Raw genomic sequence first — 57,671 nt, forward strand, 5'->3', positions numbered from 1 at the left:
ACGGGTCGGGCTGAAGGAGATGCAGGAAGACGGCAGCTACGAGGTGTGGTGGTACAGCACGAAAGTGGGGGTGATCGACCTGAAGAAAAAGTCGATCACCATGGGTAAAGAATGTTAAAAAGTGTTCACCATGTCCCCGAACACCTGTCTACCATGTCCCCGGACTGTACACCCACAGGGAGAGGGAATAAACACAAAAACGGCAACCGAAGTTGCCGTTTTGCTTTTATTTGCCTTCGTCAGGCAACGCATACGCGACGATGTAGTCGCCCATCTTCGTGCCAAACGAACCGTGACCACCTGCAGAGATGACAACGTACTGCTTGCCGTTCACTTCATAGGTCATCGGTGTGGCCTGTCCACCGGCTGGCAGACGGCCTTGCCACAGTTTTTCACCGTTGGTCATGTTGTACGCGCGCAGGTAGTTATCTGCGGTTGCCGCGATGAACAGCACGTTACCGGCGGTGGAGATTGGGCCACCCAGCATTGGCATACCCATATTGAACGGCACCGGAACCGGCATCGGGAATGGCATGCTGTCCTGTGGCGTACCAATACGTTTTTTCCATACGATCTGGTTGGTTTTCAGATCCAGACCGGAGATATAACCCCAGGCAGGCTGTTTACACGGCAGACCAAACGGAGACAGGAACGGGTTCAGCGTCACGCCAAACGGTACACCGTACTGCGGCTGAATGCCGGCTTCGGTTCCGCTGCCTTTCGCGTCTTTCGGCTGCTCCATTGGGTTGCCCGGACCGCGTGGGATCAGACGGGAAACGAACGGCAGCGCCATTGGGTTGGCAATTGCCACCTGACGGTTCGGGTCGACGGAGATCCCGCCCCACTCGAACATCCCCAGGTTACCCGGGAAGACCAGCGTGCCCTGCTCAGACGGAGGCGTGAAGATGCCTTCGTAGCGCAGCTGATGGAACATCACGCGGCACACCAGCTGGTCAAACATGGTGGCACCCCACATGTCTGCACCGCTGAGGTCTTTCTTCGGACGGAAGCTCAGGTCAGAGAACGGCTGGGTTTTGCTGACGTAGTCGCCTTTTGCGGCACCCTGCGGAACCGGTTTTTCCGGTGCAGGCACAACCAGCTTACCGTTGCTGCGATCCAGGACGAAGATATTGCCCGTCTTGGCCGGAGCGTAAATCACCGGAACGGTTTTACCATCGACGGTAATGTCTGCCAGCGTCGGCTGGGACGGCATATCCATATCCCACAGATCGTGGTGAACGGTCTGATAGCTCCACGCCAGTTTACCGGTCGTTGCGTTCAGCGCCACGATAGCGCTCGCGTAACGTTCCTGCTCCGGCGTGCGGTTACCGCCCCAGATATCTGGCGTGGTGACACCCATCGGCAGGTAGACCAGGTCCAGCTTCGCGTCATACGCCGCCGGGGCCCAGGAGTTTGGCGAGTTAAAAGTAAAGGTGTGCTCGTCCGATGGGATCGCGTTGGGATCTTTCGCGCCCGGGTCGAAGGCCCACAGCAGTTTACCGGTGTTTACGTCGAAACCGCGGATGACGCCGGAGGTTTCACGCGTAGAGAAGTTATCCGTTACCGAACCGGCAATCACGATGGTTTTATCGGTGATGATTGGCGGTGAAGTTGGCTCATACAGACCCGGTGTGGTGTCCGGCATGTTGGTCTGCAGGTTCAGGATGCCTTTGTTGGCGAAGGTTTCGCACAGCTTGCCCGTTTCGGCATTGATGGCGAACAGGCGACCATCGTTGACCGGCAGCATGATGCGGCGCGGACAGTCGGCAATGACTTCCGGGCTGGCATTATCGGCACGCGCTTCGTGGTAAGAGACGCCACGACAGGTGACGTGCTGGAACGAAGGATTAGAGTTCAGCTGTGGATCGAAGTGCCATTTCTCTTTACCGGTGGCCGCGTCGAGCGCGAACAGACGCTGGTGCGCCGTACACAGGTAGAGCATGTTGCCCACTTTGATCGGGGTGACTTCGTTGGTCAGCTCGCCCGGATCGTTCGGCATCTTCAGGTCGCCGGTACGGAATACCCAGGCTTCCTTCAGGTTCTTCACGTTGTCCGCGTTGATCTGCTTCAGCGGTGAGTAGCGTTGACCTTCCTGGTTACGACCATACGCAGGCCAGTCTCCGTCAGCGACCTGCGAGATAGCAGCCGCAGGCGTGGATTCCGCGTTCAGCGTACCGTTGATCTCCTGTGGGTCATTAAAACCGGCCCAGGTCAGAATGCCGCCAGTAATCAGCAGGGCAACAACCAGGCCCGCCACAGCACCGCTTGAAGGAACAATCAGGCGACGCCAGACGAACGGCAGGATCAGCCAGATACCAAAGAAGACCAGGATATCGCTGCGCGGCGTCAGTGCCCAGAAGTCGAACCCGACTTCCCAGACGCCCCAGATCATGGTGGCAAGGAGGAGTGCGGCATACAGCCACAGTGCGGATTGTTTTCTACGCAACAGCAGGACGGTTACGGCAACCATAACCAGACCCGCAATCGGGTAGTACCAGGAGCCGCCTAAAGCGACCAGCCAGACGCCACCGATTAACAGATACAGCGCGCAGAAGGCTGCGAACGCGGCTGTTAATGTCACCAGTAGACGCGGCTGTTTAGAGTTTGTTTCAGCCATAGAAAGTGTACTCGTCAGTTTTTGTTAATAATTTGCTAGCAACTAATTATAGGTATTAACAAGTGTGATCGGAATCACAATATTTGCTTTTTGTAACTCATCCGCCAGGGTTATCCTTTTGCTGGTATAATGGCGGGCTTGCGTATCGATGCCGGAAATACATTCACCTGCATTGAGAGATTTTCATTAAAATCATATGGTTAGTAATATGAAACATACTGTTGAAGTGATGATCCCGGAAGCCGAGATCAAAGCGCGTATCGCCGAACTGGGTCGTCAAATCACCGAACATTACAAGGACAGCGGCAGCGAAATGGTGCTGGTCGGTCTTTTACGTGGCTCTTTCATGTTCATGGCAGACCTGTGCCGTGAAGTGCAGGTGTCCCATGAGGTCGATTTTATGACCGCCTCCAGCTACGGCAGCGGCATGTCCACAACCCGTGATGTGAAAATCCTGAAAGATCTGGATGAAGATATTCGTGGCAAAGATGTGTTGATCGTTGAAGACATTATTGACTCTGGTAACACGCTCTCTAAAGTGCGCGAGATCCTGAGCCTACGTCAGCCTAAATCGCTGGCGATTTGTACGCTGCTGGATAAGCCAGATCGTCGTGAAGTGCAGGTGCCGGTGGAGTTCGTTGGCTTCTCGATTCCGGACGAATTCGTTGTCGGTTACGGCATTGACTACGCGCAGCGTTATCGCCATCTGCCGTATGTTGGGAAAGTGGTATTGCTGGACGAGTAGTTGCGGTTTGTTGCCCGGTGGCGCGCAGCGATCCGGGCCTACGAATGGGCACATGTAGGCCGGGTAAGGCGCAGCCGCCACCCGGCTTTTTAACGTGCACTTATTTATGGTTCACATGCTTAAGCTTGAGGTTGGCAATGCCCGAACGGTAACGCTGCTCCAGCGTTTCGCGGTTGGTGGCGGTCACTTCCAGATTGCGCAGCAGGCCGTCGTGAATGCCGTACGCCCAGCCGTGGATGGAAACCTTCTGCCCACGTTTCCACGCGGATTGCATAATCGTTGAGTGGCCCAGGTTATAGACCTGCTCCATCACGTTCAGCTCGCAAAGGGTATCAAGTCGACGCTCCTGCGGCATTTCACCTAACAGTGAGCTATGTTTGAACCAGATATCGCGGATGTGCAGCAGCCAGTTATCGATTAACCCCAGCTCTGTATTTTCAACCGCCGCCTGTACGCCGCCGCAGCCGTAGTGGCCGCAAATAATGATGTGCTCAACTTCCAGCACGTCAACGGCATACTGAACGACAGAAAGGCAGTTGAGATCGGTATGAATAACAAGGTTGGCTACGTTACGGTGAACAAAAAGTTCGCCTGGTTCGAGGCCGGTCAGGCGTTCTGCCGGGACGCGGCTGTCGGAACATCCAATCCATAGAAAGCGTGGGTTTTGCGCTTGCGCCAGCTTCCCGAAAAATCCGGGGTCTTCTTCAACCAGCATCTTTGACCATAGTGCATTGTTGCTGATGAGTGTATCTATGTTGTTCATGGACGTTAACGGCCTGTAACCTGGTAATTGCGTTGCGCTACTATAGGGTAACCCGACTTTTAATGAAACCACACAAGGTGTGTAAGAACTGAAGGTAAGTTTAATTCATGGCAATTGCACTGGAGCTTGAGCAGCTTAAAAAAACCTATCCGGGCGGCGTTCAGGCGCTGCGCGGGATAGATCTCAAAGTAGAGGCGGGGGATTTCTATGCGCTTCTTGGACCGAACGGGGCGGGGAAATCCACCACTATCGGCATTATCAGTTCGCTGGTGAACAAAACTTCAGGTCGCGTGAGCGTCTTTGGCTACGATCTGCAGAAAGATGTGGTCAACGCCAAGCGCCAGCTGGGGCTGGTGCCGCAGGAGTTCAACTTCAACCCGTTCGAGACGGTACAGCAGATTGTCGTTCAGCAGGCGGGTTATTACGGCGTTGAGTATAAAGAGGCAATTGAGCGTAGCGAAAAATACCTTAAACAGCTCGATTTGTGGGAAAAGCGTAACGAACGTGCGCGCATGTTGTCCGGTGGGATGAAGCGCCGCCTGATGATTGCCCGCGCGCTGATGCACGAGCCAAAGCTGCTTATCCTCGATGAACCGACTGCGGGCGTGGATATTGAACTGCGCCGTTCCATGTGGGGCTTCCTGAAGGATCTGAATGATAAAGGTACCACCATTATTCTGACCACCCACTATCTCGAAGAAGCTGAGATGCTGTGCCGCAACATCGGCATTATTCAGCACGGTGAGCTGGTGGAAAACACGTCGATGAAGGATCTGCTCTCTAAGCTGAAATCCGAAACCTTTATTCTCGATCTGGCGGCGAAAAGCGCGCTGCCGAAGCTCGAAGGGTATAACTACCGTCTGGTGGATACCTCGACGCTGGAAGTGGAAGTGCTCCGCGAGCAGGGCATCAACAGCGTCTTCTCACAGTTGAGCGCGCAGGGCATTCAGGTATTGAGTATGCGTAACAAAGCGAACCGACTGGAAGAGCTGTTTGTCTCTCTGGTGCATGAAAAACAAGGAGACAAGGCATGACGCATCTTTACTGGGTCGCGCTGAAAAGTATCTGGGCGAAAGAGATCAACCGCTTTATGCGCATCTGGGTGCAAACCCTGGTGCCGCCGGTCATCACCATGACGCTCTATTTCATCATCTTCGGCAACCTGATCGGTTCCCGGATTGGTGAGATGCACGGCTTTACCTATATGCAGTTTATCGTGCCGGGGCTGATCATGATGGCGGTGATCACCAACGCCTATGCCAACGTGGCATCCTCATTCTTTAGCGCTAAGTTCCAGCGCAACATTGAAGAGCTGCTGGTGGCACCAGTGCCGACGCACGTCATTATTGCCGGTTACGTCGGTGGCGGCGTGGCGCGCGGTTTGTGCGTGGGGATCCTTGTGACGGCGATTTCGCTATTCTTCGTGCCGTTCCAGGTGCACTCGTGGCTGTTTGTCGCGCTGACACTTCTGCTGACCGCGATCCTGTTCTCGCTGGCGGGCCTGCTGAACGCGGTGTTTGCCAAAACGTTCGACGACATCAGCCTGATCCCGACCTTCGTGCTGACGCCGCTGACCTATCTGGGTGGGGTGTTCTACTCCCTGACGTTGCTGCCACCGTTCTGGCAGGCGCTGTCGCACCTGAACCCGATTGTCTACATGATCAGCGGCTTCCGCTTTGGCTTCCTCGGCATTACCGATGTGCCGCTGTTTACCACGGTGGCGGTGCTGGTGGTATTCATCATCGTCTTCTACCTGCTGTGCTGGTATCTGATCCAGCGCGGGCGTGGGCTGCGTAGCTAACCTTCGGCCCGGCGACATTCTGTTTGCCGGGCACTTTTCTTTGACAGTTATCACCGTAAGCAAACCTTCCCTACGCTAAACTACTCGCCTGCTAAGGAGAGACGTATGCTGGGATGGGTTATCACCTGCCACGATGAACACGCGCAGGATATGCTGGATAAGCTTGAAGCTAAATTTGGTCCGCTGGCACAGTGCCGTGCAGTCAATTACTGGCGTGGCCTGAGCACCAACATGCTCAGCCGCATGATGTGCGATGCGCTGCATGAAACCGACACCGGCGATGGAGTCATCTTTCTCACCGATAAATCGGGCGCGGCGCCTTATCGTTCCGCCGCGCTGTTAAGCCACAAGCACGAAAACTGCGAAGTTATTTCCGGCATCAACTATGCGCTGCTGGAAGCGATGTATCTTCAACGTGAAACCTTAACCAGCGCTGAGTTTCGCAATACCCTCGTTGGTATGCAGGTTCCGGGCGTAAGTAGCCTGTGGCATCAGCAGCAGAAAAACCCGCCTTTCGTTCTGCTTCACGATCTGTATAAGCATTAAACGTTGGTATTGATGTCGCATTTGTTACAATGGCGACTGATTTCCCGTATCGATTTATATCCCATGTTAATGCGCGTTATTTTCCTGCTGTTGCTGCTGGTTTCCGGCGGCACTTCTGCCAGTCTGATTAGCCAGCAAGGGCTTCCGGCCCGCTATATGCAAACCACCGAAGATGCGGCCATCTGGGCACAGGTGGGAAGTAATGTGATCAACGTGGGGAACGTCAGGGCCGGACAAATTCTTGCCGTGGTGCCGACCTCTGCTGACTATTACGAATTTCGTTTTGGTTTTGGCACGGGGTTTATTGATAAAGGGCATCTTGAAGAGGTGCAGGGCAAACAGCGCGTTGAGGACAGCCTTGGCGATTTGAACAAGCAGCTCAGCAATCAGAACCTGATCACCTGGAAAGACACGCCGGTGTATAACGCCCCCAATAGCGGGAGCGCGCCCTTCGGTACCATGAGCCCCAACCTCCGGTATCCCATCCTCAGTAAGTTGAAAGACCGCCTTAACCAGACCTGGTTCCAGATCCGCATCGGCAATCGTCTGGCGTGGATCAGCAGTCTGGATGCGCAGGAAGATAACGGCCTTCCGGTCCTGACTTACCATCATATTTTGCGTGATGAAGAGAACACGCGTTTTCGTCATACATCCACGACGACCAGCGTACGCGCGTTCAACAACCAGATGGCCTGGCTACGCGATCAAGGCTATGCCACGCTGACGATGTACCAGTTGGAAGGGTACGTGCGTAACAAGATGAACCTGCCCGCGAAGGCGGTGGTGATCACCTTTGATGATGGCCTGAAATCGGTCAGCCGCTATGCGTATCCCATTCTGAAAGAGTACGGCTTTAACGCGACGGCGTTTATCATATCGTCACGTATTAAAGGCCATGCGCAGAAGTGGGACCCGAAATCGCTGCAATTTATGAGCGTTCAGGAAATTAAAGGCATTCAGGATGTGTTCGATATTCAGTCCCACACGCACTTCCTGCACCGCGTTGATGGTAACAAGCATCCGATTTTACTGAGCCGCAGTTACCACGTGACTCTGTTTGATTTTGAACGCTCACGACGTGCGCTGGCGCAGTTCAACCCGCGCGTGTTGTATGTCTCTTATCCGTTTGGCGGCTACGACAATAAAGCGATAAAGGCGGCGAATGACGCCGGTTTCCATCTGGCGGTGACGACGGTGAAAGGGAAGGTGAAGCCGGGGGATAATCCGTTCTTACTGAAACGCCTGTATATCTTAAGAACGGATTCGCTGGAGACGATGTCGCGGCTGATCAGCAATCAGCCGCAGGGGTAAATTACTCGTAGGTGAACTGCAGAGTGCCGATGGCGCTGAATGTGCCGGAGGTGACTTTTTCTGTGTCAGACTTAACCAGCTGCGCCGTAAGTAACCGGCTGAATAACAAAATAGTGGTGTTCTCGCTCGTGCTATAGCTGTTCGTTGAGTTAGGTACCACCTGGCTGTTGTCCGGCCACTTCAGTAACACGCCCACGCCTTTTGCCGCATTCGAGGATGCAGTGTTGGCGAGTAATGTGCTATCAGTCCCGGTTGTCTTACTGGTGGTCAACTTCATGGTGATTTTACGTGTGTTGGTGCAATTCCCGGACACCTGCACAAATACATTTTGCGTGTTATCGTTTTCGAGATCGGATACACCGTAATCCCCCAAATCAACGGTTTTGGGTGCCGTAAGGGTGCAGGTTGGTTTTTCAACAGGAACATTGAAGCCCATATTGGGTACCGTGATTAACGGACGCGGGTGGTCGCTTTCATCTGAGGTATAGGGGTCACCCACTACAATATTGCCAATATTTCCAGCTACCGGACCAATCATTGTGACGCTTTCGGGTATGCCAGCATAGGAAGGTAATTGATAAAACTCCATGCGGGCATACCACCATTTTGCTTTAACCACGTCTGAGTTATCTGCCTGATTGGCCGTTTCTTCATATCTTCCAGTCTTTGCGGGGAAAAAAGCATTAAAGGCGTTGCTGCTGGGGTACATGGCCAGTGTGTAGGCAATCCCCGTGACGTTAGTTTTAAAGAGTGCTTTTCCGTCCACGCTACCGATGACCAGTGTACTGTCCGTTTTCTGATAGACGCGCTCTCCGTCATTACCTGTTGTACACCAGGAGAACAGACCCGGACTGACCTGCAAATTAATAAGACTACTTATCTTTGTCGGTACGCTGACGCTATCCAGAGGAACAAGTTTGGGCTTCACACCGCTGACATCTGATATAGGCTGAACAGAAAATGCATTAAATTTACATTCATACAAATCCGCTGATGCGGAAAAACTTATTGCAAGAATTGACAAAGCAAGGCCTGCGCCTTTTGTGAAAATTTTTTTTTGCCTGGCCCCTGCTATATAAAACATTGATAAGTCCTTATATCCGACAGTTGATATAATATTAATTATAAACAACGCTGATCAGCGCGCTTGTGGTAACCTTTCCAACTCTTACGGTTCCTGTGTTTTGATAACGGGCATAGAAGTTATAATTTGTTAAATATTCATTGCTATTTTGGTCGGATATATCAAAAATAACATCTGACGTTCCCGTTGTATTTATCACATTGGTATTGCTTTGTTCTGAGAAAATGACAATGCCGACATTTTCTGCCCCGCCTGCTGAGGCGGGAATGTCATTGGCGAACACTTGCTGACTACTTCCGGAAAAATTTCCACTTTGTGGTTTAAATTCAAAATGCAGGGTTTTTGCCCGTCCAGACTCACTTTCCGCACAGCTTTTCACCTGTACTACGAAGCGTGTTCCTCCGACTGCGTCTTCGGGGTGTAATCGCGGGCTACCATCTGAGTTATAAAACCAACTGGTGCCAACAACCGGTAAATTGACTTTCCCATCATTCGGAATGCTCACCTGGCACGTATTATTGATAATGTTTGCCGTCATATTCATTTCCAGGCTTGAGGCAATACCCGAAGTGGGAAAACCCAGGCAGAAGGCGAGCCATGACATCGCATTTTTTAAGAGTAAGCGGGGCTGGAACATCCTGTATAAGCTACCTGTCTGAAAAAACATTATTGATAGGTCACGATAAACGTCACTGGCGCACTGACTGAACCCGTGGTCACGTCAGAAATCGTTTTATCTTTGGCGATGACGATGCGTGCATCCATTTCAAAATCACCTGCCCCGTTAGACAGATTGAGGACAGAACTGGGGGCGGTGCCGCAGTTCATAATAGAACCTGAGTCGACAGAACCTTTCCAGATTTCAAAACCTACGTTATGCCCGGCTGCATACGAAGTACCATTTTTGGCATTTCCGGTACACGAACCGCCAGCACCCGGCGTGGCCTGGATGGTGGCATTTTTTACCCCGGCACAGTTGGTGAAGGCAATTTTGAATGCTTCTTCCCGGCTCTGGCTAACCAGGTCAGACTTAAACACATCGCCAAACGGCAGAATGCTAATCGGGGCCCCGCTGGCATTCTGAATTTCCGCGTTACAGGTTCCCGCCTCAATGGCGGAGGTAAAGGTTGCCTGAACGCTCGTCGTACCCGTAATGGCGCTTAACGTAACGGAAGGCAGGGTGGCAGTTATCGCAAGCACCAGTAATGTCATTTTCATTTTCATATCAACGCTCCGTATTACTGCCAGTTATTCATAGGTGAAATTAAACGTAGCGATACCGCTAAAGTTGCCGGTCGTACCTTGCCCGCTTGCGGTTTCAACCAGCGTCGCCAGGAGCGAAACCTCTCCAGAACTTATCTCTCCGCTCGACCAGGTGAGACGCTGACTATCGGTTGTGGAGTTGATGGTAAATGGGGCATCCGGGGTGGCAGTGCGGGAAATCGCGACCCCAATATGCTCCGCGCTGCCCTCGCCAGAGAGTGAGTTCTCAATGGCCGTCACTACAGGACTGGCGTTGCCGCTAATGGTCGTTTTCAGCGCCGCGAGGCTGGAAGGGCAAGAGACCATTTTGAGCTTAAAACTGGTCGTCGCTTTCGCATTTTTCAAAATGATGTAATCCAGGCGTACCTTACCGTTAGCGCCGATGGGGATAACATTGCTGATGCCATCGCCGGTGCCGCCTTCAATTTTCATATCGCAGGTAGTGTCACGAATATTAGCGGTAAAGGTAATATCGAGGTTATCAGCGTATGTGCCCAGGGACAGCGCCATCAGCCCTGAACTTAAAATAAGTAATCCTATTTTTTTCCCAGCTTCAATAAGCATGTTTTAACTCCTTTTATAATGCTGTGATGCGGCAGGTCTGGCCTGTCAACAGTGTCGTCGGCCCAATCTTTTTCGCATCAGGTGTGATCTGGTAGGAGACGGTGCAGGATGTGCCAGGCCCACTTCCCCAGATAATGTTTAGCATTCCTTTATCTTCAATTCCGCGGATCCAGGCTTGTCCAGCCTGGCCGACGCTACCTACGGATACGCCTTTCTCGGTTTGAACATCTGCACCCAGCGGAATAAACCCGTTATCGTCACGTGCGAGTTCCATTAACACCGAACGCCCTTGATCGGTCTCAAAGTTGACCAGTACAACGGCACCGCTGCGGGGAACCGTGGTGGAACGGGTATTTTTCACTTCAACATCAGAGCGCATATCACTGATATCCAGACCGACGCTGTTTTCACGGTAGGCTGACAGATAGGGCATCAGGGCATAGCCTGAGGAGCCGATTTCACCGTTACCGATAGAGACGCGGGCACCTTCTGCCCCCTCTGCCTTAATCAACGCTAGCGTATCGCTTTCGCTGATGCTGCCAGGCGCGAGGGTTACGCCGCCCGCGTGCAGAATCATCCCGCCGCTGTAGCTGGCAGAATATTGTCGCGTATCGTCATCTGATGCTGAGACGGAAAGGCTCAGCGGTCCGTGTGGGCCGTTGTAACTGCCGTAACCACTTAGCTGGTTTAACGTGTCGTCGTTACGCGTGGTGCTCTCAGTAATGCTGTAACTGAAGCGATTATCTTCGGTGTTGCCGTTGGCGCTGGCGTTCAAACTCCCGCCACCTTTTAAATCGCTGCCGATGCCCATGTTGAGCGATGAGAACCCACCTGCACGCTTACCGCTACCCATCAGCGTGTCGAATGGAATCGTGAGGTTCAGATAGACACTGTCATCTTTTTCCCCGAACTCGTCGTAGGTACGCTGCACGGAGAGACTATAACTTCCCCAGCTTAATGAATGACTGTGACCGACGGAGTATTGCGCTGACGAACTACTTTCATTCCAGTAGTCCTGCCAGGTTGAGTTGACATACAGCGATCCCAAATCAAGGTCGCCCATTTTCAACGGTTGGCTGATATTCACCTGGATCTGATTTTTCATGCGCTGGAAGGTTTGATACACATCGCTGTTATTGCGATTAGGGTTACGCTCCCTGTCACGGTATTTGATCTCATTCGTTAACGAGGCCGCATCGCTCAGGCTGAGATAGTCAGATGTTGAAAATCGATAGGCTGCGACGTTGAAAGAGGTATTCGTGGCTTCCATGAGTTTGCTGTAGGAAATACGATAACTTTCACCGGTGAGATGTCGTAAGCCGTCGATCCGGGCATCAGAATGCGTGACATCAAAGGCGAATGCACCCATTCCGGTGTTCATGGCAATACCCAACAATGCGGCGTAAAAATCGCTATCGGTGTATTCCAGGCCCGCATATCCGGTGAAGGTATTGGTTAAGCCATAATAGCCCGTGGCATATCCCACCTTTGGTGTGTCGCGCAGGCTGTCGTCACGCAGTTCACCCACGCCGACATCCCATCTGGAGTAGCCAGGACGAAGCATTTGTGCCACGGAAGAATACGCGACCGAGAAGGAACGTTTGCTACCATCCGTTTCTTCGACAGTGACGATGAGATCGCTCCCGTAACCTGTTGTACTGAGATCCGTGATTTCAAAAGGACCCGGCGGTACGGACGTTTCGTAAATCGTATTTCCACTTTGGGCGATCGTGACTTTGGCGTTGCTGTTGGCGACCCCCCTGATCACCGGCGCATAGGTGGAGATACCGTTGGGAAGCATACGGTCATCGTTATATAAACGTGCTCCGCGCAGGCTGATGGAGTCGAAGGCGTCACCACGGGTGTAGGAGTCTCCGGCAATAAACTGCGCTTTCAGCGGCGCGATATCACGCTGAAGATAAATGTCCTGACTGGCGTAATGGGTACCGTCGTCCCGATCCCAGTTCAGGTTGCCTCGTGCCCGGAGCCGCCACGGCCCCAGATTTGCCCCATAACGCAGACCTGCATAGGCCGTATCAGTGCTGGAGTCAGGCGTGTCTGCGTGCCAGCCATTAAGATCCCAGGAGAGCATTGCCGCTGGGATCCCGTCTTCCCACAGTGAAGGATCAACATATCCCGCCGGACGCTGAATGACGAAAGCCTGAGGAATGGAGAGATCTAGTTCTTGTGTTGAAGGATCGTAAGCCACGCGTGAGCCTGGATAGGCGCTCGACAAAGAAACGCATGTGGTGTCGGACTCATCCTTAAGTTGCTCGGTTGTTACATTTGTCTGGGTGAGCAGTTTACGAGTGATACAGGGAGTAGCACGCGGTGTGCCATTATCCTTAAAGAGAAGATCCGTTGTAACGGAAGGTTTTCCGTTAATAATCACCTTCACTTTATACGTTCCAGGAATTACGGGGTTGCCTTGTGAAAAGCGGCTAACGTCAATTGTTGTCCCCGTGTTATAAAGGAACTGATCGTTAAACTGTACGTCTTCTTCGTTATTATTTTCAGCAGCAAATGCACATAGCGGCAATACCGCACTTATTGATAAACATAGTAGCGAACGTCTAAAGTGCATGATCAACTCTGTCCCAGAGCAAGTCCAAATATAGTTCTTACGAATGATTGTGAGCTGATACAGAATCAGTTCTGTATAAACTCATACTTATCAATTCCACCGAAATCATTGATGGCTTGCCATGTTATTTTGCTGTTTCCAGATGCGGTGTAACTTTTTACGTTCATTGTCTGGCTTGAGAATGGTTCAATATAATGCGTTTCGATATCGTAACTTTTACCGCCTGAAATTAGCGTCGCGCTTGCCAGTGAAACATAATAAGGAGAGTCGTTTTTCGCACTTAAAATGATTTTTTGGCCTTGTCGGGTTTGAGACCATTTAAGATTTTTGGCCGCGTCGGTCGGTTCTCCTTTCAACCCTGTAGGCCGGAAAAACAGTTTAATGCGCGTACGGAAAGCAAGCTGAAGCATGCTTTGATTATCGCTATCCTTAGCCTTAGGTGGTACTTCCAGCACGTTGAACCAGAACAGGGATTCTTTATCTTTTGGCAAAGCCTGACCAAGCCAGGTGATTCTGACGGTTTGCCCTTTTTGTGGTTCAACACGGGAAACGGGGGGCGTAACGATAAAAGGCAGTTTCAGCTCTTGAGGATTGGTGGTATCTCTTCCGTCGTCGAGCCAGGTTTGAACCAGTAATGGCCGGGTGCCACGGTTGTCCATCGACACCGTTACGTCTTTTGCTGATTCAGGATAAATGACGCGGGTACCGGATATCACAATATCTGCACTGGCGTTAAAAGAAAAAATGCTCACTGAAGCCAGTAGCAGGGTTTTTAATCCGCTCTTTATATTGAGTAAGTGCATGGATAGTCTCATATAATAAGAAAAATGTGCCCAACAGGGCACATTAACTGGACGGATAAAACTTATTCGTAGCTCATGGTGAAGTAAGCGTTGGCGCTGACTTTACCTGACTGTACAGGGCTGGTGTCTTTTACCCAGTTAGAACCTGGCACATAAGCAACACGGTAGAACAGTTTACCGGAACCGGCGTTCAGATCGGCTTTCTGCGTATTATTGTCAGGCTGGCCTACCATAATACGAGAAGAGACAGTTGGGGCATTGTTGAACAGGGCAAGTGCAACGTTTGTTGCTGCGCCTGCTACACTGGCATCAGGCTCGATGGTACCGTTTGCAATGGCACCCATATTTTTGGACATGAAGCTCGCTGAGGCGCTCTTTAATGAACCAGGACAGTTTGTCAGCAGCAACTCAAAATTCTTGGAGCCGACGCCGGCATCAACAGTTGTTGATTCCACCTCAGATTTTTTAACTACCGGTAAGGTGATGGTAATATTATTTTGCGCTTCACCGTTAGCGGTGGAGATATTACATGTTGTGTCAGTGACTGCACCATCAAAGGTGATTAACCCCAAATCGGTATCAGCGACTGCAGAAAAAGACCCCATTGCAAATAATGTTACGGCTGAAGCTAGCAACGTTTTTTTTAACATGATTAAAATTCCATTTTAAATACATTTTAATGATTTAATTCAAGCAAAATGATGATAGGGATCTATGAATAGGTTGGGTATTTAAAATTGCTAAAACACTTCATTAGAAAAAATGAATTTGAGATAAGTTATTGAAAAATGATCTTAAAAATCTGTTAAGGGAGCAGGGTGTCAAAGTTAGTTAATGTGCCGAAATATTTTTTGCGGGGTTAAATTATAAATGGCAAAGATCATTCCCTGAATAATATCATTCATGAAAATGCTTTTTTCAAAAAAGGCTCTCAGTAAAAGAGGGGAAAGGATAAAGAAATGCGCGAACAATCTATTCACAATGGAAAGAGAAGGAGTATTTATCATTAAAGAAGCGGACCCTGCAGGCCCGCTCCTCACCGGAATCAGGCGACCTGCACCGGGATCGCCTTCGCGGTACGTTTCATGTCGTTGTCGCCTTCAAAGTAGGCGACTTTAGGCTGCCAGCGGCGCGCTTCTTCATCAGACATCATCACGAAGCTGGCGATAATTACGATGTCGCCCACGTCCGCGCAGTGTGCAGCCGCGCCGTTAACGGAAATGATTTTAGACCCGCGCTCGGCAGCAATGGCGTAGGTTGAGAAACGTTTGCCGTTGTTGACGTTCCAGATATCAATCGCTTCGTTTTCAAGGATGCCCGCAGCATCAAGGAAATCCTGATCAATGGCGCAGGAACCTTCATAGTGCAGGTCGGCCTGAGTGACTTTCACACGGTGAAGCTTACCTTGCAGCATTTTGCGAATCATTACGTTTACCTTTAATTATCAGAGGCGAGAACTACGCCAGCTCAACCACTTTATTATCAATCAGACGAGCCTGGCCAAGCCATGCCGCTACCAGGATCACTGCACGTTTGCTGGATTCAGTGAGTTCCAGTAGCGTATCAGCATCACGAATTTGTACGTCGTCAGCGCGAAGGCCTTTATCGTTCAGCGCCTGTTCGGCGAGGGCGACGATCTCTTCGGCGGTCAGCTCTTTGGCCAGAACCTGTTCCGCCATCATATTCATGACCTTGCTTAAGCCCGGGGCGATTTTTCGCTGGTCCGCGGTCAGATAGCCATTACGGGAGCTGAGCGCCAGACCATCTTTGGCGCGTACAATCGGTACGCCAACGATCTCAATATCGTAACCCATATCCGCCACCATCTTGCGGATCAGCGCCAGCTGCTGGAAATCTTTCTCACCAAAGCACGCGACGTCAGGCTGTACCAGGTTGAACAGCTTGCTGACGATGGTGGATACGCCACGGAAGTGTCCCGGGCGGCTGGCGCCTTCGAGCATGGTGGAGATGCCCGGTACGTCAACGTAGGTTGCCTCTTCCGTACCCTGAGGGTACACGTCCGCCGGTGCCGGAGAGAAGACGATGTCCGCATGGCGTTTTTTCAGCTTTTCGCAATCTTCCTGCAGAGTGCGCGGATAGCGCGCCAGGTCATCGGCGCGGTCAAACTGCATGGGGTTAACGAAGATACTGACCACCACGATATCCGCACGGGCTTTCGCTTCGTCAACCAGCTTCATATGGCCGTCATGCAGGTTGCCCATGGTCGGGACGAGTGCAATACGTTTACCTTCCTGACGCGCGCGACGGATATGCTGGCGAAGCAGCGGCAGGGTTTCAATGATAAGCACAACGAGACTCCTTAATGGAAACTGTGTTCTTCACCCGGGTAAACACCGGATTCAACGTCGGCAATATACTGCCTGACCGCGGCGCGCATGTCGCCCGCTTCAGTGAGGAAATTTTTGGCAAACTTCGGGATATGCCCGCCGGTGATGCCAAAGGCGTCGTGCATCACCAGAATCTGACCGTCGGTCACATTGCCAGCACCAATGCCAATCACCGGAATCGGCAGCGCGTCGGTGATGCGTTTCGCCAGTTCAACCGGAACGCACTCCAGCACCAGTAACTGCGCGCCTGCGGCTTCCAGTGCCAGGGCATCATCAAACAGCGTCTGGGCTGCGTCACCACGGCCCTGTACCTTATACCCGCCAAAGATGTTGACGGACTGCGGCGTCAGGCCCAAATGGCCACACACCGGCACGGCGCGCTCGGTGAGCATTTTCACCGTCTCAACCAGCCAGGCACCGCCTTCAATTTTCACCATATTGGCCCCGGCACGCATCACCGCCGCTGCATTTTCGAAGGCTTGCTCGGGGGTGGCGTAAGCCATAAACGGCAGATCGGAAAGCAGCAAGCAGGCTGGCGCGCCCCGGCGCACGGCGCGGGTGTGGTAGGCAATATCGTCGACCGTCACTGGCAGCGTGGAATCATGTCCTTGTACCGTCATCCCTAACGAATCTCCGACCAGCATGACGTTGATACCCTCTTCGGCAAAGAGTTTGGCGAAGCTGTAGTCATACGCGGTGATGGTGGCGAAGCGTCTTTTTTCCTGTTTGCATTTCTGCAGTAAGGAGATGGTGGTTGGTTTCATACTGTTTCCTGGTAACCCAAAAACGAATCTTTGCGCATTCTAACAGTAACATTGGAGGGAACAATGATTTTAGGTAACCGATTAACCATAATTATTTAATGGTTAATCAGCAATAAAACAGGTTTACCAGCAGGCGGGTTTTTCCGCGCGGAGGCTTTCCAGCAAGGCCTTCAGAGAGAGGCCGTCGGGGAAGATAAGATCGGGGGCAACTTCAAACAGCGGCCAGAGCATAAAACCGCGGTTTTTCATGTCGTAATGCGGAACGGTGAGGCGTTCGGTATTGATTATCTCGTTGCCAAACAGCATCAGGTCGAGGTCGAGTGTGCGCGGCCCCCAGCGTTCGGCTTTGCGTACGCGACCCTGTTGCAGCTCAATACGCTGGGTATTATCCAGCAGCGTTTCGGCATCCAGAGCCGTGTCGAGCACGACGGCGGCGTTCAGGTAATCAGGCTGATCCTGCGGGCCCAGCGGCGGCGTGCGATAAAAAGAGGAGACCGCAACAATCCGGCTTTGCGGGATCTCCCCGAGCGCCTGAACGGCAGCGTTAACCTGCTCCAGCGGAGAGGCAAGATTGCTGCCGATGGCGATGTAGGCGAGGGTCACGCTGAGCCTTCGCGACGCGGTGCGCGTTTGCGCGGGCGACGGTGGCGACGACGCGGTTCTGGCTCTTCATCCAGATTGGTCAGCATCCCTTTTTGCTCGGGTGGTGCAGAGACCTGGAATTCGCCCCACCACTGCGCCAGACGCTGCAGCTCCTGGTTCTTTTCAATTTCAGCACGCAGTGCCAGCAGGTCGAACGCGGCGCGGAATTTAGGATGCTCCATCAGCTTCCAGGCGCGTTTGCCCTGGCGACGGGACATGCGCAGCTGAAGCTGCCAGATGTCGCGCACCAGCGTGGTGATACGTTTTGGGATCGCGAGCGTACGACAGGCTTCATCCAGCACGTCGTTTGCCGCCAGCGCAAAGGCATCGTAATAGGCCAGACCGCTTTCCTGCGCAATTCTCTGTGCTGCTTCCAGCAGGGGGTACCAGAACATTGCGGCAAACAGGAATGCCGGGTTCACACGCATGTCATTCTGGATGCGCGTGTCGGTATTTTTCAGCACCTGCGCAATGATGCGTTCCATCGGGCTGTCACCGTTTTCGGTAAAGCAGCGCGTGATGGTTGGGAACAGGGGCTGGAACAGGCTGTATTCGCGCAGCAGATTGTAGGTTTCAAACCCGTAACCCGCCTGCAACAGCTTCAGCGCTTCTTCAAACAGACGCGCTGGCGGCACGTCGTTAATCAGTGTTGCCAGACGCGGGATCGGTTCACCGGTCTCAGGACTGATGCGCATGTTTAATTTGGCCGCAAAACGCACGGCGCGCAGCATACGCACTGGGTCTTCGCGGTAACGGGTTTCCGGCGTGCCGATCAGGCGAATCAGGCCTTCTTTCAGGTCCTGCATACCGCCAACGTAATCCCGTACGGTGAAATCCGCCACGCTGTAGTAAAGGCTGTTGATGGTGAAATCGCGGCGCTGGGCATCTTCTTCAATGGATCCGAAGATGTTATCACGCAGCAGCATGCCGTTCTGGCCCTGCTGGGACGTCGTACGATCGGATACGCCCGCTTCGTGATGGCCACGGAACGTCGCCACTTCGATGATTTCCGGACCAAACATGACGTGCGCAAGGCGGAAACGGCGGCCAACAAGACGGCAGTTACGGAATAATTTGCGTACCTGTTCTGGCGTGGCGCTGGTCGTCACGTCGAAATCTTTTGGTTTTTTGCCCAGCAGTAAATCACGCACCCCACCGCCAACGAGATAGGCCTCGTAGCCTGCTTTATTCAGACGATAGAGCACCTTGAGGGCATTTTCACTGATATCTTTGCGGGAAATAGTGTGCTGCTCACGCGGAATAACCGACATGCGGTTTTGCGCAATAGCGTCGTTAGCCATGCTCTCTTCGCGGCTTAGCACTTTACGGCAAAAATTAGCGACTCGGGTAAAAATAGTACACCTCGTAGTGTGTTTTGTTATGAAAAAAGCGGCTAATCATAGCTCAGCGCAACGCATTTGAGAATGCTGGATTTTTGGCACGGCCTCGAGCGTCCAGTGGGCGACGGCCAGATCCAGCAGTTCGTCTATACGCAAATCCTGCCATTCGTGGGTTACATTTTGGTTGAGAAACCGCAGCGCGTCGATCAAAACAGGGCGCGGATCGCCGCCTGGCAGAGCGGGCGCGTGGTTCTGCTTGGAGAGCTTAACGCCCCGCGCATTGACCGCCAGCGGCAGGTGGATGTAATCCGGCGCTGTCCAGCCAAACTGATGATAAAGCGATATTTGCCGCACCGTCGGTTCAACCAGATCCGCCCCGCGCACAATTTCCGTCACGCCCTGGAAATGATCGTCCACCACCACCGCCAGGTTATAGGCGAACAGGCCGTCGCGGCGGTGGATGATGAAATCTTCACAGGCAAGACGTTTGTTGGCGTAGATTTCGCCGGAGAGTAAATCGGTAAAGTGCGTCACCGGGGAACGCTGCCGTATACGCACGGCGGCATTTTCAGGACCGTTGTTCAACGTGCGACAGTGACCGTCATAGACGCCACCCACGCTTTGAATACGCGCGCGGGTGCAGGTGCAGTAATAGGACAGCCCTTGTTCATAGAGCCACGCCAGACGTTCCTGATAGGCATCATGGCGTTGTGACTGCCACAGTACATCGTCGTCCCAGTGAAGACCGTAATGTTCCAGCTGACGCAGAATCGTTTCTGCTGCACCGGGAACTTCACGCGGAGGATCAATATCTTCAATGCGGACGAGCCATTTGCCCTGGCGGGCACGAGCTTGCAGGTAGCTGCCGAGCGCGGCAATTAATGAGCCGAAGTGTAATTCGCCGGAAGGAGATGGCGCGAAGCGCCCAATATAGTGTGATTCAGACATATCAACAGTAACAAGGCGGGAGAGACTCCCGCCTTTGCAGTAGTTAGAGGGTTGGCATTAGCCAGCCATCTGTTTTTCGCGGATTTCGGCCAGCGTTTTACAGTCGATACACAGATCGGCGGTTGGACGCGCTTCCAGGCGACGAATGCCGATTTCAACACCGCAGGATTCGCAGTAGCCAAAATCTTCGTCTTCGACTTTTTTCAGCGTTTTCTCGATCTTTTTGATCAGTTTGCGTTCGCGGTCACGGTTACGCAGTTCGAGGCTGAACTCTTCTTCCTGAGCGGCACGGTCTACCGGATCCGGGAAGTTTGCAGCTTCATCCTGCATATGTGTAACGGTGCGATCGACTTCATCCCTGAGTTGATTACGCCATGCTTCAAGAATACGCTTGAAGTGCGACAGCTGGGCTTCGTTCATATACTCTTCGCCCGGTTTCTCTTGATACGGCTCCACCCCAGCGATGGCGAGAATACTCAGGGACGATGTTTTACGGTTTTGCCCTTCTTGCATGTTGCTTCTCCTTAACACGCACTATCGATCCCCGTGTTGGGGGAAAAATCAGGTCGCTATAAATAGCAGATGCTTTTCCGTATGGCAATTATCTAAACGTAACACTTGACAAGCCTGTGAGGAAAAGCGTATTTGCGCACGCGGCCAGAACACATAATAGTCAATCGTCTATTCCCTTATAAGACAATGGGAAGAGAGGATCTCAGAGTCATATTATCGGCAGAAAGTTCCGCTTTATAAGCGAAAACCTCCACCCCCTGCTTTTGTGCCTCATTCAACAATTGCGCGTATTTAGGATCGATATGGCGGGCGGGGGAGAATCGTTCAATGGCTGAATGCAAAACCGCAAACAGCAACACGGCGCGTTTGCCCGCCGCCGCTACACTCATTAGCTCTCGCAGATGCTTCTGGCCACGCAGCGTTACCGCATCCGGAAAGTAGCCATTTTCCTGTTCCGCTAACGTCACTGATTTTACTTCAATATAGCACTCAGGCCGTTCTTCCGCCTGGAGCATAAAGTCAATTCTGCTGCCTTCATCGCCATACTTCACTTCGCTTTTTTGCAGGCTATAGCCTGTCAGTTCAGGGAGAGCATTATTTGTCAGCGCTTCCTTCACTAATTGGTTTGCACGCAATGTATTGACACATATAAACGCCCCGTTTTGCGTCTCGGTCATTTCCCAGGTATGGGGATACTTGCGTTTAGTATTTTCTGATGTGGAATACCAGACCCTGTCACCGGGCGTCGCACAACCGGTCATCGCACCGGTGTTGGGGCAGTGCAGGGTGAGCTGTTCACCTTCGGGTGTGATCACATCGGCGAGAAAGCGTTTGTAGCGCTGGATCAGCGTGGCGTGCTGTAGAGCAGGACTAAACTTCATCGGATTTCCTTAGTGCGTCACCCAACGACCAGCGCTGTAGCGGCATGTAGCGGGTGCGTCCTTGTGCAAAGACAGATTCATAAAGCGCAAATTCGGTCACCGGAAAGGCCCAGTGAAAGCCCGGTGGCGGAATGGCAACGGCCTGACCGGCATCGCGCAGCAACGTGATATGTGGATGAAACGGCTGCGGGCTTTGGTAACAGCCGCTACGTGCCGCCTGGGCGCGCAGCATATTTGCCAGCTGTAACAACCCGCGCGGCGGCTGGCGCGTGCCCAGCCAGACCACGCGTGAGCGTAGCCACTGACCGGCATCGTCAAGGTGCAGCGTAAACCCCGGCTGGGAAATGCGTCCGGCCATCGCGGCTAACGCGCGCTGTTTATCCGCGCTTACCTCACCCAGAAAGGCCAGCGTCAGGTGTATATTCGCCGCCGCAACAGGACGACCCGCCTCCGAAGGGAAGTGTTCCGCGCGCCAGCGGACGATTTGCCGCTGAAGCGTGGCGGGAAGTTCAATGGCGAAAAACAGTCGTTTCGACTCAGACATACGGAGGACTCGGTAATGATATGCGCCGATGCTACAATGTACGCCGACTAATGTTAACCCTCTGGAGCTGTTAGTGTCCTCATTGCCGGTCGCCGCCGTCCTTCCTGAGCTTCTCGCTGCCCTAAACGATGCCCCGCAGGTTTTGCTGAATGCCCCAACGGGGGCGGGTAAATCCACCTGGCTGCCGCTGCAAATCCTCAAAGAGGGGAATATTCGCGGGAAAATAATCCTGCTGGAGCCGCGCAGGCTGGCGGCGCGTAACCTGGCGCAGCGCCTGGCCGAACTGCTTAATGAAAAACCGGGCGAGACGGTAGGTTACCGGATGCGTGCAGAAACCTGCGTCGGCACCGCAACGCGCCTTGAAGTGGTGACCGAGGGCATCCTCACCCGTATGCTGCAAAACGATCCTGAGCTGACGGGGATCGGGCTGGTGATCCTGGATGAATTCCACGAACGCAGCCTGCAGGCGGATTTAGCGTTGGCGCTGCTGCTGGACGTGCAGGAGGGGCTGCGCGACGATCTCCGGCTGCTGATTATGTCCGCAACGCTGGATAACGAGCGGCTGCAGCAGGCATTGCCCGACGCCCCTGTCATCAGCTCAGAAGGACGCGCATTTCCGGTTGAACGCCGCTATCAGGCGCTTCCCGCCCATCAGCGTTTTGATGAGGCCGTCGCTATTGTGACGGCAGAACTGCTGCGCCAGGAACCCGGTTCGCTGCTGCTGTTTTTGCCGGGTGTCGGTGAAATCCAGCGCGTTCAGGAGCAGCTTTCCTCCCGCGTAGGCGACGATGTGCTGCTTTGCCCCCTCTACGGCGCATTGTCGCTACAGGATCAGCGTAAAGCCATTCTTCCGGCCCCGGCGGGGCAGCGTAAGGTGGTGCTGGCAACCAACATTGCTGAAACCAGTTTGACCATTGAAGGCATTCGTCTGGTGGTGGATAGCGCACAGGAGAGGGTGGCAAGTTTTGACCCGCGCACCGGGCTAACCAAACTGCTTACGCAGCGCATCAGCCAGGCATCGATGGTGCAGCGTGCGGGCCGTGCAGGGCGTCTTGAGCCGGGCATCTGCCTGCATTTGACGGGCACAGAGCAGGCGGAACGCGCGGCGCAGCAAAGCACGCCGGAAATTTTACAAAGTGATTTGTCTGGCCTGGTCCTGGATCTGCTGCTGTGGGGCTGCCTGAACCCTGAACAGCTCACCTGGCTTAATCCTCCGCCTGTCGTGAACCTCACCGCTGCGCGCAACCTGCTGACGCAGCTTGGTGCGCTCGAAGGCGAGCGCCTGACGGCGCGCGGCCAGAAAATGGCGACACTGGGCAACGAGCCGCGTCTGGCCGCGATGCTGGTGTCAGCGCAGGGCGACGACGAAATTGCTACGGCGGCAAAACTGGCGGCTATTCTTGAGGAGCCGCCTCGCGGTGGCAGCAGCGATCTGGGGCAGGCGTTTTCGCGCAATCAGGGGAACTGGCAGCAGCGGGCGCAGCAGCTGTGCAAACGCCTGAACAGCCGCGGTGGTTCGCCTGACAGCGCGAGTGTTGGCTTCCTGCTGGCACAGGCCTTCCCGGACCGGATCGCCCGCCGTCGCGGGCTGGACGGACGTTATCAGCTGGCAAACGGCATGGGGGCGATGCTGGACAGCGATGACGCCCTGACGCGCCATGAATGGCTGATTGCACCGCTATTACTGCAGGGCAGCCATTCCCCGGACGCGCGTATTTTACAGGCAATTGCCGTTGATATTGACGCCCTGACGCGCAGCTGCCCGCAATTGCTCCAGCAATCCGATATCGTTGAGTGGGATGATAACCAGGGCACGCTTAAGGCGTTTCGTCGTAGCCAGATCGGTAAGCTGACGTTAGGTACAAAGCCGCTGGCGAAGCCGTCGGAAGAAGAACTCCACCAGGCCATGCTGAACGGCATTCGCGAAAAAGGGCTGAGCGTATTGAACTGGACGCCAGAGGCCGAGCAGTACCGTATTCGGCTGCACTGTGCCGCGCGCTGGCTGCCGGAGTATGGCTGGCCGACGGTTGATGATGAGACGCTGCTGGCTTCCCTGGAAGATTGGCTGCTGCCGCAAATGAGCGGCGTACATTCGCTCAGGGCGCTGAAAGCGCTCGATGTTAAGGCCGCGTTACAGAATTTACTGGACTGGTCATTACGTCAACGTCTGGATAGTGAACTGCCTGGGCATTACACTGTGCCGACCGGAAGCCGGATTGCCATTCGATATCACGAGGATAATCCTCCGGCGCTGGCGGTAAGGATGCAGGAGATGTTTGGGGAGGCCACCACGCCGTCCATCGCGGAAGGGCGCGTTTCTCTGGTGCTCGAACTGCTGTCCCCGGCGCATCGCCCGCTGCAGATCACTCGCGACCTGGGGGCGTTTTGGGCGGGGAGCTACCGTGAAGTGCAAAAAGAGATGAAGGGGCGGTATCCCAAACACGTCTGGCCGGACGACCCGGCAAATACGGCGCCGACGAGGCGGACGAAGAAGTATTCGTGAGTAAGGTGAAAGAGGGGAGTGCGGCCTGGACTGTGCGGCCTGATACCCTCACCCCGGCCCTCTCCCACAGGGAGAGGGAGAAAACCCATTTTGAGAGATTTCTTCTTTCATAGACCTGTGAAAGATAAGAAAATCTGGCCTTTGCGCCTGAATGTTGCGGAGAAAAAGCATGGCGGGGAATGACCGCGAGCCAATAGGACGTAAGGGAAAGCCAACGCGTCCGGCGAAAGAAAAGGTGAGCCGTCGTCGCCTCAGAGATGAGGAGTATGACGATGACTACGAAGACGATTATGAGGATGATGAGCCAATGCCGCGTAAAGGGAAAGGCAAAGGGCGGAAGCCTCGTGGTAAGCGCGGCTGGTTCTGGCTGCTGCTGAAGCTGTTTATTGTTTTTGTGGTGCTGATCGCGATCTACGGCGTGTATCTGGATCAGAAGATCCGCAGCCGTATTGACGGGAAAGTCTGGCAGTTACCGGCGGCAGTCTATGGCCGTATGGTGAACCTTGAGCCGGATATGTCCATTAGCAAGAACGAGATGGTCAAACTGCTGCAGGCGACACAGTATCGTCAGGTCACGAAAATGACCCGCCCGGGCGAGTTTACCGTTCAGGCGAAAAGCATTGAGATGATCCGTCGTCCGTTCGACTTCCCGGACAGCAAAGAAGGGCAGGTGCGCGCGCGTCTCACCTTCGACGGCGATCGCCTGGAAACGATCGAGAACATGGATAACGACCGCCAGTTCGGTTTCTTCCGTCTCGATCCACGTTTGATCACCATGCTTTCGTCGGCCAACGGCGAGCAGCGTCTGTTCGTGGCGCGTAACGGCTTCCCGGACCTGCTGGTGGATACCCTGCTGGCAACCGAAGACCGTCACTTCTACGAGCACGACGGTATTAGCCTTTACTCGATTGGTCGTGCGGTGCTGGCGAACCTGACCGCCGGACGTACCGTGCAGGGGGCAAGTACCCTGACCCAGCAGCTGGTGAAGAACCTGTTCCTTTCCAGCGAACGCTCCTACTGGCGTAAAGCCAACGAAGCGTATATGGCGGTGCTGATGGATGCCCGTTACAGCAAGGATCGTATCCTTGAGCTGTACATGAACGAGGTGTACCTCGGTCAGAGCGGTGATAACGAAATCCGCGGCTTCCCGCTGGCGAGCCTGTACTACTTTGGCCGGCCGGTGGAAGAGCTGAGCCTTGACCAGCAGGCGCTGCTGGTGGGCATGGTGAAAGGGGCGTCCATCTATAACCCGTGGCGTAACCCGAAACTGGCGCTGGAGCGTCGTAACCTGGTGCTGCGTCTGCTGCAACAACAGCAGGTGATTGACCAGGAACTCTACGACATGCTGAGCGCGCGTCCACTCGGCGTTCAGCCGCGCGGCGGCGTAATCTCCCCGCAGCCTGCATTTATGCAGATGGTGCGTCAGGAGCTGCAGTCTAAGCTCGGTGATAAGGTGAAAGATCTCTCCGGCGTGAAGATCTTTACCACCTTCGACTCCGTGGCGCAGGACGCGGCAGAAAAAGCGGCCGTTGAGGGCATTCCAGCGCTGAAGAAACAGCGCAAGCTGAGCGATCTGGAAACCGCGATGGTGGTGGTTGACCGTAACACCGGTGAAGTGCGCGCCATGGTGGGCGGCGCTGAGCCGCAGTTTGCGGGTTATAACCGTGCAATGCAGGCGCGTCGTTCAATTGGTTCTCTGGCAAAACCGGCGACCTACCTTACCGCGCTGAGCCAGCCGAACCAGTATCGTCTGAACACCTGGATCGCCGATGCACCGATCTCCCTGCGTCAGCCAAACGGTCAGGTGTGGTCTCCGCAGAACGATGATAAACAGTTCAGCGGTCAGGTAATGTTGGTGGATGCGTTAACGCGTTCCATGAACGTACCAACCGTTAACCTCGGTATGGCGTTGGGCCTGCCTGCTATCACCGATACCTGGCAGAAGCTGGGCGTGCCGAAAGATCAGCTGCATCCGGTCCCGGCGATGATTCTGGGTGCGCTTAACCTGACGCCAATCGAAGTGGCGCAGGCGTTCCAGACCATCGCCAGCGGCGGTAATCGTGCACAGCTTTCTGCGCTGCGCTCGGTCATTGCCGAAGACGGTTCCGTGCTCTATCAAAGCTTCCCACAGGCGGAGCGTGCTGTTCCGGCGCAGGCAGCGTATATGACGCTGTGGACCATGCAGCAGGTTGTGCAGCGCGGTACCGGGCGTCAGCTGGGAGCAAAATATCCGGGTCTGCATCTGGCGGGTAAAACAGGTACTACCAACAACAACGTCGATACCTGGTTTGCTGGTATTGATGGCCGTGAAGTGGTGATCACCTGGGTAGGCCGCGATAACAACCAGCCGACCAAACTGTACGGTGCGAGCGGGGCGATGTCGATTTACCAGCGTTATCTGGCAAATCAGTCTCCGGTGCCGCTGAACCTTGTTGCACCGGAAGATATCGTTGATATGGGCGTTGATGGATCCGGTAACTTTATCTGCGGTGGTGGAATGCGTACGCTGCCGGTCTGGACAACCAATCCAGACTCGCTGTGCCAGCAGAGCCAGCCAGAACAGCCGACGGGCAACCCGTTTGATCAATCTTCTCAACCGCAGCAGCCGCAGCAGCAACAGCCGCAGCAGCAGAATGAGAAGAAGGACAGCGACGGTGTCGCAGGCTGGATTAAAGATATGTTCGGCGGAAACTAACCACGTAAGATCCCCCCGTAAGGGGGGATTTTTTTACCTGCATCCTCCATTTTCTTAACCCGCGCTTTCATTCTGTTTAACGCTACGTTTTCTCTTGCTGATTTCTTAAACCCTTAATATGCGTAGGGGCGCGTACTGCTTGCTATGCAGCCAGCGTTTCGCATATTATTCTGCGGTCATAATAATAATTCTCGTTTACGTTATCATTCACCTTTTTCATCAGAGATAAACATGGCGCTTTCCAATACTGCTCAGCCAATTAACACGTCGCTGCGTAAAATCGCAGTCGTCGTAGCCACAGCGGTTGCCGGCATGTCTACATACGCACATGCGGCCGAAACACCGAAAAAAGAAGAAACCATCACCGTCACCGCCGCACCGGCTGCACAGGAGAGCCCGTGGGGCCCCGCGCCGACGATTGCGGCAAAACGCACCGCAACGGCAACCAAAACCGATACGCCGATTGAGAAGACCCCGCAGTCTATTTCCGTGGTGACGCGTGAAGAGATGAACATGAAGCAGCCGGGCACGGTTAAACAAGCCCTGGCCTACACGCCAAGCGTTTTTGCGACACGCGGTGCGTCTACCACCTATGACGTGGTTTCTATTCGTGGTTTTACGACCTCCAGTACTGTGAACACCAACCAGTATCTGGACGGTATGAAGCTGCAGGGGGATAACTATTCTGAAGCGTCCATGGATCCGTATTTCCTTGAACGCGTTGAGCTGCTGCGTGGTCCTACTTCCGTCCTGTACGGCAAAAGCCACCCGGGCGGCGTCGTCAGCATGGTCAGCAAGCGCCCGACCACCGAGCCGCTGAAAGAAATTCAGTTCAAAATGGGCACCGATAACCTGTGGCAAACCGGGTTTGATTTCAGCGATGCCATTGACGATGACGGCGTGTGGGCATACCGTCTGACCGGTCTGGGGCGCAGTGAAAATGCGCAGCAGGAAATGGTGAAGTCTACCCGCTACGCGATTGCGCCTTCCTTCAGCTGGCGTCCTGATGATAAAACCGATTTTACTTTCCTGAGCAACTTCCAGAGCGATCCGGATGCGGGCTATTACGGCTGGCTGCCGCGGGAAGGCACCGTTGTGCCTTACTACGACGCCAACGGCAACGCGCATAAACTGCCGACTGATTTCAATGAAGGCGAGGAAGATAACAAGATCTCCCGTCGTCAGAAGATGGTGGGGTATAGCTTCTCGCATCAATTCGACGATACCTTCACCGTGCGTCAAAATCTGCGCTACAGCAAAATCAATACCCTTTACCGCTCTGTCTACGGCAATGGCTATATCGCCCCGGCACAAATCAGCCGCGCCTATGTCCGTTCTGATGAAAATCTGAACTCTTTCACGGTTGATACCCAGCTTCAGTCTAAATTTGCGACCGGCGCAGTTGATCATACCCTGTTAACAGGTGTCGATTACCTCCGCATGCGTAATGACATTAACGCTGATTATGGCACCGCTGATCCTATCAGCATGACGAAGCCTGAGTACGGTAATCCGAATGTCGATGTTTACTACCTGTATCAGATGCTTAACCGTCAGGAGCAAACGGGCCTGTACGCTCAGGACCAGGCTGAATGGGATAAGTGGGTGCTCACGATGGGTGGCCGCTATGACTTTGCAAAAACGTCAGCCCTGAATCGCGCTAGCGGAACCACCGCGGAAATTAACGACCAGGCATTCACCTGGCGCGGGGGAATCAACTACCTGTTCGACAACGGTATCACGCCGTACTTTAGCTATAGCGAATCTTTCGAACCGATTTCGGGGACGACCCAGGACGGTAAGCCGTTCGATCCGGCTCGCGGCAAGCAGTACGAAGCGGGCGTGAAGTATGTCCCGAAAGATCTGCCTGTTGTTGTCACTGCAGCAGTGTACCAGCTGACCAAGAATAACAACCTGACCGCCGATCCTGCGAACCCGACCAGCGGCTTTAGCGTGCAGGGCGGAGAAATCCGTTCCCGTGGCTTCGAACTGGAAGCGAAAGCGGCCGTGTCTGCCAACGTGAACGTGACGGCATCCTACAGCTACACCGATGCGGAATATACGCACGATACCTGGTACGAAGGACGTCGCCCGGCGGAAGTACCACGTAATATGGCCTCTCTGTGGGCGGATTATACCTTCCACGAAACGGCGCTGAGCGGTCTGACTGTCGGTGCGGGTACCCGTTATATCGGCAATACCGTGTCCTACTACTCCGCCGCCTCACCGAAAGCCTACGAGTCGTTTAACGTTGCGGGTTACGCGCTGGCGGATGCGACGGTGAAATACGATCTGGCGCGCTTCGGAATGCCGGGCTCTTCAGTCGGCGTCAACGTGAACAACATCTTTGACCGCGAGTATGTTTCCAGCTGCTACAGCGAATATGCATGCTACTGGGGAGCAGGACGTCAGGTTGTTGCCACCGCGACCTTCCGCTTCTAATCTCTCTTCGGGCACGGTTCGCCGTGCCCTTTTTATTTAAGTTGGCTGATATGCAGGATAATCAAACGCAATCCGACACCACCTTTTCGCTCAGTAATCTCTCTTTTCGCGTACCCGGGCGCACCCTGCTGCACCCGCTCTCACTGACCTTTCCCGCTGGTAAAGTCACTGGCCTGATTGGTCACAATGGCTCCGGTAAGTCCACGTTACTTAAGATGCTTGGACGCCACCAGTCGCCGTCGGAAGGCGATATTCTGCTGGACGGTCAGCCGCTGGAGAGCTGGAACAGCAAGGCCTTTGCCCGCAAGGTGGCGTATCTGCCGCAGCAGTTACCGCAGGCAGAAGGGATGACGGTGCGTGAGCTGGTGGCGATTGGTCGTTATCCGTGGCACGGGGCGCTTGGTCGCTTCGGCGTGGCCGACAGAGAGAAAGTGGAAGAGGCGATTGCGCTGGTAGGATTAAAGCCGCTGGCGCACCGTCTGGTGGATAGCCTGTCCGGCGGTGAGCGTCAGCGCGCATGGATTGCGATGCTGGTGGCGCAGGACAGCCGTTGCCTGCTGCTCGATGAACCGACCTCTGCACTGGATATTGCCCACCAGGTCGACGTTCTGGCGCTGGTGCATCGTTTAAGCCAGCAGCGTGGGCTGACGGTGATTGCGGTACTGCATGATATCAACATGGCAGCGCGCTACTGCGATTACCTTGTGGCCTTACGCGGCGGAGAGATGATCGCTCAGGGAATGCCGTCTGAGCTGATGTGTAGCGAAACGCTGGAAACCATTTACGGTATTCCGATGGGGATTTTGCCTCACCCAGCCGGGGCTGCACCGGTGAGCTTCGTCTACTGATGCTGGATTCAATCTCAATGAGCCGTCGTCGCCTGCTGATGGCGATGGCGCTGTCACCGCTGCTGTTAAAAATGAATACCGCCCGTGCCGCCGCGATAGATCCACATCGGATTGTGGCGCTGGAATGGCTGCCGGTCGAGCTGATGATGGCGCTCGGCGTCACGCCGTACGGTGTGGCGGACATTCCTAACTATAACCTCTGGGTGAACGAGCCGAAGCTGCCGGATTCCGTCATCGACATCGGCCTGCGAACGGAGCCAAACCTCGAACTGCTTACCCAGATGAAACCGTCGTTTCTGTTCTGGTCAGCGGGCTACGGTCCGTCAGAAGAGACCATGGCGCGCATTGCGCCAGGACGCGGGTTCTCTTTCAGCGACGGTAAAAAACCGCTGGCTATGGCAAAAAATTCCATTAACGAGATGGCGCATTTCCTCAATCGCGAGGCGGAGGCCAAAAAACACCTCGACGAATTTGATGCCCTGATTGACTCCCTGAAGCCGCGCTTTGCTCACCGGGGCGACCGTCCTTTACTGATGGTGACGCTGCTGGATGCCCGGCATATGCTGGTCTTCGGTAATAACTGCCTGTTCCAGGAAGTGCTCGACAGCTTCGGTATTCGCAACGCCTGGGAAGGGGAGATGACCTTCTGGGGAAGCACCGCCGTCGGAATTGATCGCCTTGCGGCATTTCGCGATGTGGATGTGCTGTGCTTCGATCACGGCAACGAGCGCGAAATGCAAACCCTGATGGCGACCCCGCTCTGGCAGGCGATGCCGTTCGTACGCGAGAAACGTTTCCTGCGCGCGCCAGCGGTGTGGTTCTACGGCGCGACGCTGTCGGCGATGCATTTTGCCCGCGTGCTGGACAACGCGATGGGAGGCAAGGCATGAGTACGCGTATTGCCCGTTTCCCGGCGCTTCTTCTGGCGCTGCTTTGTCTCGTCGCGATGGCGTTAACCTGGTTCAACCTCTCGACCGCGTTACCGCGCGAACAGTGGGACGCTGCCTTTACCGCGCCGGATATCGACAATATTCAGCAAATGCTGTTCCACTACAGCCTGCTGCCGCGTCTGGCGATCTCCCTTTTAGTCGGCGCTGGTTTAGGGCTGGTGGGCGTGCTGTTCCAGCAGGTTTTACGTAACCCGCTGGCCGAACCGACCACGCTGGGGGTTGCAACCGGCGCACAGCTTGGGATCACCATTACCACGCTGTGGGCGCTACCGGGAGCATTAACCTCGCAGTTTGCAGCACTTGCGGGGGCATGCGTGGTGGGCGCGCTGGTCTTTGGCGTGGCGTGGGGTAAACGTCTTTCACCGGTCACGCTGATCCTCGCGGGTCTGGTGGTCAGCCTCTACTGCGGGGCGATCAACCAGCTGCTGGTGCTGTTCCATCACGACCAGCTGCAAAGCATGTTCATGTGGAGTACCGGGACGCTCACCCAGACCGACTGGAGCATCGTGCAGCGCCTGTGGCCACAGTTGATTGGCGGCGTGGTGCTGACGCTGCTGCTGCTGCGTCCGCTGACCCTAATGGGGCTGGACGACGGCGTGGCGCGCAATCTGGGTCTTGCCCTGTCGCTGGCGCGTCTGGGCGCGCTGGCGCTGGCGATTGTGCTAAGTGCTTTGCTGGTAAACGCGGTCGGCATCATCGGGTTTATCGGCCTGTTTGCGCCGCTGCTGGCGAAAATGCTCGGGGCGCGTCGTTTGTTGACGCGTCTAATGCTGGCGCCACTGATTGGGGCGCTGATCCTCTGGCTTTCCGATCAAATCATTCTCTGGCTGGCGCGAGTCTGGATGGAAGTTTCTACCGGGTCGGTGACCGCACTCGTCGGTGCGCCGCTGCTGCTGTGGCTGCTGCCGCGCCTGCGCAGCATGAGCGCGCCAGCCATGGATGCGGGTGATAAGGTCCATGCTGAACGGCAGTCGATCCTGTGGTTTAGCCTGGCGGGACTGGCGGTGCTGATCATTGCCTCGTTCGCGGCACTCTCCTTCGGACGCGATGCCTCGGGCTGGCACTGGGCAACGGGTGATTTACTCAATGAACTGCTGCAGTGGCGCTGGCCACGTATCTTCGCTGCGCTGATCGCAGGCGTGATGCTGGCGGTAGCGGGGTGCATTATTCAACGTCTCACCGGCAACCCGATGGCAAGCCCGGAAGTCTTGGGTATCAGTTCTGGCGCGGCGTTTGGCGTGGTCCTTATGCTGTTCTTCGTGCCGGGCAATGCGTTTGGCTGGCTACTGCCTGCCGGAAGTATCGGTGCGGCGGTCACGCTGATGATTATCCTGATTGCTGCCGGTCGCGGAGGATTTTCACCTCACCGTATGCTGCTGGCCGGGATGGCGCTGAGCACCGCCTTCACGATGCTGCTGATGATGCTGCAGGCCAGCGGCGATCCGCGTATGGCGAAGATCCTGACCTGGATTTCTGGCTCAACCTACAATGCCACCGGCAGTCAGGTTGTCTGGTCAGGGATCGTCATGATCGCGTTACTGGCGATTGTGCCGCTGTGCCGTCGCTGGATGACCATCCTGCCGCTTGGCGGTGAAACCGCGCGTGCGGTGGGGATGGCGCTGACGCCAGCGCGCGTGGCGCTGCTGCTGCTGGCTGCGTGCCTGACGGCGACGGCAACCATGACGATTGGGCCGCTGAGTTTTGTGGGGTTAATGGCGCCACATATTGCCAGAATGATGGGCTTCCGCCGGACGATGCCGCATATCGTGATGTCGGCCCTGACGGGCGGGGTGATGCTGGTGTTCGCGGACTGGTGTGGAAGAATGGTGCTGTTCCCGTATCAGATCCCTGCGGGTCTGCTGTCGACCTTTATCGGTGCGCCGTACTTTATTTATCTGTTGAGAAAGCAGAGCCGGTAGTCAGGTGTGGCCTGATGCCCTCACCCCGGCCCTCTCCCATGGGGAGAGGGAGAACTTCGTAGGCCGGGTAAGCGTTAGCGCCACCCGGCAATGCCCTTAAAGCTTCGCAAACACCTTACGCGCCGCGTCGATGGTGTTATTGATATCTTCTTCACTGTGCGCCACGGACATAAAGCCCGCTTCGAACGCTGACGGTGCCAGGTACACGCCTTCGTCCAGCATCAGGTGGAAGAAGCGCTTGAAGCGTTCAACGTCGCACTTCACCACGTCCTGATAGCAGGTCACGGTTTTCGCCTCGGTGAAGAAAATCCCGAACATCCCGCCCACGTGGTTGACCACCAGAGGAATACCGGCCTCTTCTGCCGCTTCCAGCAGACCGTTTGCCAGCTGCGTGGTCAGGTCGGTCAGGGTTTCGTGAATGCCAGGCTGAGCCACTTCGGTCAGGCAGGCGAAACCCGCTGCCATCGCAATGGGGTTGCCCGAGAGCGTTCCCGCCTGGTAAACCGGACCGGTTGGTGCCAGCGCTTCCATGACGTCTTTACGACCACCGAATGCCCCGACCGGCATGCCGCCGCCGATGATTTTGCCGAGGCAGGTGAGGTCTGGCTCAACGCCGTAGTAAGACTGGGCACCCGCCAGCGCCACGCGGAAGCCGGTCATCACTTCATCGATGATCAGCAGCGCACCGAACTCGTCGCACAGGGCGCGCAGGCCTGGCAGGAAGTCAGGCTGCGGTGGGATGCAGTTCATGTTGCCCGCAACCGGCTCAACGATGATGCAGGCGATCTCCTGCGGATACTGCTCGAACGCCGCGCGAACGGTGTCCAGATCGTTGTAGGTACAGGTCAGGGTATGCTTAGCGGAATCGGCCGGTACGCCCGGCGAGTTTGGCTGGCCGAGCGTCAGCGCGCCAGAGCCCGCTTTCACCAGCAGACAGTCGGCGTGGCCGTGGTAGCAACCTTCGAATTTGATGATTTTATCGCGACCGGTAAAACCTCGCGCCAGACGAATGGCGCTCATGGTGGCTTCGGTACCGGAATTCACCATACGTACCATGTCCATGGTGGGCACCAGTTCGGTCACCAGCTCCGCCATTTTGACTTCCATTTCGGTTGGCGCACCAAAGCTCAGGCCGCGCTGAGCCGCTTCAATCACAGCGTTACGAATGGTTGGGTGGTTGTGCCCCAGCACCATCGGGCCCCAGGAGCCGACATAATCGATATAGGCTTTGCCATCGACATCATACAGATACGCGCCGTCAGCACGTTCGATAAACAGCGGCGTGCCGCCCACGCCGGTAAAGGCGCGCACAGGTGAGTTCACGCCACCCGGAATAAGCTCGCGGGCTGCACTGTAGAGGTTTTCAGACTTGCTCATGGCGTCGTTCCTGGTTCGTATAAAATGATTAAGCACACTATTCTAAGTGATTCGGGGATGGTTATGAAATTTTTACCCTGGCAATGCTTTAAGATTTGTTAAGTAATTTTCAGGAGACGGTGGGGCGGTCTCTGGTAAAATCCTGACGGCGATTTGTATGACGAAAAGAACAGGCAATGAAATCAGACTCACCCTCATTTGAAGAACAACAGTTTGCGCGCGCGCGACACCGTATCAGCATCCGACGACTGCTCAACCGCGACAAGACGCCCCTGGCGATTCTGCTGGGCGCTGCCGTGGTGGGAACGCTGGCGGGGCTGGTGGGCGTCGCGTTCGAAAAGGCCGTCAATGGCGTGCTTAACTGGCGTATTGGCACCGTTGCGGGTTACGCCGATCGCGAATGGCTGGTCTGGATCCTGGCGTTTGGTTTATCTGCACTGCTCGCCATGGTGGGCTATTTTCTGGTGCGGAAATTTGCCCCGGAAGCGGGCGGTTCAGGGATCCCGGAAATAGAAGGGGCACTCGAAGAGCTGCGTCCGGTCCGCTGGTGGCGCGTGCTTCCCGTGAAGTTTATCGGTGGGTTAGGCACGCTGGGTGCGGGAATGGTGCTCGGGCGCGAAGGGCCGACCGTACAACTGGGCGGTAATGTTGGCCGTATGGTCAGCGATCTGTTCAGGATGCGCAGTGCTGAAGCCCGCCATACGCTGCTGGCAACTGGTGCCGCCGCAGGGCTTTCCGCCGCGTTTAATGCTCCGCTGGCGGGGATCCTGTTTATTATCGAAGAGATGCGCGCTCAGTTTCGCTATAACCTGATCTCGATAAAAGCGGTGTTTACCGGGGTGATCATGTCGAGTATCGTCTTTCGCCTTTTCAATGGCGAAGGGGCGGTCATCGAAGTCGGGAAACTCACCAATGCACCGGTCAATACGCTGTGGCTGTATCTGATCCTCGGCATGATTTTTGGCATTGTTGGCCCGCTGTTTAACAGCCTTATTTTACGTGCACAGGACATGTTCCAGCGGATCCACGGCGGCAACACGACCAAATGGGTGCTGGTGGGGGGGCTGCTCGGCGGCGCGTGCGGGGTTCTGGGCTTTATCGAACCCAATGCGGCAGGTGGCGGTTTTGGGCTTATCCCCATTGCGGCGGCGGGAAATTTCAGTATTGGTCTTTTGCTGTTCATGTTCATCTCGCGGGTGATCACTACCGTACTCTGCTTCTCCTCCGGCGCGCCTGGCGGCATTTTTGCCCCGATGCTGGCGCTGGGCACGCTGCTGGGAACCGCTTTTGGCATGGCGGCGGCTGTGGGTTTCCCGGCCTATCATCTAGAAGCCGGGACGTTTGCCGTCGCCGGAATGGGGGCGCTGCTCGCCGCGTCCCTGCGTGCACCCTTGACCGGGATCGTGCTGGTGCTTGAGATGACGGACAATTACCAGCTCATTTTGCCAATGATCATTACCTGTCTCGGCGCGACACTATTAGCCCAATTCCTGGGTGGAAAACCGCTATACTCCACCATTCTTGCACGGACCCTGGCGAAACAGGAGGCTGAACGGGCCTCAACGCAGAATACTTGAATGAATTACCAGGGTATTAGATAATGAAAAAAAGAATTGGGTGATTTTTACCCAATAGCAGTATGCAGTATTCATGGGAGCATAAGATGAGTGATGACGTAGTAGCTGTACCGCTCGAATTTACCGAAGCAGCAGCCAAAAAAGTGAAAGTCCTGATTGCCGACGAAGACAATCCGGAACTGAAACTCCGTGTTTATATTACCGGTGGTGGCTGCAGCGGCTTCCAGTATGGTTTTACCTTTGACGACCAGGTAAACGAGGGCGATATGACCATCGAGAAGCAGGGCGTCGCGCTGGTGGTTGACCCGATGAGCCTGCAATACCTGGTCGGTGGTTCGGTTGATTACACCGAAGGTCTGGAAGGTTCGCGCTTTGTGGTGACCAACCCGAACGCAACAAGCACCTGTGGGTGTGGTTCGTCGTTCAGTATTTAAGAGGGTGCGAGCTGATGCCCTCATCCCGGCCCTCTCCCACAGGGAGAGGGAGAAAAGACTAAAAACGGTAACCTTGCGGTTACCGTTTTGCGTTTACCTGTCATCCAGCGCAAACGTCGGCAGTTTCAGGTGCCAGCGTATCGCCGCTAAACGTATCACCAGCGTCACGACCATCCCCAGCATCGCGGCATTTTCCAGCGGGACCGCAAAGGTGTAATACGCGGTGGCGTGAACAATTCCACCTACAATACAGGCCGTCGCGTAAATTTCAGTACGCAGGATCATCGGCACTTCACGCGCCAGAATGTCACGAATGATCCCGCCGCCCACGCCGGTTAATACACCCATGCAGATCGCCACCATCGGACCGGTTCCCGCATTAAACGCCTTATTAACGCCAATACCGACAAACACGGCGAGGCCGACGGCATCCAGCACCGGCAATATCCATTTGGGTAATCTGCGGGGTTGACGAACCAGTACAATGGTCAACATGCAGGTGACCATCGCCACCACCAGGTCGGTGGGATCTTTTACCCAAAATACCGGGCCATTTGCCAGCGCCATATCGCGGATTGTTCCGCCACCCACGGCGGTCACAACGCCCAGCACCAGCACGCCAAACGGATCCATACGCAGTTTTCCGGCGAGTAAAACGCCGGATATTGCAAAAACGGCTGTGCCAAGAATATCCAGCCAATATACGAGCATCGTTAAATCCTCGAAAAGTATTTATCTATGTTAGTGACTCTCTGCCAGCGCGGCACAGAGTTGTTTTGCGGCGAGGATAATACGCGGGCTGGCGCGTTCAAACCAGTCACCGTTAAGCGGGATCACCGGAATTTTAAGCTGGCTTTGCCAGAATTGTTCAACTTTAGGAATATCGCTCGCATTTCCGACCACGACGATGGCCTGCGGCTGGCGTGCAAGCACCTGTTCACGGCTGACCTGAGGCCACGGTACCCGGCTGGCTGCAAAGATATTTTCGCCGCCGCAGATTTCCAGCACCTGATTCTGAATCGAACCTTTTCCGGTGGTGAACAACGGCTGGCTACCAAATTGCAGAAAGATGCGTTTTTTGGCGGGGGTGTTGTACCGGGATTTCAGCGCCGCATAGTCGCTGAGCATCTGTTTCGCAGCGTCCTCGGCTTTTTTGGGCGTGGGGCTGAAAGGGGCCAGTTCGCGCAGCGTCTGGGCGATTTGCTCAATACTGACTGCGTCCACCCACATGACCTTAATACCCAGTGAGGTCAGTTGGTTGACCTGCCGCTCGGCATTGCCGCCACGCCAGGCCAGCACGAGGTCAGGCTTAAGCGCCACAATGCGCTCGAGATTCATTCCTTGCCAGGTCGCGACCTGCTCAATGCTGGCGGCCTGGGGGGGATAATTCGAAAAGCTACTCACGCCCACAGGGGTGATCCCGGCAGCAAAGGCCAGTTCGGTATTCGCGGGGGAGAGAGTAATCACACGCGGCAGGGCGAAAAGCCATGCCGGTGCGATAAGAAGCAGGGCGGCCAGCGCCCTGACGGTACGTTTAGCCACGAGCCAGTTTCTGCACCAGACGCTCCACCATCACGGTGGACTGTTTTGCCGCCACAACAAGGAACTCGTCAAAGCTAATGTGGGACTGCTGGTCTGCCACGTCAGAGATGGCGCGAACCACCACAAACGGTACGCTAAAGTTATGGCAAACATGAGCAATCGCGGTTGCTTCCATCTCAACGGCAACCGCCTGCGGGAAGTTATGGCGGATTTTCGCCAGGCCCACGGAGCCGTTAATGAACGCATCACCGCTGACAATCAGGCCGCGTACCGCGTTGAGGTTCAGTTCTGCGATGCAGCTTTCTGCCGCGGCAATCAGGTTGTCGTCGGCTTTAAACCCGGCCGGGCAACCCGGAAGCTGACCATATTCGTAGCCGAAGGCGGTCACGTCGGCATCGTGGTAACGTGCTTCGTCGGAAACGACGATATCACCCACTTTCAGCGTCGGCGCCAGACCGCCCGCAGAGCCAGTGTTAACGATCACGTCCGGCTTGCAGCGTTCGAGCAGCAGGGTCGCACCCAGCGCAGCCGCAACTTTACCGATGCCAGATTTCAGCAGAGCCACGTCAACACCGTTCAGCTGGCCGGTGTAGATTTCACAACCACCCAGAGAGAGAGTCTGACGGTTCTCAATTTTGTCACGCAGCAGCGTAACTTCTTCTTCCATTGCACCAATAATGCCGATTTTCATAGATTTACTCGCGATGTGCCTTGTTGAGATGCATAGTCTATCATGCGGTTAAGGGGAAACGCATTCTCACGCGGGGGAGCACATGGCACCAATCGATTTTCGCACCAAAATTAACTGGCACCGACGTTTCCGTTCGCCGCAGGGCGAAAAGAGCGAACATGAGATCCTGCGTATCTTCGAGAGCGATCGCGGGAGGATCATTAACTCGCCCGCTATCCGGCGCTTGCAGCAAAAGACCCAGGTGTTTCCGCTGGAGCGTAACGCCGCGGTGCGCACGCGCTTAACCCACTCCATGGAAGTTCAGCAGGTTGGGCGCTACATTGCCAAAGAGATTTTGAGCCGCCTGAAAGAGCAACGGCTGCTGGAAACTTATGGTCTGGATGAACTGACCGGGCCGTTTGAAAGCATCGTTGAGATGGCCTGCCTGATGCATGACATCGGCAACCCGCCCTTCGGGCATTTCGGCGAGGCGGCGATCAACGACTGGTTTAAGCAGCGGCTTTTCCCTTTGGACGCGAAAAGCCAGCCCCTGAGCGACGATCGCTGCGTGGTGAGGGATTTACGCCTGCGTGAGGGTGAAGAGAGTCTTAACGATCTGCGTCGCAAAGTCCGTCAGGATCTCTGCCATTTTGAAGGTAACGCGCAGGGGATCCGCCTGGTGCACTCCCTGATGCGCATGAACCTGACGTGGGCACAGGTGGGCTGCATACTCAAATACACGCGCCCGGCCTGGTGGATGGGAGAAACGCCTGCCACGCACAGCTACCTGATGAAAAAGCCGGGCTACTATCTCTCCGAAGAGGCCTATATTGAGCGGCTGCGTAAAGAACTTTCATTAACGTCAAAGGGGCGTTTCCCATTGACGTGGATTATGGAAGCCGCCGATGACATTTCCTATTGCGTGGCCGACCTGGAAGACGCCGTTGAGAAAAGAATATTCAGCGTCGAGGAGCTTTATCAGCATCTTTATGATGCCTGGGGTAAACATGAAAAAGGGTCGCTGTTTTCTCAGGTCGTCGAAAATGCCTGGGAAAAATCGCGCTCGAATTCCCTCAGCCGCAGCACCGAAGATCAATTCTTTATGTATTTGCGGGTCAATACATTAAATAAGCTGGTGCCTTACGCGGCGTCGCGCTTTATTGATAATTTACCGCTGATTTTCAGCGGGGAATTCAATCACGCGCTGCTGGAAGATGACAGCAGTTTCAGTCAACTCCTTGAGCTTTATAAACATGTGGCGATGCGCCATGTGTTCAGCCATCCGGACGTGGAGCAATTAGAGCTTCAGGGATACCGGGTGATCAGTGGGTTACTGGAAATTTATTCCCCGTTGCTTCACTTATCGGTCGATGAATTCAGCGAGCTGGTGGAACACGAGCGCGTGCGGCGAATACCTATCGAATCCCGGCTGTATCAGAAACTTTCTACCCGCCATCGTCTGGCGTATGTCGAAGCGATTGGTAAGCTGGAGCGCCACTCTCCTGAATGGCCGGTAATGGAATATTATTATCGCTGTCGCCTTATCCAGGACTATATCAGCGGCATGACAGATTTGTATGCCTGGGATGAATACCGCAAGCTCATGGCCGTGGAATAAGCGCTGAGTTTTGTAAAGACGACCAATAAATTTTTACTTTTTCCATAAACTTAATCCCGGAACTAAGCGGTATAAAACGAATCTGAGTTACACAGCAATTTTGCGTTATCTGGTAAATCGAGATTGAGAAACATGAAAAAAACCACATTAGCAATGAGTGCACTGGCTCTGAGTTTAGGTTTAGCGCTGTCTCCTCTGACTGCTACTGCAGCCGAGACCGCGTCGTCAGCAGCAACCGCGCAGCAGATGCCAAGCCTGGCACCGATGCTCGAAAAAGTGATGCCATCGGTGGTGAGTATTAACGTTGAGGGCAGCACGACCGTCAATACGCCGCGTATGCCGCGTAACTTCCAGCAGTTCTTCGGCGACAACTCGCCGTTCTGCCAGGACGGTTCGCCATTCCAGAGTTCCCCGTTCTGTCAGGGCGGTGGGGCAGGAGATGACAGCCAGGGCGGCGGCCAGCAGCAGAAATTCATGGCGCTTGGTTCGGGTGTCATCATTGACGCCGCAAAAGGCTACGTGGTGACGAACAACCACGTTGTGGATAACGCCAGCACCATTAAAGTTCAGCTGAGCGACGGTCGTAAGTTCGATGCCAAAGTCGTGGGTAAAGATCCGCGCTCCGATATCGCGCTGATCCAGATTCAGGATCCGAAAAACCTGACGGCGATTAAGCTTGCCGATTCCGACGCGCTGCGCGTGGGTGACTACACCGTGGCAATCGGTAATCCGTTTGGTCTGGGCGAAACCGTGACTTCAGGTATCGTCTCTGCGCTGGGTCGTAGCGGCCTGAACGCAGAAAACTACGAAAACTTCATCCAGACGGATGCGGCGATCAACCGCGGTAACTCCGGCGGTGCGCTGGTGAACCTGAACGGTGAGCTGATCGGTATCAACACCGCCATCCTGGCACCGGACGGCGGCAACATCGGGATCGGCTTTGCTATCCCGAGCAACATGGTGAAAAACCTGACCGCGCAGATGGTGCAGTATGGCCAGGTGAAACGCGGCGAGCTGGGCATCCTCGGTACGGAACTGAACTCCGAGCTGGCTAAGGCAATGAAAGTCGACGCTCAGCGCGGGGCATTCGTCAGCCAGGTGATGCCGAATTCCTCTGCGGCGAAGGCGGGCATTAAAGCGGGTGATGTAATCACCTCCCTGAACGGTAAACCGATCAGCAGCTTTGCCGCCCTGCGTGCCGAAGTGGGCTCGATGCCGATTGGCAGCAAAGTCACCCTCGGCCTGCTGCGCGACGGTAAGCCGGTTAACGTGAGCCTGGAGCTGCAGCAGAGCAGCCAGAATCAGGTGGATTCCAGCACCATCTTCAGCGGGATTGAAGGTGCCGAGATGAGCAATAAAGGCGCAGACAAAGGCGTGGTGGTGAACAACGTGAAAGCGAATTCACCGGCAGCCCGTATCGGCCTGAAAAAAGGGGATGTGATCATGGGCGCTAACCAGCAGCCGGTGAAAAACATCGCTGAACTGCGCAAAATTCTCGACAGCAAGCCTTCCGTGCTGGCGCTGAATATCCAGCGTGGTGATACCTCGCTTTATCTGCTGATGCAGTAATTCTCTCAAGCCCCTGTTCGCAGGGGCTTTCTCGTTTCTGTGACTGTTACCACAACTCCATACTTCTCCCTCTCTCTTTGTGCATTCGCACAATGCAGCCGTCGCTGAACTTCCCTATGCTTGAGCTCTGCTCACAGGAGGGTTACATGGCTGGCTGGCATCTTGATACCAAAATGGCGCAGGATATCGTGGCGCGCACCATGCGCATCATTGATACCAATATCAACGTGATGGATGCTCGCGGGCGCATTATCGGCAGCGGCGATCGCGAGCGTATTGGGGAATTGCACGAAGGTGCATTGCTGGTGCTCTCCCAGGGCCGCGTGGTAGATATCGACGATGCGGTAGCAAAACATCTGCATGGTGTACGTCAGGGCATCAATTTGCCGCTGCGCCTCGAAGGTGAGATTGTGGGGGTAATCGGTCTGACCGGCGAGCCGGAGTCGCTGCGTAAATACGGCGAGCTGGTCTGTATGACGGCGGAGATGATGCTGGAGCAGTCGCGCCTGATGCACCTTCTCGCCCAAGACAGCCGCCTGCGCGAAGAGCTGGTCATGAACCTTATACAGGCGGATGAGCATACGCCTGCACTCAGCGAATGGGCACAGCGGTTGGGGATCGATCTGAACCAGCCGCGCGTGGTGGCGGTGATTGAGGTCGATAGCGGCCAGCTTGGCGTGGACAGCGCCATGGCAGAGCTGCAGCAGCTGCAAAACGCGCTGGCGACGCCGGAACGCAATAACCTGGTGGCGATTGTGTCTCTGACTGAAATGGTGGTGCTTAAACCCGCGCTCAATCAGTTTGGCCGCTGGGATGCAGAAGACCATCGCCGCCGTGTGGATCAGCTGATTGCACGCATGCAGGAGAACGGCCAACTGCGTTTTCGCGTTGCGCTGGGCAATTACTTTACCGGGCCGGGCAGTATCGCCCGCTCCTGGCGGACCGCACGCACCACCATGATGGTGGGTAAACAGCGTATGCCGGAAAGCCGCAGTTATTTCTATCAGGATTTGATGTTGCCGGTGCTGCTCGACAGCCTGCGCGGCGGGTGGCAGGCCAATGAGCTGGCGCGGCCATTAGTGCGCCTGAAAGCCATGGACAACAACGGCCTGCTGCGCCGCACATTGCAGGCCTGGTTCCGTCACAACGTGCAGCCGCTGGCGACCTCGAAGGCGCTGTTTATTCACCGCAATACCCTGGAGTATCGGTTAAACCGGATTTCGGAGCTGACGGGGCTGGATCTGGGGAATTTTGACGACAGGCTGCTGCTGTATGTAGCGCTGCAGCTGGATGAGCAGCGATGATGTTGTTTGCCGGGTGGCGGCTTCGCCTTACCCGGCCCACATGATGGTTTTCTCCCTCTCCCTGTGGGAGAGGGCCGGGGTGAGGGCATCAGGCCGCACCCAACTTATTTGTTGCGAGTTAACTTCTCAAGATCTGCTTCAATCTCGCTGATCTTATTCGTCACAACGCTTTCAAGGTGACGCAGATCGTCAAGGATCTTACGCTTGAGATCGACTTCAGTACGGTCGCGCTGGCAGATCTGATCGAGTTCATCGATCACATAGCGCAGGTTAGGGCTGATTTCCTGTACTTCTTTGTAACCCTGACCGATGCCGTCAGCCACCACGGTTTTGCGCTGGCGTGGATATTTAAACTTCACGCTTTTGGCGAAAAACTCACCTTTGTCCTTGTGAAAATAGATTTTAAGAATATCGTTATTGGCTTCCTGACGGAGGCTGTAACGATCAATTTCATCAGGATTGGTAATGCCCAGACTTTTCAGATTATCGTACATAGCGGTACCCTTGATCTCAACATAACCTTTGAATAATTAACGAAAAAATCTATTTTCGCCACCCTCAGATACAAAAAAAGCGGGGTTGCCCCCGCTTTTTGTTATACCCGATTAATCGATGGTGCGCAGCAACTCGTTGATGCCCACTTTACCGCGGGTTTTTGCATCCACTTTCTTCACGATAACCGCGCAGTACAGGCTGTATTTACCGTCTTTAGACGGCAGGTTGCCGGAAACCACCACAGAACCCGCTGGAACGCGACCGTAGTGAACTTCACCGGTCTCGCGGTCATAAATACGGGTGCTCTGGCCGATGTAAACGCCCATGGAGATCACGGAGCCTTCTTCCACGATCACGCCTTCAACCACTTCGGAACGTGCGCCGATGAAGCAGTTGTCTTCGATGATGGTTGGGTTAGCCTGCAGTGGCTCCAGTACGCCACCGATGCCGACGCCGCCGGACAGGTGAACGTTTTTACCGATTTGCGCGCAAGAGCCGACTGTTGCCCAGGTATCCACCATGGAGCCTTCGTCAACGTAAGCACCGATGTTTACGTAAGATGGCATCAGCACGGTATTGCGTGCGATGAACGCGCCCTGACGTACTGCCGCAGGTGGTACCACGCGGAAGCCTTCTTTCTGGAAGCGCGCTTCGTCGTAGTCAGCGAATTTCATTGGCACTTTATCGAAGTAGCGGCTTTCTGCTCCGTCGATAACCTGGTTATCGTTGATACGGAAAGAGAGCAGCACGGCTTTCTTCAGCCATTGATGAGTGACCCACTGACCGTCGATTTTTTCTGCCACGCGTAATGCGCCGGAATCCAGCAGGGAAATAACCTGGTTTACCGCTTCACGGGTCACGGTATCCACATTTGCCGGAGTGATCTCGGCGCGACGCTCAAAAGCGGACTCAATAACGTTCTGTAACTGCTGCATTGTTTACTCTTTCCATTTCACTAAAAAACACGTCACCCTTTATCGTTTGGATTGAGGGCTGCTGTCAACCGTTGTTGCACTTCAAGCTGCAGGTCATTATTAAGGGCACGTCGGTCCGCTGTGGCGATTATAAATAAATCTTCTACTCGCTCACCAATGGTTGTAATTCGGGCGCCATGAAGCGAAATTCCCAGATCGGCAAAAACCTGGCCGACGCGGGCAAGTAGCCCTGGCTGATCGAGCGCAATCAGCTCCAGGAACGATTTACGGTCGGTGTGGGTCGGCAGGAAATTGACCTCGGTATCGACGGTAAAATGACGCAATTTTGCAGGCTGGCGACGCGGCTGCGGCGGTTGCCAACTGCGCTGGGTAATGGCCTGCTCCAGACCAAAACGAATCCCTTCATGCCTGTCCGACGACAGCGGGCTGCCGTCCGGCTCCAGCACAATAAAGGTGTCCATTGCCATGCCGTCGCGGGTGGTAAAAATCTGCGCGTCGTGAACGCTCAGATTACGCCTGTCCAGTTCGGCGCAGACGGCGGCAAACAGATAGGGTCGGTCCGGGCTCCAGATGAAGATCTCCGTGCCCCCGCGCGTGGCCTGTGGGCTCAGCAGGATCATCGGCTTCGACAAATCGTGCTTCAGCAGATGCCGCGCGTGCCAGGCAAGCTGGTTTGGGCTGTGGCGCACAAAGTAGTTGGCGCGACAGCGCGCCCAGATCTGATGCAGCGCCTCTTCATCAATATTATCCATCCGCAGCAGCGCCAGCGCCTGCAGCTGATGGTGGCGCACGCGCTCGCGCATGTCCGGGGTGTTTTGCATACCCCGACGCAGCTGTTTTTCGGTAGCAAAGTACAGTTCGCGCAGCAGGCTCTGCTTCCAGCTGTTCCACAGGGTTTCGTTGGTGGCGCAAATATCCGCCACCGTCAGGCAGACCAGATAGCGCAGGCGGTTTTCCGTTTGCACCTCTTCGGCGAATTGCTTAATGACTTCAGGATCCTGAATGTCACGACGCTGTGCGGTAACCGACATCAGCAGGTGATGACGGACCAGCCAGGCCACCAGCTGCGTTTCGCGTGAGTTCAGCCCGTGCAGCTCAGCAAATTTCAGCACGTCCTGTGCCCCCAGCACCGAGTGGTCGCCGCCGCGACCTTTGGCGATATCGTGGAACAGGGCGGCGATCAGGATCAGTTCAGGATGGGAGAGGCGTGGCCACAGTTCAACACACAGCGGGTGGCGGGATCGCGTCTCTTCTTTCGCAAAGCTTTCCAGCTTAAGCATGACGCGGATGGTGTGTTCATCCACGGTGTAAGCGTGGAAAAGATCGAACTGCATCTGACCAACAATATGCGACCACTGGGGCATATACGCCCACAGCACGCTGTGGCGGTGCATCGGCAGCAGGCCGCGGCTGACGGCGCCCGGGTGGCGCAGCATGCTCAGGAACAGGGCGCGCGCTTCCGGGATATAGCACAAAGGCTGAGTCAGGTGGCGGCGCGCATGGCGCAGATGACGCAGGGTGGTGGAGTAGATCCCGGTGATGGTGCTGTTGCGCACCATGGTATAGAACATCCGCAGAATCGCTTCCGGCTCGCGGATAAACAGCGTTTCGTCGCGCAGGTCGATAAGCGTCCCGCGCAGCTGGAACTCATCATCAATCGGGCGCGGTTTTTCGTCTGCCGTCAGGGCCAGAATGGCCTCGTCGAACAGCTGCAGCAGCATCTGGTTCAGCTCGGTCACCCGACGGGTGACGCGGAAGAAATCCTTCATCATGTGCTCAACCGGCTCGTTGCCTTCGCCCTGGTAATTCAGGCGCTGAGCCACGCTGAGCTGGCGATCAAACAGCAGGCGGTTATCGTAGCGGGTGACTTCCAGATGCAGGGCAAACCGGATGCGCCACAGCAGGTGCAGGCACTCGTTTAGCTCGTTACGCTCGGCCTCGGTGAGGAAGCCGAAGCCGACCATCTCATCCATTGACGTCGCGCCAAAGTGGCGACGGGCGACCCACTGCAGGGTATGAATGTCGCGCAGGCCGCCGGGGCTGCTTTTAATATCGGGTTCAAGATTATAGCTGGTGCCGTGGTAACGCTGGTGGCGCTGGTTTTGCTCCTCGACCTTCGCGGCGAAGAACTTTTCTGACGGCCAGAAGCCGTCGCTGAAGATGTGTTTCTGTAGCTCCAGGAACAGCGCGACGTCACCAATCAGCAGGCGGGTTTCAATCAGGTTGGTGGCGACGGTCAGGTCAGATAGCCCCTCCAGCAGACACTCTTCCAGGGTGCGCACGCTGTGGCCCACTTCCAGCTTCACGTCCCAGAGCAGGGTCAGCAGTTCGCCAATTTTTTGCGCCTGTTCGTCCGGCAGCTTTTTGCGGCTTAAGATCAGCAGGTCGATATCGGAAAGCGGATGCAGTTCACCGCGACCATAGCCCCCGACGGCAACCAGCGCTACGTCGCTAATCTGCCCGAAGCCGTAATCGATCCACAGGCGTTGCAGCAGTTGGTCGATAAACTCGGTGCGCGCTTCGATGAGCTGCTCGGCGGAAATGCCTGCGTCAAACGCGCTACTGAGCCAGCGCTGGAAGACATCCATATGTGCTTTGATATCGGCACACTTCAGCTCATGCGGCGGCCAGACGCCCGGGTTGTCGGGCTGGTCAGGAAGGGTGGGAAGGGCTGTGTTAGCATACTGTTCGGGTAAAAGATTACTCATCGTGCGCCACCCATAAGAAAAAGCTATCGCCATTAAAAAAGCCGGCATTCGCCGGCTCTTTTATCACTCAATGTTCGTCAGTATCGCCGGGATGGTGTCATCCTTGCGCAACGTCATAATTTCGCAGCCGTTGTCTGTTACCACAATAGTATGCTCGTACTGTGCAGACAAGCTTCTGTCTTTGGTTTTCACCGTCCAGCCGTCTTTCATGGTGCGGATGCGGTAATCGCCAGAGTTGACCATTGGCTCAATGGTGAAGGTCATGCCTTTCTGCAGCACCACGCCGCCGTCATCCGCATCGTAGTGCAGAACCTGCGGCTCTTCGTGGAAGACGCGACCAATGCCGTGCCCGCAGTACTCGCGCACCACGGAGAAACCTTCTGCTTCCACGAACTTCTGGATAGCCGCACCGATAGTGCGCAGACGGATGCCTGGCTTCACCATCTTCAGTGCCAGGTAGAGGCTCTCTTGCGTCACTTTACACAGGCGCTCGCCGAGGATGGTCGGTTTGCCTACGATGAACATCTTAGAGGTGTCGCCGTGGTATTCGTCTTTAATGACGGTCACGTCGATGTTAACGATGTCGCCATCTTTCAGCAGTTTTGCGTCGTCCGGAATACCGTGACAAACCACTTCATTTATAGAGATGCACACGGATTTTGGAAAACCGTGGTAGCCGAGGCAGGCGGAGACCGCGTGCTGCTCGTTGACGATGTAGTCATTACAGATGCGATCCAGCTCGCCGGTGCTGACGCCCGGCTTCACGAACGGCTCGATCATTTCCAGCACTTCAGCGGCCAGACGACCGGCGACGCGCATCTTTTCAATTTCTTCAGGAGTCTTAATAGAGATAGCCATGTAATCTGTCCATCGGTGTCGATTTTTTCGACAATACTAGTTCAAGTGTCGTCAATGGTAACAGTCTGGCGCACCCACTGCCAAATTGAGAATCATTAACAGCACACACCGTCAACAATTATTGGTTTCTGGCCGTGTTTTGTGGTATAAAGCGCGCCGGACTTCCGATCCATTTCAGATACACAGGCTGGACGGAAGCGACAAATCTCACTTTGTGTAACAACACACACGTATCGGCACATATTCCGGGGTGCCCTTTGGGGTCGGTAATATGGGATACGTGGAGGCATAACCCCAACTTTTACTATAGAGGTTTTAAACATGGCAACTGTTTCCATGCGCGACATGCTCAAGGCTGGTGTTCACTTTGGTCACCAGACCCGTTACTGGAACCCGAAAATGAAGCCTTTCATCTTCGGCGCACGTAACAAAGTTCACATCATCAACCTTGAGAAAACTGTACCAATGTTCAACGAAGCCCTGGCTGAGCTGAACAAGATCTCTTCCCGTAAAGGTAAGATTCTGTTCGTTGGTACTAAGCGCGCTGCAAGCGAAGCTGTGAAAGATGCTGCTAACAGCTGCGACCAGTTCTTCGTGAACCATCGCTGGTTGGGCGGCATGCTGACCAACTGGAAAACTGTTCGTCAGTCCATCAAACGCCTGAAAGATCTGGAAACCCAGTCTCAGGACGGTACTTTCGATAAGCTGACTAAGAAAGAAGCGCTGATGCGTACTCGTGAACTGGACAAGCTGGAAAACAGCCTGGGCGGTATCAAAGATATGGGCGGCCTGCCAGACGCGCTGTTCGTAATCGATGCAGACCACGAGCACATCGCAATCAAAGAAGCTAACAACCTGGGTATCCCGGTATTCGCTATCGTTGATACCAACTCCGATCCGGACGGTGTTGACTTCGTTATCCCGGGTAACGACGACGCAATCCGTGCTGTTAGCCTGTACCTGAGCGCTGTAGCTGCTACCGTTCGTGAAGGCCGTTCCCAGGATCTGGCTTCTCAGGCGGAAGAAAGCTTCGTAGAAGCTGAATAATAAGGTTTTACCCCTTATTAGTACCGTGTATGAATAGGGGCCAATTATCGGCCCCTTTTTTCAATTTATACTGTTTGGCTTATGGCCGGGCAGTTCACATCTCCCGAGGATTTAAGAATGGCTGAAATTACCGCATCCCTGGTAAAAGAGCTGCGCGAGCGTACTGGCGCAGGCATGATGGATTGCAAAAAAGCGCTGACTGAAGCGAACGGCGACATCGAGCTGGCAATCGAAAACATGCGTAAATCCGGTGCGATCAAAGCAGCTAAGAAAGCAGGCAACGTTGCTGCTGACGGCGTGATCATCACTAAAATCGACGGCACCTACGGTATCATTCTGGAAGTTAACTGCCAGACTGACTTCGTTGCTAAAGATGGCGGTTTCCAGGCATTTGCGAACAAAGTACTGGACGCAGCTGTTGCTGGCAAAATCACTGACGTTGAAGTTCTGAAAGCACAGTTCGAAGAAGAGCGTGTTGCGCTGGTTGCTAAAATCGGTGAGAACATCAACATCCGTCGCGTATCTTCCCTGGAAGGCGACGTTCTGGGTTCTTACCAGCACGGCGCACGTATCGGTGTTCTGGTTGCGGCTAAAGGCGCTGATGAAGAGCTGGTTAAACAGCTGGCAATGCACATCGCTGCAAGCAAGCCAGAATTCGTTAAGCCAGAAGACGTGTCTGCTGAAGTGGTAGAGAAAGAGTACCAGGTTCAGCTGGACATCGCGATGCAGTCTGGTAAGCCTAAAGAAATCGCAGAGAAAATGGTTGAAGGCCGCATGAAGAAATTCACCGGCGAAGTTTCTCTGACTGGCCAGCCTTTCGTTATGGATCCAAGCAAGTCTGTTGCTCAGCTGCTGAAAGAGCACAACGCTGACGTAACTGGCTTCATCCGCTTCGAAGTGGGCGAAGGCATCGAGAAAGTTGAGACTGACTTCGCAGCAGAAGTTGCTGCAATGTCCAAGCAGTCTTAATGATTGAAAAGGAGCCGCCTGAGGGCGGCTTCTTTTTGTCACCCGTCATACAAAATCAGACAGGTTACTGTATCCCTGCGCTGGTTTGCGGCATAACATGTCGCCAGAATTAACCCCATCTTAATCGTTGACAGTCTCAGGAAAGAAACATGGCTACCAATGCAAAACCCGTGTACAAACGCATTCTGCTTAAGCTGAGTGGCGAAGCGCTGCAGGGAACGGAAGGCTTCGGTATTGACGCAAGCATCCTTGACCGCATGGCACAGGAAATCAAAGAACTGGTCGAACTGGGTATTCAGGTTGGCGTGGTCATTGGCGGTGGCAACCTTTTCCGTGGTGCTGGTCTGGCGAAAGCGGGGATGAACCGCGTTGTGGGCGACCACATGGGTATGCTGGCAACCGTGATGAATGGCCTGGCCATGCGTGATGCGCTCCATCGCGCCTATGTGAACGCCCGCCTGATGTCCGCTATTCCTCTGAACGGCGTGTGCGATAACTACAGCTGGGCAGAAGCCATCAGCCTGCTGCGCAACAACCGCGTGGTGATCCTCTCCGCCGGTACGGGTAACCCGTTCTTTACCACCGATTCCGCTGCCTGCCTGCGCGGTATCGAAATCGAAGCCGATGTGGTGCTGAAAGCGACCAAAGTGGATGGCGTGTTTACTGCCGATCCGGCAAAAGATCCGTCTGCGACCATGTACGATCAGCTGAGCTACAGCGAAGTGCTGGATAAAGAGCTGAAAGTAATGGATCTTGCCGCCTTCACGCTGGCTCGTGACCACAAACTGCCGATCCGTGTCTTCAACATGAACAAACCGGGCGCACTGCGCCGCGTTGTAATGGGCGAAAAAGAAGGCACTTTGATCACGGAATAATTTCCGTCGGCGATAAATACAGGTAAGATTCCGCTTTACTTTGTAGTGGTATCTTACCCGGACGCGCCTTTGGCGTTGTCATGAATTAAACGCGACTATACTTAGCACACCTGTAGCGCTGTGCTGGCGGTTAGTCTGCCTGAGACAAGTTTTCAAGGATCCGTAACGTGATTAACGACATCAGAAAAGATGCTGAAGTACGCATGGATAAATGCGTAGAAGCCTTCAAAAACCAAATCAGCAAAATCCGTACTGGCCGTGCTTCTCCAAGCCTGCTGGATGGCATCATCGTAGAATACTACGGTACGCCAACTCCACTGCGTCAGCTGGCGAGCGTTACCGTAGAAGATACCCGTACGCTGAAAATCAACGTATTCGATCGTTCAATGAGCCCGGCTATTGAGAAAGCGATCATGGCGTCTGACCTCGGTTTGAACCCAAGCTCTGCGGGTGCTGACATTCGCGTTCCGCTGCCTGCGCTGACCGAAGAACGTCGTAAAGACCTGATCAAAGTGGTGCGCGGTGAAGCTGAGCAAGGTCGTGTTTCCGTACGTAACGTACGCCGCGACGCGAACGATAAAGTGAAAGCGCTGCTGAAAGAAAAAGAGATCAGCGAAGATGATGACCGTCGTTCCCAGGATGACGTGCAGAAGATGACTGACGCGGCTATCAAGAAAATTGATGCGGCGCTGGCAGATAAAGAAGCGGAACTGATGCAGTTCTGATTTCTGTCGTACACTGATAAACGCCGTTCAGGGGACGTTGTGTCTTACTGGCGGCGTTTTGCTTTTATCTGGTCTAACTTTTTTCCGGGCATCTCATGAAGCATTTAACACTCCTTGGCTCAACTGGCTCTATCGGTTGCAGCACTCTTGACGTGGTTCGCCATAATCCTGAAAGCTACACCGTGACCGCCCTTGTGGCCGGTAAAAACGTGCAGCGCATGGTGGAGCAGTGTCTGGAGTTTACGCCCCGCTTTGCGGTGATGGATGACGAAGAGAGTGCTCGCCAGGTGAAAGCGCAGCTGCAGGAAAAGGGCAGCCGCACCGAGGTGCTCAGCGGTCAGCAGGCGGCATGCGAAATGGCGGCGCTGGATGAGGTCGATCAGGTGATGGCCGCCATCGTTGGGGCGGCTGGGCTTCTGCCGACGCTTGCCGCTATTGATGCCGGTAAAGATGTTCTGCTGGCGAATAAAGAGTCGCTGGTGACCTGCGGACGCCTCTTTATGGAGGCCGTCAAACAGCGCGGCGCGCGTCTTTTACCGGTTGATAGCGAACACAACGCCATTTTTCAGAGTTTGCCGCAACCTTTTCAACAGAACCTGGGGTACGCTGACCTGGAGCAGAATGGCGTCGTGTCGATTCTGCTCACCGGGTCTGGTGGCCCGTTCCGTGAAACGCCACTGTCAGAACTGAGCGCAATGACGCCGGATCAGGCGTGCCGTCATCCGAACTGGTCGATGGGTCGTAAGATCTCCGTTGATTCAGCCACCATGATGAATAAAGGTCTGGAATACATTGAAGCGCGCTGGCTGTTTAATGCGTCAGCGAAACAGATGGAAGTGCTGATCCACCCGCAATCGGTGATTCACTCTATGGTGCGCTATCAGGATGGCAGCGTGCTTGCTCAGTTGGGCGAACCGGATATGCGCACGCCTATTGCTCACGCCATGGCGTGGCCAAACCGTGTGACATCCGGGGCAAAACCGCTCGATTTCTGCAAGCTGAGTTCACTGACCTTTAGCGAGCCTGATTACGACCGTTACCCGTGCCTGAAGCTTGCGATGACGGCCTTTGACCAAGGGCAGGCGGCGACGACGGCACTGAATGCAGCGAATGAAGAGACCGTTGAGGCATTTCTGAATCAGCAGATCCGCTTTACCGATATCGCAGCAATGAATCTTTCAGTGCTTGAATTGATGGATTTGCGCGAGCCACAAAGCGTGGAAGAGGTGCTGGCGGTCGATGCAGAGGCTCGCATTGTTGCGCGTAAACTGGTGACACGTCTCGCAAGCTGGTGATAAAGCAGCCACTAGTCGTCGTGCTATTTGTTAGCGTTGTGCTTCAGTGATATAGTCTGCGCCACCTGATCGCAGGTATTTGACTTTATGTGGTCAGGTAAGCCGTGGTTTGACACGGCTTTTTTATGTATAGGCTTCAGTATTCCTGTGTACCGTTAAATCCTTTTCAGGGACTAAAAACGCGTTATGTTGTCTGCGAATCAACCAATGAGCGAAAACTTGCCAGCGCATGGCTGTCGTCATGTAGCAATCATCATGGATGGCAACGGCCGCTGGGCGAAAAGACAAGGGAAGATACGAGCCTTTGGGCATAAAGCGGGGGCGAAGTCCGTTCGCCGCGCCGTTTCTTTTGCCGCCAATAACGGCATTGATGCGTTAACGCTCTATGCTTTTAGCAGTGAGAACTGGAATCGACCACCGCAGGAAGTGACTGCGTTGATGGAACTGTTTGTGTGGGCGCTCGATAGCGAAGTAAAAAGCCTGCACCGCCACAACGTCCGCCTGCGTATTATTGGCGAAACCAGTCGTTTTAACTCACGTTTGCAGGAACGGATTCGCAAAGCAGAAGCGCTGACGGAAAATAATACCGGCCTGACGCTCAATATCGCGGCGAATTACGGCGGACGCTGGGATATTATTCAGGGCGTTCGGCATCTTGCCGAGCAGGTTCAGGAAGGGCTGTTGAGACCCGACCAAATTGATGAAGAGGCGCTCAGTCGGCAAATCTGCATGAATGAACTGGCGCCTGTGGATTTGGTAATAAGGACAGGGGGAGAACACCGCATAAGTAACTTTTTGCTTTGGCAAATCGCCTACGCCGAACTTTACTTTACTGATGTTCTTTGGCCCGATTTTGATGAACAAGACTTTGAAGGTGCGCTGCATGCCTTTGCCAATCGAGAGCGTCGTTTCGGCGGCACCGAGCCTGGTGGCGACAAAGCCTGATGGGGGTAGCTTTTGCTGAAGTATCGCCTGATTTCCGCTTTTGTATTAATACCCATTGTCATTGCGGCGCTGTTTTTACTGCCCCCAGTGGGATTCGCGATTGTTACGCTGGTGGTGTGCATGCTTGCCGCCTGGGAATGGGGACAGTTTAGCGGCTTTACCTCGCGCACACAGCGGGTATGGCTGGCGGTGCTTTGTGGCTTTATCCTGGCCCTAATGCTGTTCACGTTGCCTGAATATCATCACGATATTCACCAACCGCTGGTTGCCGGATCCTTATGGATATCGCTGGCATGGTGGGTTGCTGCGCTTGTGTTGGTGCTTTTTTATCCAGGCTCTGCGGCGCTGTGGCGAAATTCTAAAGTGTTGCGCCTTATTTTTGGTCTGCTCACAATTGTTCCATTTTTCTGGGGTATGGTCGCGCTGCGTGCCTGGCACTATGACGAAAACCACTATAGCGGTGCCCTCTGGCTGCTTTATGTGATGATTCTCGTCTGGGGGGCTGACTCTGGAGCCTATATGTTTGGTAAACTGTTCGGCAAACATAAACTGGCGCCGAAGGTTTCCCCGGGTAAAACCTGGCAAGGATTTATTGGTGGCCTGTTTACGGCGGCGATCATCTCCTGGGGTTATGGCCTCTGGGCGAATCTGGAGGTTGCACCGTCAACATTGCTGGTGTGCTCAATTTTCGCTGCGCTGGCCTCGGTGCTGGGTGATCTCACCGAAAGTATGTTCAAGCGTGAAGCAGGGATTAAAGACAGTGGTCACTTGATTCCAGGCCATGGCGGGATACTGGATCGTATTGACAGCCTGACGGCGGCTGTTCCAGTGTTTGCTTGCTTGCTTTTACTGGTATTCGGGACGATTTAACGGAAGGTTTTATGCTGAGCATTCTCTGGAATCTGGCGGCGTTCATTGTTGCACTGGGTGTACTGATTACCGTGCATGAATTTGGCCATTTCTGGGTTGCTCGACGCTGTGGCGTGCGGGTGGAGAGATTCTCCATCGGGTTTGGTAAATCGCTCTGGAAGCGTACCGATCGCCATGGCACCGAGTTTGTCATCGCCCTTATTCCGCTGGGTGGCTATGTCAAAATGCTCGACGAGCGCGTCGAGCCTGTTGCGCCAGAACTGAGACACAGCGCGTTTAACAACAAAACCGTTGGGCAACGTGCTGCCATCATTGCTGCCGGTCCGGTAGCCAATTTCATCTTTGCTATCTTCGCATACTGGCTGGTGTTTATCATCGGTGTCCCTGGCGTGCGTCCGGTTGTCGGTGAAATTGCCCCTGGCTCTATTGCAGCGAGTGGGCAAATTGCACCTGGGATGGAACTTAAAGCGATTGATGGCATCGAAACCCCTGATTGGGATGCCGTGCGATTGCAGCTGGTTGCGAAAATTGGTGATGAGAAGACGACTGTCAGCGTGTCGCCTTTTGGATCAGACCAGCGGCAGGAAAAAGTGCTGGATTTACGCCACTGGAGTTTCGAACCCGACAAAGAAGATCCCGTTTCCGCTCTGGGGATTCGGCCGCGCAGCGCGCAAATCGAACCGGTATTAGCCGAAGTACAGGCTAACTCCGCAGCGAGTAAAGCGGGTTTGCAAGCGGGCGACAGGATCGTTAAAGTCGATGGTCAACCATTAACACAATGGATGACCTTTGTTAATCTGGTACGCGATAATCCGGGTACATCGCTCGCGCTGGAAGTGGAAAGACAGGGGAGTCCGCTCTCACTGACGCTGATTCCGGATACCAAATCGAGCAGCGGAAAGGCAGAAGGGTTTGCAGGCGTAGTGCCGAAAGTGATCCCACTGCCAGATGAGTACAAGACAATACGCCAGTATGGGCCGTTCAGCGCCATCCTTGAAGCCACGGATAAAACATGGCAACTGATGAAGCTGACGGTAAACATGTTGGGGAAATTGATAACCGGTGATGTGAAACTGAACAACCTCAGTGGGCCTATTTCGATTGCTCAGGGGGCTGGGATGTCAGCGGAGTTCGGGGTGATTTACTATCTCATGTTTCTCGCGCTCATTAGCGTGAACCTCGGGATAATCAACCTGTTCCCGCTTCCCGTATTAGACGGGGGCCATCTGCTGTTTTTAGCCATTGAAAAGCTAAAAGGCGGACCGGTATCCGAGCGAGTTCAAGACTTTAGTTATCGCATTGGCTCGATTTTGCTGGTGCTGTTAATGGGGCTTGCACTTTTCAATGATTTCTCTCGGTTGTAAGAGAGTTAGTTAGGAAGAACGCATAATAACGATGGCGATGAAAAAGTTGCTCATAGCGTCGCTGCTGTTTAGCAGCGCCACCGTATACGGTGCTGACGGGTTCGTAGTGAAAGATATTCATTTCGAAGGCCTTCAGCGTGTCGCCGTTGGTGCGGCCCTCCTCAGTATGCCTGTGCGCCCCGGCGATACGGTTAATGATGAAGACATCAGTAACACCATCCGCGCTCTGTTTGCCACTGGCAACTTTGAGGACGTCCGCGTCCTGCGCGATGGTGATACGCTGCTGGTTCAGGTAAAAGAACGTCCAACGATCGCCAGTATCACCTTCTCCGGCAACAAGTCGGTGAAAGATGACATGCTCAAGCAAAACCTTGAAGCATCCGGTGTTCGTGTGGGGGAGTCCCTGGACCGCACAACCCTTGCAGACATTGAAAAAGGTCTGGAAGACTTCTATTACAGCGTCGGTAAATACAGCGCCAGCGTGAAAGCGGTAGTGACGCCGCTGCCGCGTAACCGTGTTGACCTGAAACTGGTCTTCCAGGAAGGTGTTTCTGCGAAGATCCAACAGATCAACATTGTGGGTAACCACGCGTTCAGCACCGACGAGCTGATCTCAACGTTCCAGCTGCGTGACGAAGTGCCGTGGTGGAACGTGGTGGGCGATCGTAAATACCAGAAACAGAAATTGGCAGGCGACCTTGAAACCCTGCGCAGCTATTATCTGGATCGCGGTTATGCCCGTTTCAACATTGATTCAACTCAGGTCAGTCTGACTCCGGACAAGAAAGGGATCTACATTACGGTTAACATCACAGAAGGCGATCAGTACAAGCTTTCTGGCGTTGAAGTAAGTGGAAACCTGGCGGGGCATTCTGCTGAGATTGAGTCGCTGACCAAAATTCAGCCAGGCGATCTGTATAGCGGTTCTAAAGTCACCAAAATGGAAGACAGTATTAAAAAGCTGCTCGGCCGCTATGGTTACGCCTATCCGCGCGTACAAACTCAGCCGGAAATCAACGACGCAGAGAAAACCGTTAAGCTGCACGTGAACGTTGATGCGGGTAACCGTTTCTACG

General features: G+C 54.5%; 51 protein-coding genes and 1 pseudogene (1 of these 52 running past the window's edge). 26 read left to right on the forward strand and 26 right to left on the reverse strand.

Annotated features, from left to right (window positions below; genetic code table 11):
* Window positions 1-118: pseudogene (locus ACTJJA_RS22525) on the forward strand (IS481 family transposase); the annotation flags it as partial.
* A 108-nt stretch (window positions 119-226) separates the two neighbouring features.
* On the opposite strand, the gene ACTJJA_RS22530 reads toward ACTJJA_RS22525, so the two are convergent.
* Window positions 227-2,617: a glucose/quinate/shikimate family membrane-bound PQQ-dependent dehydrogenase gene (locus ACTJJA_RS22530; protein ID WP_047060113.1), complete on the reverse strand. Its 2,391-nt coding sequence runs from the start codon at window positions 2,615-2,617 to the stop codon at window positions 227-229.
* Between the two features lie 208 nt (window positions 2,618-2,825).
* Between ACTJJA_RS22530 and hpt the strand changes: the two genes are divergently transcribed.
* Entirely contained in the window at window positions 2,826-3,362 is a 537-nt protein-coding gene (hpt, locus tag ACTJJA_RS22535) for a hypoxanthine phosphoribosyltransferase (RefSeq protein ID WP_440669250.1), read from the forward strand.
* A 100-nt stretch (window positions 3,363-3,462) separates the two neighbouring features.
* Here the strand turns inward: hpt and can are convergent, their stop codons facing one another.
* Window positions 3,463-4,125, reverse strand: coding sequence for a carbonate dehydratase (gene can, locus ACTJJA_RS22540; RefSeq protein WP_010426907.1), 663 nt, complete (start codon window positions 4,123-4,125; stop codon window positions 3,463-3,465).
* Between the two features lie 107 nt (window positions 4,126-4,232).
* On the opposite strand from can, the gene ACTJJA_RS22545 reads away from it, so the two are divergent.
* From ACTJJA_RS22545 to ACTJJA_RS22560, 4 genes are all read left to right on the forward strand, one after another.
* The gene (locus ACTJJA_RS22545) at window positions 4,233-5,159 is read left to right on the forward strand and encodes an ABC transporter ATP-binding protein (RefSeq protein ID WP_042717872.1); all 927 of its coding nucleotides are present in this window, start codon (window positions 4,233-4,235) and stop codon (window positions 5,157-5,159) included.
* Window positions 5,156-5,926, forward strand: a complete 771-nt coding sequence (locus tag ACTJJA_RS22550; RefSeq protein ID WP_008501945.1) for an ABC transporter permease — start codon at window positions 5,156-5,158, stop codon at window positions 5,924-5,926. The genes ACTJJA_RS22545 and ACTJJA_RS22550 overlap by 4 nt, the downstream gene beginning before the upstream one ends.
* A gap of 105 nt (window positions 5,927-6,031) precedes the next feature.
* Complete coding sequence (locus tag ACTJJA_RS22555; RefSeq protein ID WP_010426901.1) at window positions 6,032-6,472, forward strand: PTS sugar transporter subunit IIA; 441 nt, start codon at window positions 6,032-6,034, stop codon at window positions 6,470-6,472.
* 63 nt (window positions 6,473-6,535) lie between these two features.
* Window positions 6,536-7,783, forward strand: a complete 1,248-nt coding sequence (locus tag ACTJJA_RS22560; protein ID WP_440669273.1) for a polysaccharide deacetylase family protein — start codon at window positions 6,536-6,538, stop codon at window positions 7,781-7,783.
* A gap of 1 nt (window position 7,784) precedes the next feature.
* Here the strand turns inward: ACTJJA_RS22560 and ACTJJA_RS22565 are convergent, their stop codons facing one another.
* From ACTJJA_RS22565 to thpR, 16 genes are all read right to left on the reverse strand, one after another.
* A complete protein-coding gene (locus tag ACTJJA_RS22565; protein WP_440669251.1) occupies window positions 7,785-8,867 on the reverse strand; it encodes a fimbrial protein StkG in 1,083 nt (360 codons plus the stop codon).
* 34 nt (window positions 8,868-8,901) lie between these two features.
* Window positions 8,902-9,534, reverse strand: a complete 633-nt coding sequence (locus ACTJJA_RS22570; protein ID WP_440669252.1) for a fimbrial-like protein — start codon at window positions 9,532-9,534, stop codon at window positions 8,902-8,904.
* Window positions 9,534-10,091, reverse strand: a complete 558-nt coding sequence (locus tag ACTJJA_RS22575) for a fimbrial protein (protein ID WP_440669253.1) — start codon at window positions 10,089-10,091, stop codon at window positions 9,534-9,536. The genes ACTJJA_RS22570 and ACTJJA_RS22575 overlap by 1 nt, the downstream gene beginning before the upstream one ends.
* A gap of 24 nt (window positions 10,092-10,115) precedes the next feature.
* A complete protein-coding gene (locus ACTJJA_RS22580; RefSeq protein WP_440669254.1) occupies window positions 10,116-10,694 on the reverse strand; it encodes a fimbrial protein in 579 nt (192 codons plus the stop codon).
* 13 nt (window positions 10,695-10,707) lie between these two features.
* Window positions 10,708-13,278: an outer membrane usher protein gene (locus ACTJJA_RS22585; RefSeq protein WP_440669255.1), complete on the reverse strand. Its 2,571-nt coding sequence runs from the start codon at window positions 13,276-13,278 to the stop codon at window positions 10,708-10,710.
* Window positions 13,279-13,343: 65 nt separating this feature from the next.
* Window positions 13,344-14,081 (reverse strand): fimbrial chaperone, encoded by a 738-nt coding sequence (locus ACTJJA_RS22590; RefSeq protein ID WP_348579553.1) that lies wholly within the window; start codon window positions 14,079-14,081, stop codon window positions 13,344-13,346.
* Window positions 14,082-14,143: 62 nt separating this feature from the next.
* Window positions 14,144-14,731: a fimbrial protein gene (locus tag ACTJJA_RS22595; protein WP_440669256.1), complete on the reverse strand. Its 588-nt coding sequence runs from the start codon at window positions 14,729-14,731 to the stop codon at window positions 14,144-14,146.
* 395 nt (window positions 14,732-15,126) lie between these two features.
* Window positions 15,127-15,507 carry an aspartate 1-decarboxylase gene (gene panD, locus ACTJJA_RS22600; RefSeq protein ID WP_006810068.1) on the reverse strand — a complete coding sequence of 127 codons (381 nt, stop codon included), beginning with the start codon at window positions 15,505-15,507 and terminating at the stop codon, window positions 15,127-15,129.
* Window positions 15,508-15,538: 31 nt separating this feature from the next.
* Entirely contained in the window at window positions 15,539-16,390 is an 852-nt protein-coding gene (panC, locus tag ACTJJA_RS22605; RefSeq protein WP_440669257.1) for a pantoate--beta-alanine ligase, read from the reverse strand.
* A gap of 11 nt (window positions 16,391-16,401) precedes the next feature.
* Window positions 16,402-17,193, reverse strand: coding sequence for a 3-methyl-2-oxobutanoate hydroxymethyltransferase (gene panB, locus ACTJJA_RS22610; RefSeq protein ID WP_440669258.1), 792 nt, complete (start codon window positions 17,191-17,193; stop codon window positions 16,402-16,404).
* 123 nt (window positions 17,194-17,316) lie between these two features.
* The gene (gene folK, locus ACTJJA_RS22615) at window positions 17,317-17,796 is read right to left on the reverse strand and encodes a 2-amino-4-hydroxy-6-hydroxymethyldihydropteridine diphosphokinase (protein WP_100165453.1); all 480 of its coding nucleotides are present in this window, start codon (window positions 17,794-17,796) and stop codon (window positions 17,317-17,319) included.
* Window positions 17,793-19,190 carry a polynucleotide adenylyltransferase PcnB gene (gene pcnB, locus ACTJJA_RS22620; RefSeq protein WP_071985394.1) on the reverse strand — a complete coding sequence of 466 codons (1,398 nt, stop codon included), beginning with the start codon at window positions 19,188-19,190 and terminating at the stop codon, window positions 17,793-17,795. The genes folK and pcnB overlap by 4 nt, the downstream gene beginning before the upstream one ends.
* Before the next feature lie 42 nt (window positions 19,191-19,232).
* Window positions 19,233-20,123 carry a tRNA glutamyl-Q(34) synthetase GluQRS gene (gluQRS, locus tag ACTJJA_RS22625; RefSeq protein WP_440669259.1) on the reverse strand — a complete coding sequence of 297 codons (891 nt, stop codon included), beginning with the start codon at window positions 20,121-20,123 and terminating at the stop codon, window positions 19,233-19,235.
* Between the two features lie 57 nt (window positions 20,124-20,180).
* Window positions 20,181-20,636, reverse strand: a complete 456-nt coding sequence (gene dksA / locus ACTJJA_RS22630) for an RNA polymerase-binding protein DksA (RefSeq protein ID WP_001155232.1) — start codon at window positions 20,634-20,636, stop codon at window positions 20,181-20,183.
* 176 nt (window positions 20,637-20,812) lie between these two features.
* Window positions 20,813-21,517 carry a DNA/RNA nuclease SfsA gene (sfsA, locus tag ACTJJA_RS22635; RefSeq protein ID WP_100165452.1) on the reverse strand — a complete coding sequence of 235 codons (705 nt, stop codon included), beginning with the start codon at window positions 21,515-21,517 and terminating at the stop codon, window positions 20,813-20,815.
* Window positions 21,507-22,061: an RNA 2',3'-cyclic phosphodiesterase gene (gene thpR, locus ACTJJA_RS22640; RefSeq protein WP_108417059.1), complete on the reverse strand. Its 555-nt coding sequence runs from the start codon at window positions 22,059-22,061 to the stop codon at window positions 21,507-21,509. Before thpR ends, sfsA begins: the two co-directional genes overlap by 11 nt.
* A 73-nt stretch (window positions 22,062-22,134) precedes the next feature.
* On the opposite strand from thpR, the gene hrpB reads away from it, so the two are divergent.
* From hrpB to fhuB, 6 genes are all read left to right on the forward strand, one after another.
* Window positions 22,135-24,564: an ATP-dependent helicase HrpB gene (gene hrpB, locus ACTJJA_RS22645; protein WP_440669260.1), complete on the forward strand. Its 2,430-nt coding sequence runs from the start codon at window positions 22,135-22,137 to the stop codon at window positions 24,562-24,564.
* Window positions 24,565-24,733: 169 nt separating this feature from the next.
* The gene (mrcB, locus tag ACTJJA_RS22650) at window positions 24,734-27,259 is read left to right on the forward strand and encodes a bifunctional glycosyl transferase/transpeptidase (RefSeq protein WP_089599149.1); all 2,526 of its coding nucleotides are present in this window, start codon (window positions 24,734-24,736) and stop codon (window positions 27,257-27,259) included.
* Between the two features lie 231 nt (window positions 27,260-27,490).
* Complete coding sequence (gene fhuA / locus ACTJJA_RS22655) at window positions 27,491-29,701, forward strand: ferrichrome porin FhuA (protein ID WP_100165449.1); 2,211 nt, start codon at window positions 27,491-27,493, stop codon at window positions 29,699-29,701.
* Window positions 29,702-29,751: 50 nt separating this feature from the next.
* A complete protein-coding gene (fhuC, locus tag ACTJJA_RS22660; RefSeq protein WP_089599147.1) occupies window positions 29,752-30,549 on the forward strand; it encodes a Fe3+-hydroxamate ABC transporter ATP-binding protein FhuC in 798 nt (265 codons plus the stop codon).
* Complete coding sequence (fhuD, locus tag ACTJJA_RS22665; RefSeq protein ID WP_029484922.1) at window positions 30,549-31,439, forward strand: Fe(3+)-hydroxamate ABC transporter substrate-binding protein FhuD; 891 nt, start codon at window positions 30,549-30,551, stop codon at window positions 31,437-31,439. Before fhuC ends, fhuD begins: the two co-directional genes overlap by 1 nt.
* A complete protein-coding gene (gene fhuB / locus ACTJJA_RS22670) occupies window positions 31,436-33,418 on the forward strand; it encodes a Fe(3+)-hydroxamate ABC transporter permease FhuB (protein ID WP_440669261.1) in 1,983 nt (660 codons plus the stop codon). The genes fhuD and fhuB overlap by 4 nt, the downstream gene beginning before the upstream one ends.
* Window positions 33,419-33,514: 96 nt before the next feature.
* Here fhuB and hemL read toward each other — a convergent pair whose 3' ends face one another.
* A complete protein-coding gene (gene hemL, locus ACTJJA_RS22675; RefSeq protein ID WP_440669262.1) occupies window positions 33,515-34,795 on the reverse strand; it encodes a glutamate-1-semialdehyde 2,1-aminomutase in 1,281 nt (426 codons plus the stop codon).
* 176 nt (window positions 34,796-34,971) lie between these two features.
* Here hemL and clcA point away from each other — a divergent pair, with 176 nt between their 5' ends.
* Window positions 34,972-36,372, forward strand: a complete 1,401-nt coding sequence (gene clcA, locus ACTJJA_RS22680) for a H(+)/Cl(-) exchange transporter ClcA (RefSeq protein WP_421511595.1) — start codon at window positions 34,972-34,974, stop codon at window positions 36,370-36,372.
* Window positions 36,373-36,458: 86 nt separating this feature from the next.
* Complete coding sequence (erpA, locus tag ACTJJA_RS22685) at window positions 36,459-36,806, forward strand: iron-sulfur cluster insertion protein ErpA (protein ID WP_010426752.1); 348 nt, start codon at window positions 36,459-36,461, stop codon at window positions 36,804-36,806.
* Between the two features lie 93 nt (window positions 36,807-36,899).
* Here erpA and ACTJJA_RS22690 read toward each other — a convergent pair whose 3' ends face one another.
* From ACTJJA_RS22690 to mtnN, 3 genes are read right to left on the reverse strand one after another with little or no spacing between them, the layout of a single operon-like run.
* A complete protein-coding gene (locus ACTJJA_RS22690; RefSeq protein WP_089599142.1) occupies window positions 36,900-37,517 on the reverse strand; it encodes a TRIC cation channel family protein in 618 nt (205 codons plus the stop codon).
* A 30-nt stretch (window positions 37,518-37,547) separates the two neighbouring features.
* Window positions 37,548-38,348, reverse strand: a complete 801-nt coding sequence (gene btuF, locus ACTJJA_RS22695; protein WP_440669263.1) for a vitamin B12 ABC transporter substrate-binding protein BtuF — start codon at window positions 38,346-38,348, stop codon at window positions 37,548-37,550.
* Window positions 38,341-39,039 carry a 5'-methylthioadenosine/S-adenosylhomocysteine nucleosidase gene (gene mtnN, locus ACTJJA_RS22700; RefSeq protein WP_010426746.1) on the reverse strand — a complete coding sequence of 233 codons (699 nt, stop codon included), beginning with the start codon at window positions 39,037-39,039 and terminating at the stop codon, window positions 38,341-38,343. The genes btuF and mtnN overlap by 8 nt, the downstream gene beginning before the upstream one ends.
* 82 nt (window positions 39,040-39,121) lie before the next feature.
* Between mtnN and dgt the strand changes: the two genes are divergently transcribed.
* The 3 genes from dgt (at window position 39,122) to ACTJJA_RS22715 (ending at window position 43,509) form a co-directional block, all read left to right on the forward strand.
* Window positions 39,122-40,636: a dGTPase gene (gene dgt, locus ACTJJA_RS22705; protein ID WP_440669264.1), complete on the forward strand. Its 1,515-nt coding sequence runs from the start codon at window positions 39,122-39,124 to the stop codon at window positions 40,634-40,636.
* Between the two features lie 132 nt (window positions 40,637-40,768).
* On the forward strand, window positions 40,769-42,205 hold the full coding sequence (gene degP, locus ACTJJA_RS22710; RefSeq protein ID WP_010426743.1) for a serine endoprotease DegP: 1,437 nt from the start codon (window positions 40,769-40,771) through the stop codon (window positions 42,203-42,205).
* Window positions 42,206-42,351: 146 nt separating this feature from the next.
* Window positions 42,352-43,509, forward strand: coding sequence for a CdaR family transcriptional regulator (locus tag ACTJJA_RS22715; protein WP_010426741.1), 1,158 nt, complete (start codon window positions 42,352-42,354; stop codon window positions 43,507-43,509).
* 104 nt (window positions 43,510-43,613) lie between these two features.
* Here the strand turns inward: ACTJJA_RS22715 and ACTJJA_RS22720 are convergent, their stop codons facing one another.
* The 4 genes from ACTJJA_RS22720 to map form a co-directional block, all read right to left on the reverse strand.
* Window positions 43,614-44,003, reverse strand: coding sequence for a DUF3461 family protein (locus tag ACTJJA_RS22720; protein WP_010426739.1), 390 nt, complete (start codon window positions 44,001-44,003; stop codon window positions 43,614-43,616).
* A gap of 111 nt (window positions 44,004-44,114) precedes the next feature.
* Complete coding sequence (dapD, locus tag ACTJJA_RS22725; protein WP_010426737.1) at window positions 44,115-44,939, reverse strand: 2,3,4,5-tetrahydropyridine-2,6-dicarboxylate N-succinyltransferase; 825 nt, start codon at window positions 44,937-44,939, stop codon at window positions 44,115-44,117.
* A gap of 32 nt (window positions 44,940-44,971) precedes the next feature.
* The gene (gene glnD / locus ACTJJA_RS22730; protein ID WP_010426735.1) at window positions 44,972-47,647 is read right to left on the reverse strand and encodes a bifunctional uridylyltransferase/uridylyl-removing protein GlnD; all 2,676 of its coding nucleotides are present in this window, start codon (window positions 47,645-47,647) and stop codon (window positions 44,972-44,974) included.
* Window positions 47,648-47,710: 63 nt separating this feature from the next.
* Entirely contained in the window at window positions 47,711-48,505 is a 795-nt protein-coding gene (map, locus tag ACTJJA_RS22735; RefSeq protein WP_010426734.1) for a type I methionyl aminopeptidase, read from the reverse strand.
* A 321-nt stretch (window positions 48,506-48,826) separates the two neighbouring features.
* Between map and rpsB the strand changes: the two genes are divergently transcribed.
* The 9 genes from rpsB to bamA form a co-directional block, all read left to right on the forward strand.
* Window positions 48,827-49,552, forward strand: a complete 726-nt coding sequence (rpsB, locus tag ACTJJA_RS22740) for a 30S ribosomal protein S2 (protein ID WP_003856207.1) — start codon at window positions 48,827-48,829, stop codon at window positions 49,550-49,552.
* A gap of 117 nt (window positions 49,553-49,669) precedes the next feature.
* Window positions 49,670-50,521: a translation elongation factor Ts gene (gene tsf, locus ACTJJA_RS22745; RefSeq protein WP_006173611.1), complete on the forward strand. Its 852-nt coding sequence runs from the start codon at window positions 49,670-49,672 to the stop codon at window positions 50,519-50,521.
* Between the two features lie 149 nt (window positions 50,522-50,670).
* Complete coding sequence (gene pyrH / locus ACTJJA_RS22750) at window positions 50,671-51,396, forward strand: UMP kinase (RefSeq protein WP_006173609.1); 726 nt, start codon at window positions 50,671-50,673, stop codon at window positions 51,394-51,396.
* A gap of 167 nt (window positions 51,397-51,563) precedes the next feature.
* Window positions 51,564-52,121, forward strand: coding sequence for a ribosome recycling factor (gene frr, locus ACTJJA_RS22755; RefSeq protein WP_006173607.1), 558 nt, complete (start codon window positions 51,564-51,566; stop codon window positions 52,119-52,121).
* A 95-nt stretch (window positions 52,122-52,216) separates the two neighbouring features.
* The gene (gene ispC / locus ACTJJA_RS22760; protein WP_109081838.1) at window positions 52,217-53,416 is read left to right on the forward strand and encodes a 1-deoxy-D-xylulose-5-phosphate reductoisomerase; all 1,200 of its coding nucleotides are present in this window, start codon (window positions 52,217-52,219) and stop codon (window positions 53,414-53,416) included.
* A 186-nt stretch (window positions 53,417-53,602) separates the two neighbouring features.
* Window positions 53,603-54,361 carry a (2E,6E)-farnesyl-diphosphate-specific ditrans,polycis-undecaprenyl-diphosphate synthase gene (gene ispU / locus ACTJJA_RS22765; RefSeq protein ID WP_089599138.1) on the forward strand — a complete coding sequence of 253 codons (759 nt, stop codon included), beginning with the start codon at window positions 53,603-53,605 and terminating at the stop codon, window positions 54,359-54,361.
* Between the two features lie 12 nt (window positions 54,362-54,373).
* Window positions 54,374-55,231, forward strand: a complete 858-nt coding sequence (gene cdsA / locus ACTJJA_RS22770; RefSeq protein ID WP_010426717.1) for a phosphatidate cytidylyltransferase — start codon at window positions 54,374-54,376, stop codon at window positions 55,229-55,231.
* Window positions 55,232-55,242: 11 nt separating this feature from the next.
* Complete coding sequence (gene rseP / locus ACTJJA_RS22775; protein WP_440669266.1) at window positions 55,243-56,595, forward strand: sigma E protease regulator RseP; 1,353 nt, start codon at window positions 55,243-55,245, stop codon at window positions 56,593-56,595.
* A 31-nt stretch (window positions 56,596-56,626) separates the two neighbouring features.
* Window positions 56,627-57,671: the 5' end (the start) of an outer membrane protein assembly factor BamA gene (gene bamA / locus ACTJJA_RS22780; RefSeq protein WP_042719073.1), read on the forward strand. 1,373 nt of this gene lie beyond the right edge of the window; 1,045 of the gene's 2,418 nt are visible here — the first part of the coding sequence; the start codon lies at window positions 56,627-56,629; the stop codon falls past the right edge of the window.

Source organism: Enterobacter sp. 22452 (assembly GCF_052045065.1).
Classification (GTDB): Bacteria; Pseudomonadota; Gammaproteobacteria; order Enterobacterales; family Enterobacteriaceae; genus Enterobacter; species Enterobacter mori.

Coding starts and splice junctions, on each gene's coding strand:
- ACTJJA_RS22530 (WP_047060113.1), bottom strand. CDS start 2,617: ATGGCTGAAACAAACTCTAAACAGCCGCGTCTACTGGTGACATTAACA.
- hpt (WP_440669250.1), top strand. CDS start 2,826: ATGAAACATACTGTTGAAGTGATGATCCCGGAAGCCGAGATCAAAGCG.
- can (WP_010426907.1), bottom strand. CDS start 4,125: ATGAACAACATAGATACACTCATCAGCAACAATGCACTATGGTCAAAG.
- ACTJJA_RS22545 (WP_042717872.1), top strand. CDS start 4,233: ATGGCAATTGCACTGGAGCTTGAGCAGCTTAAAAAAACCTATCCGGGC.
- ACTJJA_RS22550 (WP_008501945.1), top strand. CDS start 5,156: ATGACGCATCTTTACTGGGTCGCGCTGAAAAGTATCTGGGCGAAAGAG.
- ACTJJA_RS22555 (WP_010426901.1), top strand. CDS start 6,032: ATGCTGGGATGGGTTATCACCTGCCACGATGAACACGCGCAGGATATG.
- ACTJJA_RS22560 (WP_440669273.1), top strand. CDS start 6,536: ATGTTAATGCGCGTTATTTTCCTGCTGTTGCTGCTGGTTTCCGGCGGC.
- ACTJJA_RS22565 (WP_440669251.1), bottom strand. CDS start 8,867: ATGTTTTATATAGCAGGGGCCAGGCAAAAAAAAATTTTCACAAAAGGC.
- ACTJJA_RS22570 (WP_440669252.1), bottom strand. CDS start 9,534: ATGTTTTTTCAGACAGGTAGCTTATACAGGATGTTCCAGCCCCGCTTA.
- ACTJJA_RS22575 (WP_440669253.1), bottom strand. CDS start 10,091: ATGAAAATGAAAATGACATTACTGGTGCTTGCGATAACTGCCACCCTG.
- ACTJJA_RS22580 (WP_440669254.1), bottom strand. CDS start 10,694: ATGCTTATTGAAGCTGGGAAAAAAATAGGATTACTTATTTTAAGTTCA.
- ACTJJA_RS22585 (WP_440669255.1), bottom strand. CDS start 13,278: ATGCACTTTAGACGTTCGCTACTATGTTTATCAATAAGTGCGGTATTG.
- ACTJJA_RS22590 (WP_348579553.1), bottom strand. CDS start 14,081: ATGCACTTACTCAATATAAAGAGCGGATTAAAAACCCTGCTACTGGCT.
- ACTJJA_RS22595 (WP_440669256.1), bottom strand. CDS start 14,731: ATGTTAAAAAAAACGTTGCTAGCTTCAGCCGTAACATTATTTGCAATG.
- panD (WP_006810068.1), bottom strand. CDS start 15,507: ATGATTCGCAAAATGCTGCAAGGTAAGCTTCACCGTGTGAAAGTCACT.
- panB (WP_440669258.1), bottom strand. CDS start 17,193: ATGAAACCAACCACCATCTCCTTACTGCAGAAATGCAAACAGGAAAAA.
- gluQRS (WP_440669259.1), bottom strand. CDS start 20,123: ATGTCTGAATCACACTATATTGGGCGCTTCGCGCCATCTCCTTCCGGC.
- dksA (WP_001155232.1), bottom strand. CDS start 20,636: ATGCAAGAAGGGCAAAACCGTAAAACATCGTCCCTGAGTATTCTCGCC.
- sfsA (WP_100165452.1), bottom strand. CDS start 21,517: ATGAAGTTTAGTCCTGCTCTACAGCACGCCACGCTGATCCAGCGCTAC.
- thpR (WP_108417059.1), bottom strand. CDS start 22,061: ATGTCTGAGTCGAAACGACTGTTTTTCGCCATTGAACTTCCCGCCACG.
- mrcB (WP_089599149.1), top strand. CDS start 24,734: ATGGCGGGGAATGACCGCGAGCCAATAGGACGTAAGGGAAAGCCAACG.
- fhuA (WP_100165449.1), top strand. CDS start 27,491: ATGGCGCTTTCCAATACTGCTCAGCCAATTAACACGTCGCTGCGTAAA.
- fhuC (WP_089599147.1), top strand. CDS start 29,752: ATGCAGGATAATCAAACGCAATCCGACACCACCTTTTCGCTCAGTAAT.
- fhuD (WP_029484922.1), top strand. CDS start 30,549: ATGCTGGATTCAATCTCAATGAGCCGTCGTCGCCTGCTGATGGCGATG.
- fhuB (WP_440669261.1), top strand. CDS start 31,436: ATGAGTACGCGTATTGCCCGTTTCCCGGCGCTTCTTCTGGCGCTGCTT.
- hemL (WP_440669262.1), bottom strand. CDS start 34,795: ATGAGCAAGTCTGAAAACCTCTACAGTGCAGCCCGCGAGCTTATTCCG.
- clcA (WP_421511595.1), top strand. CDS start 34,972: ATGAAATCAGACTCACCCTCATTTGAAGAACAACAGTTTGCGCGCGCG.
- erpA (WP_010426752.1), top strand. CDS start 36,459: ATGAGTGATGACGTAGTAGCTGTACCGCTCGAATTTACCGAAGCAGCA.
- ACTJJA_RS22690 (WP_089599142.1), bottom strand. CDS start 37,517: ATGCTCGTATATTGGCTGGATATTCTTGGCACAGCCGTTTTTGCAATA.
- mtnN (WP_010426746.1), bottom strand. CDS start 39,039: ATGAAAATCGGCATTATTGGTGCAATGGAAGAAGAAGTTACGCTGCTG.
- dgt (WP_440669264.1), top strand. CDS start 39,122: ATGGCACCAATCGATTTTCGCACCAAAATTAACTGGCACCGACGTTTC.
- degP (WP_010426743.1), top strand. CDS start 40,769: ATGAAAAAAACCACATTAGCAATGAGTGCACTGGCTCTGAGTTTAGGT.
- ACTJJA_RS22715 (WP_010426741.1), top strand. CDS start 42,352: ATGGCTGGCTGGCATCTTGATACCAAAATGGCGCAGGATATCGTGGCG.
- ACTJJA_RS22720 (WP_010426739.1), bottom strand. CDS start 44,003: ATGTACGATAATCTGAAAAGTCTGGGCATTACCAATCCTGATGAAATT.
- dapD (WP_010426737.1), bottom strand. CDS start 44,939: ATGCAGCAGTTACAGAACGTTATTGAGTCCGCTTTTGAGCGTCGCGCC.
- glnD (WP_010426735.1), bottom strand. CDS start 47,647: ATGAGTAATCTTTTACCCGAACAGTATGCTAACACAGCCCTTCCCACC.
- map (WP_010426734.1), bottom strand. CDS start 48,505: ATGGCTATCTCTATTAAGACTCCTGAAGAAATTGAAAAGATGCGCGTC.
- rpsB (WP_003856207.1), top strand. CDS start 48,827: ATGGCAACTGTTTCCATGCGCGACATGCTCAAGGCTGGTGTTCACTTT.
- tsf (WP_006173611.1), top strand. CDS start 49,670: ATGGCTGAAATTACCGCATCCCTGGTAAAAGAGCTGCGCGAGCGTACT.
- pyrH (WP_006173609.1), top strand. CDS start 50,671: ATGGCTACCAATGCAAAACCCGTGTACAAACGCATTCTGCTTAAGCTG.
- ispC (WP_109081838.1), top strand. CDS start 52,217: ATGAAGCATTTAACACTCCTTGGCTCAACTGGCTCTATCGGTTGCAGC.
- ispU (WP_089599138.1), top strand. CDS start 53,603: ATGTTGTCTGCGAATCAACCAATGAGCGAAAACTTGCCAGCGCATGGC.
- rseP (WP_440669266.1), top strand. CDS start 55,243: ATGCTGAGCATTCTCTGGAATCTGGCGGCGTTCATTGTTGCACTGGGT.